The organism is Paenibacillus sp. P3E (genome assembly GCF_001909045.1).
Taxonomy (GTDB): domain Bacteria; phylum Bacillota; class Bacilli; order Paenibacillales; family Paenibacillaceae; genus Paenibacillus_AQ; species Paenibacillus_AQ helianthi.
In genome coordinates this window covers 1-57,001 of sequence record NZ_LVWH01000179.1, presented here as the reverse complement: position 1 = coordinate 57,001, position 57,001 = coordinate 1, and the positions used below count along the sequence as shown (strand labels likewise).

The window sequence follows — 57,001 nt, the reverse complement described above, 5'->3', positions numbered from 1 at the left end:
GTATATTCAATGACAAATTCTAGAATTGGTTGACAAATCAATCATAGAAACCGCTTTCGGGAACAGCAATAATTTGAAGATAATTAACCCGTTAATTTGATAGCTCTGAATTAATTGATGATCTAGTTCCTTTTCAGCTTCTCTTATACCATTTGCTTTTATGGATATCGACTGTAAATAGTCCTCAACACATCTATTTAAGTAATCTAAGAACATATGAAGTTACGACATAAAACAAGAACAAACTCATGAAACCAGTATCTTATTGCCGCAGGTAACGGCATTGCTCCCAAATCAAAGGTATTTCTACCTCTCGTTCTGCTTGCTAGCCCGCTTATGGCGAGATCAGAGGTATTTCTACCTTTCATTCTGTTCTCTAGCCCGTTCACGGTTAGTTCAGAGGTATTTCCTTTCCCCTGGTCTCTTTCTTCACGTTTATCCCTCTAACTTTCATCGGAGTTATCACAGTATAATTCCCTATACAGCAAAGAAACGGCATTTCTGCCGTTTCTTTAGGATGGACTCTCAGGGGCTCGAACCCTGGACAAATAGATTAAGAGTCTACTGCTCTACCAACTGAGCTAAGAGTCCATATGAAGTTTGGTGGAGCCAAGGGGGATCGAACCCCTGACCTCATCGCTGCCAGCGATGCGCTCTCCCAGCTGAGCTATGGCCCCATGAAGCCTTTTAGAAGTACAATATGTATTCTAAAAACTGACTTTATCTGTAACGTTCATGTCACTAAGAAGTTAATTTGTTTCGTAGGCGACTTCTATATAATATAAAATTCCGGACTCAGTGTCAACACTTTTGTTAAAAAAGTTTTTGGAGTGATCCTCTGCCCGTCCGCCTAAGGATTTAGGAGTAGCAATAAACCACCTTACAGTACGGCGGCTTATTGCTTCACAGGGACAGTTCCACTCAGCTTGCAGGGTAAAGAGAGAACGCTCTCACTCCACATAGTATAACCTTCAGCAGCTCCCTATAATCCCTCCAGCTCTCCGGTACTCTTGGACAACAGGCCTTTGAGCTCCTTCATGAACATGTTGATGTCCTTGAACTGGCGATAGACGGAGGCGAACCGGACGTAAGCGACTTCATCTACAGGGTAGAGCTGCTCCATAACGAGCTCGCCGATCTGACGGCTCTCCACTTCGGCCAAGGCGATCCCGCGCAGGGACTTCTCGACTTCGGAGACGATGACCTCCAGGCGCTCGACGGAGACGGGACGTTTCTCGCAGGCGCGGATCAGGCCGCGCAGGATTTTGTCGCGGCTGAATTCTTCGCGGCTGCCGCCTTTTTTGATCACAATCAGTGGCGTTTCTTCGATCATCTCAAACGTGGTGAACCGCCGGCTGCATGACTCGCATTCCCGCCTGCGGCGGATTGACTTATTTTCATTGGCCGGACGGGAGTCCAGCACTTTGGTATTCGTGTGATCACAGTATGGGCATTTCATAAGCTTAATCACTTCCTTTTGCAATATAGGTGTCGTCCCGGTCCGGCAAGGAATCCGGCTTTGAGGCGCTCATTCTAATTTCCATAAATCACCGTTTATTTATTGTTATGAAGATGGCAAGTCCAGCACATAATACAGTTACCAACCGATAGGAGGTGAACAGTAATGAGCCAAAATAACAGCTCCAATAACCTGGTAGCTCCAAATGCACGCGGTGCCTTGGATCAACTGAAATACGAAGTTGCCCAAGAACTCGGTATTACGCTCTCCCCAGATGGATACCAAGGCAATAAAACTTCTTATGAAAATGGTTCGATCGGTGGTTACATCACTAAACGTCTTGTAACCCTGGCTGAACAATCACTGGCAGGTCAGTTCAAATAAACATTTCACCATAAGTTTGCCAAGAAGTATTATTCGACTTTTGGGTCGTGTAATACTTCTTTTTTGCATAAACAGGGGACTAACTTAAGGAAATTACAGAAAATGTAAGATTATGCACTCTAGAACTCATTATAGATCTCTGTGTACTGTTCATAATAATAAATGACACGCTGCACATAATGACGGGTCTCGCCAATCGGAATATCTTTCACTGCCGCCTCGCTCCCGTCCCAGTCCCCTTCATCCAACCAGCGCTGCACCTTGCCTGGGCCAGCGTTATATGCAGCAATAACCGCTATGCGGTTGCCGTCAAACTTGCGGGACAGCGAAGACAGATACCAGGTACCCAGCTCAATGTTAGCGGATGGCTCTTCCTTAAGCCTGTCCAGCGATACATCCGGGAGCTTGGCCTTTTCGAGTGCCCACTTGGCGGTATCCGGCATCAGCTGCATAAGACCTATGGCGCCTTTTTTGGACTCACGTCCAGTTTTATAATTCGTCTCAACCCGGATGATTGCCGCCACAAGGAACGGATCCATCTCATAGGTAAGACTGTGCTTTCGGATCTCATTCTTATAATAAATGGGATAAAACCAGGACATCCAATTCGTACTCAAGAACAGAATGGCTGTAAAGCCAACGAACAGCAGGAGCAGCACTCTTTTTTTACGCAGCCATTTCATGATAGACCCAGCCTGTCCCATAAAGCTGCAACCTGCTGCCTTGTATTATCCAGATTACCACTGTTGTCGATGACATAGGTGGCTTTACTACGCTTCTGCTCAATGTCCATTTGGGCACTCAATCTGCCTTCAGCCTGCTCCATTGTAAGCGTATTGCGTTCCATCAGACGGTCCAGCTGAAGCTCACGGGGAACGTAGACCACGATGATCTCCTGAAACAGATTGTCCAGACGGGATTCATACAAGAGCGGAATATCCACTATAACCAATTGCTGGGGTACTTCCTGTTCCAAAGCATACATACGGTTCTTAATCTCCCGGCGGATCGCCGGATGTGTCAGCTCATTCAGCTTCTGCCGGGCATCAGGATCGTGAAAAACGATCTCTCCAAGTCTGGCCCGGTTCAGCGTTCCATCCGGCTGCAGGATTTCTTCTCCAAACTCTTGCACGGCTGCGGCCAGCACCGGAGACTCCGGAAGCATTACCTCTCTGGCAATGACATCGGCATCAACCAGTCGCGCCCCCTTATCCACAAAGATTGCGGATACGGTGCTTTTTCCGGAGGCAATGCCTCCGGTTAAGCCCATAATCATGTACTCACCTCATAATAGCTTCATTATTCCCATTGCAATTAATAATAACGCAGGAAGTAAGGCAGCATGCCTCATCCAGTAGCTTCCTGACAGCTTCAGCCCTGTCTTCATCCCAAGTAGCAGGAAAGTTCCGCTAAAGAGAGCAATCATCAGCGACGTAGAGACCGGACTGAATCCCAGTAATGCCGCTCCAAGGCCCGCGCCAAATGCATCCAGCGACAGTGCAATTCCAAGCACCATCGCTTCCATAGAGGATATGCTGCCGGAAGCATCCATATCGGCGGAAGAAGGTGTGCGAAGAATCTGGATCACTACTCCAAGATGCCTCAGCTCCAGTGAGAAAACTTCCGATTTAGACGGCTCTCCGTCCTCTGCTTCCAAGGAATTCTCAACACCATTGCTCCCGGCAAGAGCAGCAGCCGTCTCCCGTCTAGCCGCGCCGTCGGACTTCCCGCCTTCGTCTTCCGTACGATGCTCTTTTTCCTTCTGCATCAGCATCTGGAACAAAGACCAGCAGCCCATCAAGACGAGAATAACCGCTCCAATACTGGATGCGGCATGAGGAGAAACCACCTTGGCCAGCAGCACACCGACCTGCATAGAGACACCGATAACGATCCCCGAGCACAGCGAGATAATCAGGATTGAGAGCAGCGGTATTTTCATTTTACGAAGCCCATATGTAACACCTACACCAAAACCATCCAAACTCAGGGCAAACGCCAGCAGCAGCAGTGAAAAAAATGGGCTGAACACCCGCAATCCCTCCCGTGAAGAACCGGCAGCCCGCCCGGATGGCTCCGGGCAAGGCTCCGTTCGCTCTAATCAGCATTCTTCACACAGTATATGGGCGGGACAGGTATTGAGTGCCTGGCTTTTATTACTGCATGGACAATATTAGCGTAAAACCGGAAGTACAGCAGTGCCAAATCTTACGATGTAACGCTTACTTTAAATTCCCTTTTGCGGCTGACAGTTTGGACAATAATGCGTGCCTCTGCCGCCCACCACACTTTTCTCGATCAGCGTGCCGCAGCTCGCACAAGGCTGATCCTTGCGTCCGTAGATAAGCAGCTGATGCTGGTAGCTTCCGCTCTCTCCCTGGCCGTTGACATACGATTTCACCGAAGATCCTCCTGCATTCACAGCCTCAGTCAACGTTGCGACAATGGCATGATGCAGCTGATCCAGCTGACTTCCGGTAAGCGACTTGGCGCCCGTTTCCGGGTGAATACGGGCACGGTGCAGTGCTTCATCCACATAAATATTTCCGATGCCGACTACATATTCCTGATTGAGCAGCAGCGGCTTAATTTTGGTGCTTTTGCCTGATACGATTTCCTTGAAACGTTCCGGTGTAAAAGATGGATCAAGCGGCTCCTCTCCCAGCTTCTTCAACGGCGGCAGCAGCAAATCTTCCCCCGGCTGGAACAGATGCATCGTCCCGAACTGGCGCACATCTGTGTACCGCAGCTCCGTACCATCCGTAAAATGAAAAATCACATGGGTATGCTTGTCCAGCGGCTCCTCTCCCTGATAAAGGCCGTAGCGGCCCTCCATCCGCAGATGGGATACCATGACAAGTCCATCCAGCACAAAACGTAAAAATTTCCCTCTGCGCTCCACTTGTACTACAGTATGGCCTGCCAGCATGCCCGCAAAAGCCTGAATATCGTCCGGACGTTGGATGATCCGCGGCAGCCGGACGGTGACGTTCTGTATCTGCTTGCCTGTAATCAAGGCATTAAGTGTTCTTTTGACAGTTTCTACTTCCGGTAATTCCGGCATAATGGCTCACCTCCCCTTCATTATACCGGATATACGATCCTTGCGGGGGCCTATTTCGCCTCATACCAGTTGCTTCCATAACTTACCTCTGCCTTGAGTGGTACAGATAGCTTGAGCGCTCCTGCCATTACCTCCGGCAGCAATTGTTTCATTAGCTCAAGCTCATCTTCGGGTACTTCGAACACTAGTTCATCGTGTACCTGCAGCAGCATGCGGCTTTTAAGACCGCGCTGGTGCAGCGCCTTGTCCATGTGAACCATAGCCAGCTTGATGATATCCGCCGCTGTCCCCTGAATTGGAGTATTCATCGCTGTACGTTCGGCAAAAGAGCGCAGATTGAAGTTCTTCGCATTAATCTCCGGCAGATAGCGGCGGCGTTCCAGCAGTGTGGTTACATAGCCCTGCTTGCGGGCTTCCACTACAATATCGTCCATGTAACGGCGCACACCTTTGAACACTTCGAAATACTGCTCAATGAAATGTGCAGCCTCTTTGCGCGGAATATTCAGGTTCTGGGACAGGCCGTAATCACTTATCCCGTAGACAATCCCGAAATTGACCGCTTTGGCGGAACGTCGCATGTTGCTGTCCACTTGGTCGGCGGCAACACCGAACACATCCATCGCTGTTTTGGTGTGAATGTCCATATCCTCCAGAAAAGCTTCCTTCATCCGCTCATCACCGGAAATATGCGCCAGTACACGCAATTCGATCTGCGAGTAGTCTGCCGCCAGTATCGACCAACCCGGCTCGGAGGGCACAAAGACCTTGCGGATTTTGCGGCCTTCCTCCAGACGGATCGGAATATTCTGCAAATTTGGAAACTGGCTGCTAAGTCGTCCGGTTGCTGCGATCGTCTGGCGGTAAAAGGTATGCACCTTGCCGGTCTCCGCAGAGATTTCCTTAAGCAGACCTTCTACGTAGGTGGACTGAAGCTTGGCAATGGTACGGTATTGGAGAATCAGCCTTACAGCATCATGGTAGGGAGCCAGCTTCTCCAGCACCTCGGCATCCGTGGAATAACCAGTCTTCGTCTTTTTGACAACAGGCAGGCCCAGCTTCACGAACAGAATTTCCCCCAGCTGCTTCGGGGAGTTGAGGTTGAACTCAGTACCGCAAATCGAATAAATATCCGATACCAGCCTGGAAATCTGGGCCTCAAACTCCTTGCCGAGATCGATCAGATCCTGTTTGTTGACAGCAATCCCCTGCTTCTCCATGTCAGCCAGAATGCGTGACAGCGGCATTTCCAGATCGACAAACAGGCCGGTCATATCCGTGTCCGTCAGCTCCTGCTGCTGTTTCTGCACGATACCAAGCACAGTGGCGCTTTTGCGGGCGACATGATTGCCCAGGATTTCAAGCTCCGGTATTTTATATTTAGCGCCTTTGCCGAATACCTCTTCATCCGGAGACAATCGGGGCAGACCATATTTGGCTGTAAGGTCATTCAGATTCTGGTTGGCTTCCGTAGGGTCCAGCAGATAGGCAGCTAGCTGAACGTCATTAGCGGCTCCGGCAAAAGCAATTCCCTGCCAATGCAGCGCCAGATCTGCTCGGTGCAGATCATATCCGCTTTTGGGTGCTTTCTCATCTCCGAGCCAATCCCGCAGCTTCGCCGCAGCAGGGCTCTTCAGCAGTGCAAAGGGCACGAAAAAGTGCTGCTCTGGCGAGGAAAAGCCGATGCCGATCACTTCCGAACGATGCGGATTCTCACCGTTTGTCTCCACATGCAGCGCAGAAATGCCAGGCAAAGCAGCCAGCAGCTCCGGCAGCTCCGTTTCCCCTACGACGGTGATATCCAGCTCCGCAACCGGAGCCGCTTCAGTTCCGTCTTCAGGGTCTTCACCTGCAGGAGCGTAGGCGCTCAGTGACAGACGCTCGAGCAGGGACTTGAATTCCAGCTTGGCCAGCGCCGGGCCGGCAGTATCCTTTTTGATTCCGGTGAAGACCATATCCTCCCAGGCATGCTCCAGTGGAACCTCACGGTAGATGGTCGCCAGTTTCTTACTCATTACAGCGCTGTCTGCATGTTCCTCCAGCTTCTCCTTCATTTTACCCTTCAGCTCATCCGTTCCGGCCAGCACGCCTTCTACCGAACCGAACTGCTGCAGCAGTTTCAGTGCCGTCTTCTCGCCGACCCCTGGAACGCCGGGGATATTATCACTGGCATCTCCCATCAGACCCTTGAGATCGATGATCTGCTGTGGAGTGAGGTCGTATTTGTCGCGGATTTGCTGAGGCCCGTACATTTCAACCTCGGTAACCCCTTTACGCACCAAAGCCACTGTCGTATGATCCGAAGCCAGCTGAAGCATATCCTTATCCCCGGACACAATCATAACCTGGCGTCCAGCCTCATCGGCTTCCCGGGATATACTTCCGATAATATCGTCAGCTTCGTAGCCGTTAATTTCAAATTGCGGCACACCGAGATTGCGCAGCAGGTCTTTTAGCATCGGGAACTGTTCGGAGAGCTCAGGTGGTGTCTTTTGACGGCCGCCTTTGTAGTCTTCATAACCTTCATGCCGAAATGTGATCTTCCCTGCATCAAAGGCTACAATCATATGGGTGGGCTTATGCTCTTCAATCAAGCGCAGCAGCATGGTTGTAAATCCGTACACTGCGTTGGTCTGCTGCCCTGCGGTATTCGTCAGCGGCGGCATTGCGAAAAATGCGCGGTAAATAATGTTATTGCCATCTATTAGAATCAACTTGTCCATTTCTGCACCTCGCCTTTATCTTGCATACTTCTTTACATTTTACCATATGCCCTGCTCAAGCAGAAACAGCAAGAGGTCGTTCATCGCGGAAATGCTCTAGTCATACAAAAAAAAGCAAGCCTTCACTGAAGAAAGCTTGCTGTCTGAGTTTCAAAGGCAATAACGCCCCTTCTTATCAACGTGTCTAATGAAAACAGGTCATTCTGCTATTGATTCAAATCAGGACGTTTGCCGGTCACCAGGTAGACTACACTCTCGCCAATGTTGGTGGCATGATCCGCTATCCGCTCGATATACCGGCCAACCAGCGTCAGCAGCATCGCCTGATTCAAGAATTCCGGTTTTTCGACCATATAAGCATACAGCTCATTAATCATCCCGCTGTACAGTTGGTCCACCAGGTCGTCATCTTGAGCCATTTTGTAGGCCAAATCGGTATTTTCGTCCAGATAGGATTGAATCGCTTCCGTAATCATTCCCGCTACAATCTCTGCCATACGCGGAATATCCACAAGTGGCTTAATCAGCTGTTGACCTTGGATCCGCATAGTGACCTTGGCCACATCCAGTGCCAGATCCCCCATCCGCTCCAGATCGCTTGATATTTTGAACGCTACAATAATACGGCGAAGGTCCTTCGCTACCGGCTGCTGGGTGATGATGAGCCGCGAACCGATTTCCATGATTCTGTCTTCCATGGCATTGAGCCGCAAATCCGCCTTCACGATCTCCTGAGCTCGCTCAGTGTCCAGGTTCTGCAGAGCAAGTACCGCACCTTCCAGCGCGTCTGTTACATGCTCGCCCATCTGCTGCAGCAGGCTGCGCAGCTCTTCCAAATCTTTATCGAATTCTTTTCTGCGAATCATTATAAAAGCGATCCTCCTCAAAAACGTATGGTCAGCCTGTCACTCCGGGAATATGCCAATCAGTTGGATCAGCCGAAGCGTCCTGATATATAGTCTTCAGTGCGGGAGTCCTTCGGATTCGAGAACAGCATCTCGGTATCCGCAGCCTCCACGATTACACCGTTCAGGAAAAACACTGTGCGGCCCGATACCCGTGCGGCCTGATGCATATTATGTGTGACCATGACAATCGTATACTTGTCCCGCAGCTCCTGTACCAGTTCCTCAATCTTAAGTGTGGATACCGGGTCCAGAGCGGAGGTCGCCTCATCCATCAGGAGAATGTCCGGCTGTACCGCAAGCGCTCTGGCAATGCAAAGACGCTGCTGCTGCCCGCCGGAGAGACTGAGAGCCGATTTCTTAAGGAAATCCTTAACTTCCTCCCACAGGGCGGATTGGCGCAGGCTCTGTTCCACCAGCACATCCAGCTCCGCTTTGCCGCGTACTCCGTGCAGACGGGGACCGTAAGCCACATTGTCATAGATCGATTTGGGGAATGGATTCGGCTGCTGGAACACCATGCCTACCTGCTTACGCAGGCTTTCCACTTCCACCTCGTCGCTGTAAATATTTTTGCCGCTAATGTTAACCTTACCTTCAATACGTGTACCGGGGATCATATCGTTCATACGGTTAAGAGTACGCAAAAGGGTGGACTTCCCGCAACCGGAGGGTCCGATAAAAGCGGTCACCTGTTTCTCAGGCACTTGAAGGTCCACGCTTTTCAGCGCGTGAAATGACTCATAGTAGAGATCTAGCTTCTCTATGTCAATGATGGATTTCATTAGTTTTTGTGTCTCCTTCTCATCATCTTCGTACCCCATGATAAGCTTTCAGTGTAAATAGAGTTGAAGAGAATTGTTAACAGAATGTTAAATCATATGTAAGGTTTGGATGACAAAACATCAAGAAACAAAAAGCCCTCACATTGTGAGGACTTGCCACGGTCAACCTACGAATCCAATTCATAGCTTTTGCCAAAATGCTAGATATTTATGCATTCACTTATAAAAGAACACCTTTATTTTACATGACCGGGCTTCTTTTTTTGTTCACCACAAGTTTGTAGCCCACTCCGCGGATCGAATCGATATGCACGGATTCCGGGTCCAGCTCAAGCTTCTTGCGCAGGGAACTGACATGCACGTCTACGGTGCGCTGTCCTCCAATGTAATCAAAGCCCCAGACGGCATTCATCAGATCATCACGTGTAAGCACCACCCCCGGCTTGCGGGCCAGATACAGCAGAACCTCGAATTCTTTGGGCCGGAGATTGATGCTCTGACCACCCAGTAATACCTCATACCGCTCAGGGTAAATCTCCAGTTGTCCCAGGATTATGGTAGATGCGGGTACTGAAGTATCCGGCTGAACTTCTTCGGCCAGCCCGGAAATCCGGCGCAGTACTGCACTGACACGGGCAAGCAGTTCAGATACGCCAAAAGGCTTGGTTATATAATCATCGGCGCCTGATTTCAGCCCCCGCACCACGTCCTCTTCGGCATTTTTGGCAGTCAGCACGATTACAGGCGTACGGATGCCTTGACCGCGCAGCTTATCCAGAATATCAATCCCATTCATTCCAGGCAGCATCAGATCCAGTACGATTAAGTCAAAAGGTTCTCTAGTCGCACGGTCATATCCTGCCGTTCCATGATCCTCAACGGTGACCTCATAGCCTTCCTGCGTCAAATTATACGACAGCAGCCGGGACAGTGTCGGTTCGTCTTCAATGACAAGCAATCGTTGTGCCATAGTTTCCCCCGTCTTCATATGTTTTCAATTTTACAAAACTGCAGGCAAGCCCATCATATCACCAGAATGTTAACCCGGTGTAAAATAGCAAAGGATTCATAATTTTTAAGCCTCTAGAATTAATACTAGCTCTTTGAATCCTTGCTGGAAATCCGGGCAGCGAACAAAACTCCCCCTGATATTGACACTGTCCGTTTAGTGAGAACCTTCCTGCAGCAGTGGAAGTTCCAAAATAAAGGAGCTGCCGATTCCAAGGTCGCTTTCTACAGAAATCGATCCGTGATGCAGCTCAACCAGATGCTTGACAATGGACAATCCAAGCCCGGTTCCGCCGGAGCTTCTGGATCTGGCTTTGTCCACCCGGTAAAAGCGTTCGAAAATCCGCGGCAGGTCCTTCCGTGGAATTCCCATGCCGGTATCTCTTACGGTAAAGGTAACCGTCTCTATCCCGTCATTCTTTTGGGTGTTAACCACAATTATATTTACGCTTCCGCCTTCATGAGTGTAATTAATCGCATTGGACAACAGGTTCATAAAGATCTGGCGCAGCTTATCTTCATCCCCCTCCATAAACAGCTCTGCAGGCACATCCGCGCGCAAGCTGATATTCTTCTTCTCGGCTACCTTGCTGAGCGTTTCAAGCACGGAATCGAAGAATTCAATCAAATGCACCGGTGAGCATTCAAGCTGGACGCGTTTGGATTCTATTTTGGAGAGTTCCAGAATGTCTCCGATCAGGCGGTTCAGCCTCTCATTCTCATCATAGATAATTTGCAGAAAAGAGCGCGCGGTTTTCTCGTCAGTGACTCCTCCGCCAAGCAGGGTCTCGGCAAAACCTTTTACTGCAGCGACCGGAGTCTTCAGCTCATGGGATACATTGGCTACGAACTCGCTGCGCATTTTCTCCAGCCGGCGGATTTCCGTTACCTCCTGAAGCAGGAACAGCATCCCCCGGCATGAACCGTCTTGAATCATCGGCACGCCGTCCAGCCGCACGATCCGTTCCGCGGGATTATAGATGCTCCGCTCTTCATGGATCGGCTCTTTGCGGGAGACACCCTCCTCGATCAGGCGTGTAAGCTCATAGTGATGCTTCAGCTCCTTGTACGAACGCCCTGCCATCTCACTGTTCTTCACATCCAGCAGCCGCTCAGATGCCCGGTTCAAGAGAGCAATTTCACCTTCTGCATTGATCATTACAATACCGCCGGTCATATTGTCCAGCACGCTCTGCAGCAGATCCTCGTTATTCCGGATCGTCTTGAGCTGGTCCTGAAGACTGTCTGCCATCGCATTGATTGCATTGGCAAGCTGACCGATCTCGTCTCTGCGGTTCATCGGAACCCTTGCATCATAATCCAGATCGGTAATCCGCCGGGCGACTCTGGTAATCTGCTCAAGCGGAGAGGTCATGCTGGAGGCAACCTTGTAACTAACAAAAGTAGCTGCAATGAACAGCAGCACCAGTCCGCCTGCCATGATCATCCAGGCCCGGTTCAATCCCTCTGTGACTGCATCGAGCCCCATGGAGAGACGGATATAGCCATCGAAGCCCTGATCAGATACAACGGCCCCGGCTACGTACAGCATCTCCCGGTTAAGGGTATCACTGTAACGGATCGCGCGCCCGATCCCTTCTTTCGCTGCCAGTACTTCCTCTTCACGAGTGGAATGGTTGTCCATCTCCATCGGATTTTTCTCTGAATCGCCAATGACTTTGCCGTCTTTCAGAATAAAAGTAATCCGGGAACTGGTTAACTTGGCGATATTCTCTGCCTGCTTAGTATAATAGCTGACTGCGTCCGGACTGGCCGTATCTCTAAATTGAAGGGTGCCGGACAGCAGATTTATTTCCCGGGACATGTTTTCTTCCAGCGCGGAAATATGTGAATCCTTAAAGAGCTTGGCCATGGTAATACCTGCACCGATCATGGATATGCCAATCAAGGCCATTAGTATCAGTGTAAGACGAATGCGAAACGGTCTCATGAATTGTATCCTCATCCTTATGATTGTGTCCTTGAGAACATCCTACCTTCATTTTAAGTAAAATACCAGTTCCCGCACCGATTATCAACGCTGTGTAAAATCGGGTAGCGGAATGACCCCGCACTGCAGAAAACAAGCTTGGAGTGCGTGAAATCATGAAACAGATGAACTACATTCCAAGGAGTATGGCTACAGGACTTGCGAGAAAGAGCAGCCATACAATCGGACTCCTGTTTAATATGTCCAAAAAAGTGAATTCCTGTATCGAGAGCGTATTCAGGCCTCAGGAGTACGAACTGACCCTCTGCAATATTCAGCATCAAGATGCAAAAGGCCATTTTCTAAGCAGACTTGTGCTGAATCAGCGTGTGGACGGCATTATAGCACATATTTCGGTGTTATCAGAGGATCTGTCCAGGGAGCTGGACCGGCTGGCCTTTCCTTACGTCTCCATTGGTGAAATAGATATTGCTGTAAGCTGGGTGGATTATGACAACGAAGCAGGCGGCAGAATGCTGACCATCCATTTGAAATCGGGCAAGGCTATTGCAAGCCGGCATTTATTGGCGGTGAAAGGAATGAGAGAATCTTCAGCCGCCAGCTAAGCGGCTACCTTCAGGCTCAGGCATTGCCCCTTCATCGCTTTCACAATCCTTCTGTCAGACAATAACAAGGAGCGGCTCTGGACTGAGCCGCTCCTTGTCTGAATGCCTGCATGGTTAAATGTGCTGTTGTCAGCAGCTTTGATCCTGCTATAGATCCTTCCAGCGCTGCACGGTAAGGCTGACGGTCTGCGCCCCACCCGCAGGTGTAAGCGTCCGGTTCGCAATATCCGCCCCGCTTGTGCTGGTCTCTACTGAAGCCCAGCTGCCGCGTGTAACCTTATATTGTACCGCCGTTCCCGCCGGCAGGCTTAGTGTGATGGAATATACGCCATCACTGCCTTTGGTCAGCTGGTACGCAGGGTCCGCTGCATTCCAGCTATTGAAGCTGCCAGTTAAATATACCGGCCCGCTTGCTGGAGTCGTATTTGGAACAGTAACCCTGAAGGTCACACTGTCCGCTTGCGGCACACCTGCTGCGATGCTGCCGTTTACTACACTCCACGTGCCTGCTCCGAAGTGATAATTGCTGCCGCCGTTGTTGTCCCAGGTCCCGCTGCCGTTATTAAAGGCTGCTGTCAGGCCAGCAGCACTTCCCAGCTGAATCGTAGCCGTTTTATAACCCGTGTAGGATGACGACTGCAGCTGCACTCCCGGAGATGTGGTCCAGACTGCCGATCCATCCAGACTATAGTGAATATAAGAATTCGTATAAGCGGTATTCTTGTAATAAATGGTTACTGAATTGCCAACAGGGGTTGCCGTAGGTGAAACTGTTGGCGTTGGGGTCGCTGTTGGTGTTGCCGTCGGGGTCGGCGTTGGGGTTGCTGTTGGTGTTGCAGTTGGCGTTGGTGTTGCAGTTGGTGTTGGTGTTGCAGTTGGTGTTGCAGTTGGTGTTGACGTTGGGGTCGCTGTCGGCGTCACAGGGCCGCCTGCCTTGATGTTTCCGGTTGGCGTGTAGGTCCAGGTGCCAGTGCCAAATAAATAGTTGCTGCCGCCGTTACTGTCCCATGTCCCGCTGCCGTTATTAAAGGCTGCCTCCAGCTGTGTGGCAGAGCCGATATTGATCGTGATTTTATTATAGCCGGTTACTTCAGCTGCTGGCATAGCCACGCCAGGTGATGTCGTCCAAGTTCCGCCTACAGGACGGTAATGAATATATGGCGTCGTGTAGCCTTGCTTGTAATAAATGGTTACACTATTTCCGGGCGGTGTGAAGACCAGAGCGGCTGCGCTAAGTGCCGACAGATTGCCTGCGGCATCAAAAGCTTTTACCGTATAGCTATAGTTAGTCTGCGATGCCAGTCCGTTGTCCGTATAAGAAGTGTTTGCTGTTGTTCCAACTTTGACTCCATTGCGGTAAATTTCATAACCGGTTACCCCGACATTATCCGTGGAGGCAGTCCAGCTTACGAGCACATTGGATGCATTTTGCACAGTAGCTGTTACATTGCTTGGAACAGAAGGAGCCACGGTATCGATTATCGGCTGGGTTTTGGAATAGATCTTAGCCGAATTCGCTCCCACAGTTACAGTAATTTGTTTGCCGGTTGCGCCTCCCGATTGCACGGTTACAGTGTCAGAAGTATTCAGTTGATTAATGAGTACTGTACCTGCAGTTAGTGTGCTTTCTGCGCGCAGCGGGATGGTAACGGTCTGTGAACCGTTGGAAGCATTGCTGAATACAGAGATGACTTCCTGGCCCACATTAGTTCCGCTGTCTACACGCCGAGAGAAGGCATACAGGTTCTGGGCGGACCACATTTCACGCTGGGTGCCTGTGCGGAGTGCAGGATTATTTTTGCGGATTTCATTCAGTTTGGCAATATGCTTATAAGTGCTGGTATTCTCATTAAAATAGTTCTCGAGGACATTGCCGCTCGCATCCCGTTTCACCATTGACCAGCGGTTCCAGGTATCAGCGATCCCGCCTGTCATAATCTGGCCGTTGCCGTTGCCTTTATTCTGCTCTGTACCCTGGAAGACCACGGGTGTTCCACGGACAGTATAGATGAAGGACAAAGCATTCTGCAGTTTATCCACGTTGCCGCCAGCTTCCGTCAAAAAACGGTTGCGGTCATGATTGTCGAGAAAGGTAACCATATGGTTCGCATTTCCGTTGTAATAAGTATCCTGAGCAAGCGTGCTTTTGATGTTGGAATCAAAGGACTGCCCGTAAGCAAAACTGTTCAGGACCGAGAAGAACATAGGGAAATCAAGCATGCCCCATTCCTTGTTGTTGCCTACCCAGCGGGAGACAAATTCGGCGTTGCCGTCAAAGTTCTCACCAAAGGTATTCACGCCTAAAAGATTCTGCAGTTCACCGATGTCTGTCGGCTTGACCAGCTTGGCAGCATCCACGCGGGCACCATCGGCACCCGTATAGTCAAACCAGCCTTTAATAGAATTGAATACAGCCTGTTTGGCGGCAGGAACATCAAAGTCGATATCATCCAGCCCGCCGAGATCGTGATTCTCTAAATAATCCTGAGCCCATTGATCGTATCTTCCGTCTGCCAGTGACCAGTTGATATCCCCATTATGGTGATACCAAGCCGGATTATTAAAAGGCGCCGCAGGCTGCAGACCTGCTATATCATAATTGGCCTGACTGCCTAGCATATAGTCCCCAATATGATTCGGCACTACGTCGATAATCACCTTAATCCCAAGCGCATGGGCGGAATCCACCAGTTCCTTAAGCTTCTCTTTGGTTCCAAAGTAAGGATTGGCCTTATTGGGATCCTTTACGTTGTATCCATGGTAGGCTGTATTTTTACCTGTACCATTGTTGTCGCGGTTAGTCATCTGCGGTTCTGCCACCGGAGAAATCCAAATCGCGGTATATCCCATGTTATGAATATAGGGCAGTTTGTTGATGATACCCTGCCAGTCTCCGCCTTTCATATAGCGAAAATCTTCATCGGAAGCTTCTCCGTAACGGATAGCGGCACCGGTGGCATTATTGGAGGTATCCCCGTCATTGAAGCGGTCAACCATAATCTGGTAGATTGTGTCATTCTCAGTAACAGTACCAATACTCGCTGCTTCAACCCGTGCGGTTGGCAGCACAAACAAGTTAGCCGTAATGGACAGAACAATTGACGTGATTAATGCCGGAATAAGCCATAGCTTGCGTTTCATTCCTCATCTCCCTCTCATAAGAGCGCATATCGAACCATACTGCCTGTGAATACCATTCCATCACTTGCAAGACGATGCTGCGGACAAGGAAACCGGTTTCCCTCATAAAAATTACCATGGCTATGTATGCGTTGTCAAGTATAATAATTAGCGTCCGCTGACAGTGATCCTCAGGCTTTTGTACAAAGGTGTCCCGCCCCTGCCCCCGAAAAAACAAAAACAAAATTACCACGGCGGGTGAACTCAAAGGTACTTCTACCTTTCATTTCCGCAATCAGCCTACCCGGCTCAAATCAAAAGCACTTCTACCTTTCATTTCCCTATTCAGCCCGCTCCCGGCGAATGCAAAAAGCCCTCCCCCATTAGCAATGGAAGAAGGCTTACGGAATATTTACACGCTAGCTTTATTTCACAGCTTATTTAAAAACCGGTTCCCGGAACTGCGCCAGCTTGGCTGCAGAATCCTTTTCCACATCTGCATGCAGACTGTTGCCGTGCGCGTCCATGGTTACAATGGCCGCGAATCCTTCTACTTGTAAATGCCACATGGCCTCCGGAATCCCGAACTCCATGAAGTCGACGCTGTTCACCTTCTTAATGCACTCTGCATAATACTGCGCCGCGCCTCCGATGGCATTGAGATAGACACCGCCAAGCTCCTGCAGCGCCTGTAGTGTCTTGGGTCCCATTCCGCCTTTACCGATTACGGCACGGATGCCGAATTTCCGCATAATATCACCTTGATACGGCTCTTCACGGATGCTGGTAGTCGGGCCTGCCGCTTTTACATGCCAGCCTTCATCGTCCTTCAGCATGACCGGGCCGCAGTGATAGATCACCGCCCCGTTCAGATCCACCGGTGCATCATGATCCATCAGATACTTGTGGAGCGCATCGCGCCCGGTGTGCATCTCTCCCGACAGAATGACTACATCCCCCACCCGAAGACTGCGGATATCTTCCTCACTGATCGGTGTCGTCAGCCGGACCTCGCGGGATTCTCCAGCAGCTGCTGCCGCTTGCTCCCCGGCAGGATTCGCTGCTGCTTCAGCAGCCGAGAGTACCGCAGGTGCTGCAGGAATCGCCGCATCTTCTGGAACAACACCTGAGCCTGCTCCGTCTGCGGCAGAGCCAACAGCCTCAAGCACAGCAGCAGGTACGAAGCTATCTTCCGTCTCTACGGAGATTCCCGTACCACTTTCATACAGCCATTCCTGAATCGTTCCAGCTGCCGGATCAACCAGGATGCCCTGGCGGCGGAACGCCCAGCAGTTATAGGCCACGGAGACGAAAAAACTGGCCGGCAGCCGGTTCATTACTCCAATCTTGCAGCCCAGCAGTGTGACTTCACCGCCAAAGCCCATCGTACCGATTCCCAGTTTGTTAGCATTCTCCATAATATAGTCTTCAAGCTTGGCCAGATCCTGTATGGGATTCACATCCTCCACCTTGCGGAACAGCTGTTTCTTGGCAAGCTCATACCCGGTGGTACGGTCCCCGCCGATGCCGACCCCGATGAAACCGGCACTACAGCCCTGGCCCTGTGCCTGAAATACCGAATGAAGGATGCACTTGCGGATGCCGTCGAGATCGCGGCCTGCTTTGCCAAGGCCCTCCAGTTCCGCAGGCAGGCTGTATTGAATATTCTTGTTCTCGCAGCCTCCGCCCTTCAGAATCAGCCGCACCTCCACTGCTGCTTCTTCCCACTGCTCAAAGTGAATCACCGGAGTCCCTGCACCCAGATTATCCCCGCTGTTCTCCCCTGTCAGCGAATCTACAGAATTGGGGCGCAGCTTGCCATTCTTCGTCGCACGGATAATAGCGTTATGGATATCCTTCTTCATCTCAATCTGATTCACACCCACAGGTGTATGAATGATAAAAGTCGGCATCCCTGTATCCTGACAGATCGGAGATACCTGCAGCTCAGCCATGCCAATATTCTGTGCAATGGTAGTGAGCGCGAGGCCGGAGCGGGTAGCCCGGTCCTCCAGAGCACGTCCCTTGGCTACTGCCCGGCGCACATCGCCCGGCAGATTTGTTGAGGTTTCCACGATCAGATCATACACACTGTCTTCAAAATGCTGCATCTTCAGTCCAGCTCCTCTCCATGCGTTCGCGGTTGTCCAAACTCTGTTACAATTAGTTTTATCATAACATATTAAACCACGCATGAAAGGGGTTACGTAAAAATTGAATTACCATTTTTCAGCCTATTTGTACCGGCTTCAATATATCCAGCGCTGGAGCCTTATGCGAAGCACAGCACCGGAGAACGTCGCGCAGCACTCGTTCCAGGTTGCCCTGCTGTCGCATATGCTCTGCTCCATCGGCAACGTCCACTTCGCCCGCTCGCTGAATGCCGACCGTGCGGCCGCAATGGCGCTGTTTCACGACGCTACTGAGGTCTTCACCGGCGATATTGCTACGCCGGTCAAGCACAACAATCCGCGTCTACTGTCCAGCTTCCGCGACATGGAGCGGGTCGCCGCCGAACGGCTGAAGGGGATGATTCCGCCGGAGCTTACTTCTGTTTACGCGCCGCTTCTGCAGCCTCAGGACAGTCCTTCCGGCTCCGAAGATGCCCTTTTGCTGCGTTATGTCAAAGCGGCAGATCATCTGGACGCTTACCTGAAATGCGTCTGGGAGGTTGCTGCAGGCAACCGTGAATTCGCAGCAGCCAGGGTGCAAACCGCAGCCAAACTGCGCGGGCTTGAAATGCCGGAGATGGAATACTTCCTGATTCATATGGCTCCCGGCTTCGAGATGTCCCTGGATGAGCTGTCCGCCGGTACGGACGGAGGATCTGTGGATGGCGGACAGCCGATGGATGGCACGGACAACATGTTATAAACAGTGGACTCCTTTGATCGGACCCGTAGGAGCTCAATCAAATTCTAATTTGTAGATACAGAACAGGCTGCTTCAAGCAGGAATAGCACCAGAGTCACAGATTCTCTTCATGCTTTTCTGAAAGTTAGCATAGTAGCCACCCCTTATTAGGACTGCAGCTTCAGCAGGTCCCAATCCTTAAAGACGGGCTGCAGGCCGGCTGCCTGAAGCATATCCGTGATCTCCTGCACATTCCGTTCATCCGAGATTTCGAATTGCGGAGTCCCGCCATCCTGGGTGTGTCCCCCTACTTCGGTGGAGACACCTGCCGACATTTTGGTGATTCCAAGATGGATCAGGTGATCCCGCAGGAAGGCGGGCTCCCGGGTGGACAGGGTAATGCCGGAGCGTGGCAGAAACAGGCGATACGCCAAAATAATCTGCACCAGCGCACGGTCGGTAACATCGCTCTCCGGGTTGAACTCGCCCAGATACGGACGAAAACGCGGGGCGGATAAGCCGATTTCACATTCCGGATATTTGTCCTGCAGATAGCGGGCATGCATCGCGGTCATGAAGGCTTCCTGGCGCCAATCATACATGCCCAGAAGCGCACCGATGTTGACCGAGCGGAAACCGGCCTGACACCCTCGTTCGGGGGCATCCAGACGGTTCCGGTAGACTCTTTTGGGACCTTTCACATGCAGCTTGCGGTAGGTTTCCTGATGGTACACCTCCTGATACAGGGTCAGCCCGTCCACTCCCGCTTCCCTAAGCTCCCGGTACTCCTCAGTAGACAGCGGGTTCACCTCTATACTGACAGAAGAGAAGTATTCATGCAGAATTTCTACACATTCCTTCACATAAGCGGCCGGACTATCCTTGCGCGATTCCCCGGTCAGAATCAGAAGATGGCGCAGGCCCGTGGAGGAGATCGCTATAGCCTCTTGTCTGACCTCCTCCGGAGTCAATCTTTTTCTCGGAAAATCATAAATCGAGCTGAAGCTGCAATACGTACAGTGATTCACACAGAAATCAGCCAGATACATCGGTGTGAACAGCTGCATCACATGCCCAAAATGCGAACGGGTCAACCGTTGCGCACGCTGAGCCATCTCCTCCAGACAAGATTCCGCAGCCGGAGACAGCAGGGTCTGCAGGTCTTTTTCATCCAGACGATCCTTGAGAAGTGCCCGCTTCACATCCTCCACCCGGTACTCCTGCCACAAGCTCCCGTAAGGCAGTTGCTCCAGACGAGTCAGTGGTTCAAAAAAACTCATGTTACTCCCCCATTTCCGTTAGCCTGTGAGTCACTTCAGAAATCCGGTCAATGGCGAAGACGCTACAGCCGTCTCTTCCACTGGACCGAGTCCTGCCAAATAGGCCTTGCGGCCTGCAGCTACCGCCTCACGGAAGGCCGCAGCCATCAGCAGCGGATCACGGGCGGTAGCGATTGCCGTATTGAGCAGCACAGCGGATGCGCCAAGCTCCATCGCTTCTGCCGCTTCGGACGGGCGGCCGATGCCGGCGTCGACAATCACCGGTAGATCCACCTCAGAGATGAGAATGCGCAGCAGCTCTGTGGTACGCAAGCCGCGGTTCGAGCCGATGGGGGAGCCGAGCGGCATGATGGCGGCGGCCCCCGCTGCTTGCATCCGCAGCGCGGCTGAAAGGTCCGGGCTCATATAGGGCAGCACTACGAAGCCTTCGGCGGCCAGTATTTCTGTGGCCCGGATAGTCTCCAGGTTGTCTGGAAGCAGATATTTCTGATCATTGATTACCTCAATCTTGACCCAATTGCCAAGGCCTGCGGCTCTGGCCAGTCTGGCGATCCGCACAGCCTCCTCAGCAGTGCGCGCACCCGAAGTATTTGGAAGCAGAGTCATATGGGAAGGAATATGGCTGATAATATTGTCCTGGCTCTCCGGATCTACACGGCGCAGAGCTACCGTGATTACCTGTGAGCCTGAAGCTGAAACCACCTCGGGAATCAGTGTATTGCGGCTGTATTTGCCGGTACCGATGAACAGCCGGCTCGATAACGTAATGCCGCCAATCACCAATGGATCTAACATGAACTCGCCTCCTGGGATGAAATTCGACAAGGGAAACGGCTTCACCGTCATTTTTAAGACGGTATCCGTTTCAGTAAAAAATAGAAGGACAATTTTTAGCGTAAAAAAAATTCAAATATTTAATGATAGCCTCATGGCTTCAGCCCCCGCCTACAAAATGTACCAGCTCCAGCCTGTCGCCTTCACATAATATCTCCGACCCGTAATGCTCCTTGCTGACAATCTCACCATTTCGTTCCACGATCACAAGCCGAAAGCTCCATTCGGGCCGGCTTAACAGATCGGCAACGGTCCGGCATTCTTCCGCAACCACTCCGGGCTTGCCATTAATGATCAGATTCATGCGCTCTCACCTCCTTGGCGTGGTACCATTCACGGATTTACTGGAGTCACAATACACCACAGGTCCTACGCCTTCTGGACCGCCAACCGGTAAGCACGGGCAGCAGATACGGGGTCATCCGCTCCGCAAATGCCGGACATGACCGCAATCCCGGCAGCACCGTGACGGATCACTTGACCTGCATTTCCAGGCTCCACCCCGCCGATAGCAATCAGTGGAATACGGGTGCTGCGCACCGCTTCCTCCAGGAGCGCCAAACCGCGCCCCCGCTGTCCGGGCTTGCAGCCAGTAGGGTAAATATGGCCGAACAGGCAGAAGTCCGCCCCCTGCCTGCCTGCTTCCGCTGCTTCTGCCGCGGAGTGCACCGACCTGCCCAGCCGGAGGCCGGGAGCGGCTGCACGGACTGCTGCAGGCGGCAAGCTGTGCCAGGCTAGCTGGACAGCGCCTGCACCAGCGGCCAGCGCAACATCCAGCCGGTCATTGATGACCAGTCTGGATGCGGGGATTCCTGCAAGCAGCAGTTGCTCTGCCATGCTCAGCAGCTCCAGGGCAGACCGGTGCTTTTCCCGCAGATGAATAAAGTCCACGAGCGGATGCACAGCAGCCGCCAGGCTGACGAAACGCCCAAGCTCAAGCTTCCCGTCCGATATTAAATGAATTTCCGCCACTTCTTCACCTCCTGCTTCACACTATTGCAGCAAAACGCGCAACACAAAAAAACCGCCCCCACGATAGGAGGCAGTCATAAATTTGTACAGGAATACGGGTATAAGAAATACAACCCCGCTGCAGTTCATTCATTCTCCGCTTTCCTACGCTGGTTTTAACCAGATCAGGTTCAAAGGGTCCGAACGTCACGTTCGTCTCAGCCTTGCGGCACCCCTAGGGACAATTGCAGTATTCAATTGCTGACGTGGTTCATATTAACATATTAATCCTCGGAAAAGCTATCCCTTTTACCCAAAGCTTCATCTTATATGGTACATAAAAAAGAGCAGACCGCATGGGCCTGCTCTTGAACTGTTATATTTTCCAGAAACCTACTTGACCGTACAGCAACTTCTAGCCGTTGACAATTTCCCCGCCGTTGACATGCATTACCTGGCCGCTAACATAGGATGAATCATCCGAGGCCAGATAGACGTAGGCTGGTGCCAGCTCTTCCGGTTGTCCCGGACGCTGCATGGGCTGTGTGCCGCCGAACTCGCTGACCTTTTTGGCATCAAATGTGGATGGAATCAGCGGTGTCCAGATCGGACCCGGAGCAACAGCATTCACACGGATGCCCTTTTCCGCCAGATTCATCGACAACGAGCGGGTGAAGCTGAGAATCGCGCCTTTGGTGGACGAATAGTCCAGCAGCTGCGGACTGCCGCGGTAGGCGGTGATCGACGTCGTGTTGATGATCGTGGAGCCTTTTTTCAGATGCGGCATAGCTGCCTTGGTCAAATAGAACATGGAGAAAATATTCGTACGGAACGTCCGCTCCAGCTGCTCAGAGGTAATATCCTCGATCTTGTCCTGCGGATGCTGCTCGGCCGCATTGTTAATCAGGATGTCCAGCTTACCGAGCCCCTCTACCGCCCGGTTGATCAGATTCTGGCAGAACGCTTCTACGCCGATGTCACCGGCAATCAGAATACACTTCCGTCCCTCCTGCTCTACTTGGCGTTTGGTCTCTTCGGCATCAGAATGCTCATTCAGATAGGAAATGACCACATCCGCACCTTCTTTGGCAAAATGAACGGCAACCGCCCGTCCAATGCCGCTGTCGCCTCCCGTAATGAGCGCCGCCTTACCCAGCAGTTTGCCTGCCGCTTTGTAGCTGGACGTTTCAAATTCAGGGCGCGGATTCATCTCGCTCTCGATACCGGGCTGACGGTCCTGCACCTGGGGAGGCAAGGTTTTGGTAGTCTGCATATTTTCTGGCATGATCCATTCTCCTTTCGCTGTGTACCTTTTGTTGAAGTAACCACATCGTATTAGGATGGCTTCTGCATCATCAATTATACAATCGCTTTACGTTAAGTTACTTACCACACTTCCCGGCTGTCCAAACAAGAAATTAAGTCGTTTTTGACGTAAAGGGCCGATATAATTTAGTGAAGTATAGATCCGAGATGGGATTCGGACCGATTAACCCATAGGATTAGGAGGCGCATAAGTTATATGACCAGAAATACACGGAGCATCATCGTTGCGGTCAAAGGAGTCATTCTGCATCAAGGCAGAATCCTGCTCGTACAGCGGGCAGCTGCAGATGCGATAGGAGCAGGCAGCTGGGAATGTCCCGGCGGAAAAATGGAATTCGGAGAAGGCCTGGAGGCTGCACTCGAGCGGGAGATTAAGGAGGAAACCGGACTCACGGTCACGGTGGAAAGGCTATTGTATGCAGTGTCCTTTCTGACCGATCCGGGCAGGCAACTCGTCATCATCACCTACTGGTGCCGGACCGATGAGCATACAGTGGTGCTCTCCGAAGAGCATGCAGACTATAAATGGTGTACCCGTCATGAGCTTCAGGCCCTGCTCCCACCCGGAATACAAGCGGAATTTGAGAAAAGCAATGTGTTTTTGTCAGAGGACCTGCTATAAGGTAATCAGGCTGGAAGGCAGTAAAAGCCCGCCCCCTCGAATCAGGGGCAGGCTTGACGGTTTGGTGAATAATCATCCTTACCTAGATAATGTGTCTATACACCATGAAGAATACCATTACGATCAGCACAACCATCAGCAGCAGGCTCATGGTACGAAGCTTCGCGGTTTGGTCTGACACATCACGGTTCTCACGCATGCCGGCTGTGGCCAGACGCAGCGGCTTGCCCATAATACCGCCCAGGGCAAACATTGCCAGCAGGAGTACAACCACGACAACCATCCAGGCTACGGTGTAATCCCCCTTAGAGATCATGTATCCGCCAGTCAGCAGCTGAATGACCAGACCATACTGGGCAAACCGGTTCAATCCGCCAATGGCGCTAAGCGTCCCTTCTTTGGCTGCAGCTGACAGCTTACCTGTGCCGCTCAGAATAAACGGAAGCACCAGATAAAAGCCGACCGCCAATGTCCCGATCATATGTAAGAAAAAGAAAATCCGATCCATTGTTTAACCTCCTCACTTTTCGCTGTGATATAAGTTACATTCTTATTATACCCAACCCCGCCGTCCATGAAAAGAAAACCCTCATTTCCATTCAAGAAATGAGGGCTTGTGACCGCTGGGAATCATACCTTAACCACTGAAGTAACCGCACGTACAGAATCTGCTGATTTATCCAGAGCCGCTTTTTCTTCCGCGGTCAGCTCCAGCTCGTAGATCTTCTCAATACCTTCCGCACCAAGCAGCGCCGGGATACCCATGAACAGTCCGTCATAACCATATTCCCCTTCCAGCAGGGCAATGACGGGAATAATCCGCTTCTTATCCTTCAGGATCGCTTCAGTCATTTGCACCAGAGATGCTGCAGGAGCGTAGTAGGCACTTCCATTACCCAGCAGGCTGACAATTTCGCCGCCACCGGCACGGGTACGCTCTACAATATCGGCAATCCGCTGGGCAGGAATCAGCTTATCAATCGGAATGCCGCCGGCACTGGAGTAACGGATCAGCGGAACCATATCATCCCCATGGCCACCCATCACAAAGCCGCGTACATCCTCTACCGAAACATTAAGCTCTTGAGCAATAAAGGTGCAGTACCGCGCGGTGTCCAGCACACCGGATTGACCGATTACACGATGCTTAGGAAAGCCTAGGGTATTATAAGCAACGTAAGTCATGGCATCCACCGGATTACTCAGGATAATTACTATGGATTCCGGAGCTACTCGCTTCACATTCTCACAGACTGATTTTACGATGCCCGCGTTCGTATTCACAAGGTCATCGCGGCTCATCCCCGGTTTGCGGGCAACTCCCGCCGTAATGATGACGATATCTGAATCGGCAGCATCGCCGTAGCTGGAAGTTCCTGTGATCTGGGCGTCATACTTCTGCACCGGACCGGCTTCCTGCATGTCCAGCGCCTTCCCCTTGGTCTGGTTCTCAAGCTGGGGAATATCCAGAAGCACCACATTACCAAGCTCCCTCTGGGCAAGCATCAGCGCCGTGGTGGCACCGGTAAAACCGGCGCCCACAACTGTAATTTTATGACGTTTGATAGCCACGAGTGATCCTCCTAAGCGTTTGTTAGGAATACCGTATTGAATTCCTTCGTACAAACTCACTTCGTAAGCATATGCAATTGATTTCAGGGACTACAGGTGATTAATGATCTCGTCAGCAAATGCCGAGCATTTCAGCTCTGTTGCGCCTTCCATCTGACGGGCGAAATCATAGGTTACGGTCTTATTGTTAATGGCCGTGCTCATGCCATTGTAGATCAGATCAGCCGCTTCCTGCCAGCCCAGGTGCTCCAGCAGCATGACGCCGGACAGAATCACTGAACCCGGATTGACCACGTCCTTATCCGCATACTTAGGTGCAGTACCATGGGTAGCTTCAAAAATAGCGTGACCCGTAATATAGTTGATATTCGCTCCGGGAGCGATGCCGATGCCGCCGATTTGCGCAGCCAGTGCGTCGGATAGGTAATCGCCGTTCAGGTTGAGCGTTGCAATCACATCGAAATCGGTTGGACGGGTCAATACCTGCTGCAGGGCAATATCCGCAATGGCATCCTTGATGATGATTTTGCCCGCTGCTTCTGCTTCCTTCTGAGCAGCATTAGCTGCAGCCTCACCGCTCTGCTCCTTGATGGCATCATATTGATTCCAGGTGAAGACATGATCGCCGAATTCCTGCTCGGCTACCTCATACCCCCAGTTCTTAAATGCGCCTTCGGTAAACTTCATAATATTGCCTTTGTGTACTAGTGTCACACTCTTGCGGCCATGCTTGATTGCATATTCAACAGCGGAGCGCACCAGACGCTTCGAGCCTTCCATGGATACCGGTTTAATGCCGATTCCGGATGTTTCCGGGAAGCGGATTTTGTTCACACCCATCTCGTTTTGCAGGAATTCTATAACCTTCTTCACTTCAGCGGAACCTTCCTGATACTCGATTCCGGCATAAATATCCTCTGTGTTCTCACGGAAAATCACCATGTCCACTAGCTCAGGATGCTTCACAGGTGAAGGCACTCCATCGAAATAACGCACTGGACGCAGGCAGACATACAGATCTAATTCCTGTCTCAGTGCTACATTCAGGGAACGGATGCCTCCACCGATTGGAGTAGTCAGAGGTCCTTTGATTGCTACAATGTACTCGCGAATTGCTTCAAGCGTATCATTCGGCAGCCATTCACCATATGTATTGAAGGCCTTCTCGCCGGCAAATACTTCGTACCAGGCAATCTGTTTCTTACCGCCGTATGCTTTGGCTACTGCGGCATCCAGTACCCGTTTGGAGGCTTTCCAAATGTCGCGGCCTGTACCGTCACCCTCAATGAACGGGATGATCGGATGATCCGGAACGAGCAGCTTGCCATCTTCGATTGTAATTTGTTCGCCTTCTGTCGGCAGATCGTATTTTTCCAGTTTCAACATTAGTGGGTATTCCTCCTAAAAATTTTGTTTTGTGAGCCTAGACTTCCTTGAATGATTTTTGTTCAAAAGTCTTTCCGGAAGCATAGGCTTTGAGTTTGGTTTATAGTTCATTCTACTAAAGGGGTGCAGCGGCCCGCAAGGGCTGCTTTATCTCTCGTCCACCGGAACGTATTTTTGTTCGGACATTCCTGTGTATTCCGCACGCGGGCGAATGATGCGGTTGTCCTCATACTGCTCCAGAATATGCGCAGTCCAACCCGAAACACGGCTGATCGCAAAAATCGGTGTGAACAGCTCCCGCTCAATGCCCAGCTGTGTATAGACCGAAGCCGAATAAAAATCAACGTTAGGCTTCAAGCCCTTGCGCGAAGTAATCAGCTCCTCGACTTTGACAGACATATCATAGAGTGTAGTATCATTCTTCATCATCCCCAGCTCACGGGACATCTTCATCAGGTGTTTGGCGCGTGGATCGCCATTTTTGTAGACCCGGTGCCCGAAGCCCATGATCTTCTCCCGGCGCTCCAGCTTGCCGCTGACGTACGATTCCACCGCATCCAGACTGCCGATTTCCTCAAGCATCTTCATAACTGCTTCATTCGCGCCCCCGTGCAGGGGTCCTTTGAGCGCACCGATAGCCGATGTGACCCCTGAATAAATGTCTGACAGTGTAGCAACCGTAACCCGGCCGGCAAAGGTGGACGCATTCAGCTCATGGTCGGCATGAAGTACAAGCGCGGTGTCTAGTGCCTTGACCGATACAACATCCGGCTGCTTGCCCCAGAGCATATACAGGAAATTCTCTGCAATGGACAGACCTTCTCTGGGGGCTATAGGCTCAAGTCCCTTACGAATACGGGCCAGCGCAGCAACCACTGTCGGGATCTGCGCCTGCAGCTTAACGGCCTTGATCTCATTAGCTTCACGGCTCATATCGTCGGCGGCCGGGTCATACAGGGCAAGGCTGGATACGGCTGTGCGGAGTGCGGCCATCGTGCTCACTTCTTTGGGGAACAGCTTCATTTGTGCAATCACCTGATCAGGGATTGGCGCAAAGGCACCGAGATCCCGCCGCAGGGCCTGCAGCTCAGGAGTCGTCGGCAGATTGCCGAACCACAGCAAATATGCGGTCTCTTCGAAAGTAGCGTTCTCCGCAAGATCATCGATATCGTATCCGCGGTAAGTGAGTACGCCATCCACAATCGAACTGATCGAGGAGGTTGTGGCAACAATGCCTTCCAATCCTTTAGTAGCTGTCATAGTATCTCTCTCCTTTGCCAACTAGGTATAAATACTGTTATTACAGGGATGAAAACATTTACATTTTGATATATCCAAACAATTAATAATCATGCAGAATGACATGCTGCAGAGAATGCAACGAACTTTCGGTGTGTAACCTTTAATAATCATACCGGATTTTGACGGTTATGTGAACAACGTGGAAGCTTTGGGACGCATCAAATGATTTTATCGGACAGATAGAAAAAAACTTCTGAAATCCCTGTTTCATGTTCGCGCTTTCAGTTTATACAGGCTGCTGTGAAAAAGCGGATTCCTGTATCTGGATAGTCTTTATATCCAATTTCTGAATATATATTAGACGAGCTGGTACAGTAGCAGCAGCCTTTATTTGGAGGGATCTGACATGGATTCGCTGGTTTTAAAAAGAGTGCTGCGCGGCCTGTGGGTCCTGCTTGCGGCCTCATCACTGCTGGTGGCAGTCTATGTCCTGCTCCCGCTTATGTACCCTCTGCTGCTTGCCTACCTGCTTGCCTACCTGATGCATCCTCTGGTGCTTATTCTAATAGGCTTCAAGCTTCCGCGCTGGCTGGCTGTGTCGTTGTCACTGCTCTTTTATGTAGGGGGTACCGCGCTTGTACTAACTGCACTGATCACCCGCCTTGTTAAGGAACTGATTGTCTTGCTGCAGACCTTCGATCTGCACACCGACCAGTGGCGGGAGCTGCTGCTGTCCATTAGCCGGAATGCCAGCATTCAAAATATTATTAACCAGATCAATCAGTTTTACCATGATAACCCAAATTATCATGCCACGATCGACAGTAATATCAGCAGGACAACGGAAACGGTAGGCCAAGCCATGACTCAATTCATTACCGGATTTTTCAATATGATCCTGAAGCTGATCTCCGCATTGCCAAGTCTGGGTACCATCCTTATCGTCATCATGTTATCCGCCTTCTTCCTCAGCACCGGCTGGGACCGGCATAATGCGAAGCTGAGAGCGCTTGTGCCTTCACCGATGCTCAGACCGGTATCCGAGATCTGGCAGGATCTGCGCAAGGCGCTGTTTGGCTACCTTAGGGCGCAGCTGGTGCTGATTTCAATCACGGCTATTATCGTCATTACCGGGCTCCTGGTGCTTGGCGTAGATTCTGCATTTGCCATTGGGCTGACGATTGGACTGGTCGATCTGGTGCCTTATCTTGGGGTGGGCATTGTGTTGCTGCCATGGGCTCTATACTCCTATATGACCGGCAATCTGGCGCTTGGCATCGGGTTATCGGTGCTCTATGCCGTAATTCTCATCACCCGCCAGATTTTGGAGCCTAAGGTACTTGCAAGCAGCATTGGCCTGGACCCGCTTGCGATGCTAATCGGCATGTTCGCCGGCCTGCAGCTGTTCGGCATGCTTGGTCTGATCCTTGGACCCGTCCTATTGGTCGTGCTTGATGCCTTTCACCGGGCCGGCGTGTTCCGCGCACTGCATAGCTATATCGTGAGCGGCAGGCTGCATTAAAGCTGAAGCGTGCTTGTAGTGGAATTGAGTAAATAAAAAAAGCGTTCTACTGCATGAATCTGCAATAGAAACGCTCCAGCTGAACCGGGAATTCCGGCACCTTCCTCTTACCGGCTTATCTGCGGTAAAAGGTGAAGGTGCCGTTTTTCATTTTTTTCTCAATCCATTTCAGCAGAAAAACCCGGTACAACGGCCGGGTCAGCGGAAACACCAGCGAAAATCCGACGATATCCGTCACAAAGCCCGGCAGAATCAGCAACAGGCCGCCAAAAAAAATGCACAAGCCGTCCAGCATGGTCCGCCCCGGTACCCGGCCCTCCTGCATCTGTGTTCTGCTGTCGAGCAGCACCTTCTTGCCTTCGAAACGCATCATCAAGAAACCGATCACAGAGCTGGCCAGCATGAGCAGCATTGTCTTGGGTGCTCCGAGAAAACCTGCCACATAAATAAACCCGAATAATTCCACGGCCGGGATAATGAATAATGCAGCCCACAGCCATTTGTTCCTGATCATACTGCTCCTCCTTCTTCCCTAAGCGCCAAGGTTATGGCGTAAAACAATTCCGGAAGTATCCGGTCCAGTCTAACTGGCTTCCAGTCCATATTCAGCCACACGTGGCTGGTTGAACCGGCAACGAGCAATTCACCAGGCAGCTTATCAAGATATACAGGCCCGGCTGTAAGCGCGGAAGAATCAGGTTCACCCGTTTCCGGCTCCGCCAATCGGCGGATTTCATATTCGTATACAACCCGCAGTGCTGAAAAAGTGGTCAGGCGCGCATACACAGCGACAAGATCATCATATCGCGCCGGACTTTTAAATTGCAAATCTGCAGCCGTGACTGGCAGAAGCACACCCATATTTTCCAGTGTACGGTAGGCAAAGCCAAGCCCCCGGAACATTTCTGTGCGTCCGCTCTCAAACCAGCTCAAATAATTAGCGTGATAGACCACACCCATCTGGTCTGTCTCCTGATAGCGGACACGGAATGAAGTAGCATGCCAGCGGCTGGCCAATCCCGGATTACGTGATCCCATAAATACTTGCCCCTTTCTAAGCAGAAACGGCTGCTGCATTTTCATCATCTCTATAGGAATGTTATTTGTTACAGTGCCTCCTAGAGGCTTGCTCCTTCAGATGCAACCGGCCGCGGAACATTTCTTCGCGAGCTTCGAACGACGTAGAAAATCAAAAGTGCACCCGCCGCAGAACTGATCATACAAGACAAATTCATTAGCCACACACCACCTTGGTCCAGTAAAATCCCGTTCAGCAGATTGCCCAGAATCCCCGCAAAACCGGAGAAAACGATGTTGAACACACTTTGGCCGGTAGCCTGCATCTCAGGCAGAGTGATGTGTGATACATACTCCACCGCAGCGATGTAAAAGAGTCCGAAGGACACACCATGCAGTACCTGAACACCAATCATTACCGCAGGGGCTGGAAAAGCGAACTGGATTCCCCACCGAAGCACATAGATCAGAGCACCCAGCAGCAGCGTGCGCTCCCTCCCCAGCTTCCGGATGATCTTGGAAGCAAACAGCATGGAGGGGAAGTTCGTGAACGAAGCGATGAACAGCGCGATCCCCGCATGGCTGGTCGAGCCTCCTACCGATTGAAAGGCAATCACAAAGTAGGTACCGAAAGCTGTCATGGTCTGGTTGACCAGAAAGCTCCCGCCCAGAAAAGCCAGAAAGATCTTATTGCCCAGCAGATTTTTGATTCCTTTGGAGAACGACTGGCTCATCATCCGGTTCTCTTCTGCCTGCTTGGGCAGGGTGAACGCAATAATAACCGCGACACTGTTCAGAATCAGAAATGGCAGCCAGATCGTGGATACAGAAAAATGTGACACATACTGTGACCCGGCATAGGCCCCTACGGCCGCTCCTATGCTCAGCATCATCCGGATGCTCCCGTAAGTGGAACCTGCCTGATTCGCCGCTACAATGGCGTAGGAATCGGCAATAGGAGCCTGTGTAGAGGAGAAGATGGTAGATACGGTATAGACCATCAGCAAAACAATGAAATATTCCGACTGGTAAAAAACCGCCAGTACTGCAGGTACGGCCACACTGAGAATCAGCACCAGCCGTGCCTGATTGTAGCGGTCTGAGATTACGCCCCACAGGGGCTGAATACAGATAGCAATCAAGGTTCCCGTCGCCATCAGCATTCCGATCCGGCCGCTGCCGAGTCCATTGTCTTTTAGCAGTAGTGTAAGATACGAGCCAAATGAGCCGCCGGCAAGTCCCAAAAAAAGATAAAACCCGCGCAGCTTCAATAATTTATCCATTTGTACGATAAGTCCTCTCTATTCCTTTTTAACGGAATACCCATACTTTATAAGTCTACATCGCATTAAATAGAGCAGCAGACCTAACTTCTCATATTGGTAAAAGGCGGTGAAACTGTGAGCAAAGCTAATCTTTCAAAAGGTACACGGCCTTGTATTACGGATAAATCCCATGCAGGCAGAGCCCAAAGCACCGGTTTTGGCTGGACCTCCGGCAACTGGAGCGGGTATGCCATCTCAGGCAAAAGGGCTTCCTTCCGGCGGATTTCCGGTGAATGGACAGTTCCTTTTGTCAAACCCACTTCCAGTCCCACCTATTCCTCTGCCTGGATTGGAATCGACGGCTTCAGGAATAGCAGTCTGATTCAGACAGGAACCGGTCACGAATCCATAAACGGAGTTCTACACTACTATGCCTGGTGGGAAATTCTACCTGCAGCAGAGACTGTAATCCCGCTTCCTGTTTCTCCGGGGGACCACATGCGGGCTTCCATCGTCAAGCTTAGCAGCGGCAAATGGCGAATTACACTCTGCAACCTCAGCAAAACCTGGACTTTCCGTACTGTTCAGCGGTACTCCGGTCCGCAAACCTCTGCCGAGTGGATTTTGGAAGCGCCCCAGGTAGGAGGCAGCATCGGGGGACTGGCCAAAATGTCGCCCACCCGGTTCTTTTGCTGCCGGGTGAATGGAAAAAGTCCAAGACTTACGCCTGCCGACGGCGGAATCATGGTTCAGAATAAGGCTACAGTAGCTATTCCTGCCTGCGCTAATGCAAGCGGGGATGCCTTTATCGTCAAACGTGTCTATCGTAAAGGGAAACCTCTGATTCATTCCAGAAGCCCTATTTTTGTCCGATCTTAATGTACTTTCCCCAAAACTCTCCATTCAATATATAACATCCATATTAATAAAAAAAGCAATGGCGTCTTGCACCATTGCTTTTTGGGGATTCAATCATACATGGCTGAGACAGATTCCCGAAGACTAGTCAGCAGGGATCGTGTCTACTTTTACCAGGTTAGTGGAACCGGAACGTCCAAGTGGAATACCAGCTGTAATGACAACCAGATCTCCAGCTTTCACCAGACCGGATGCTTTACCGCCTTTAAGAGCAGTTTCGAGCAACTCGTCTGTCGAAGTAGCTTCCAATCCGTGAACCGGAGTTACACCCCATACGAGAGCCAGTTGACGCATAGTTCTTTCTTGTGTTGTCACAGCGATAATCTGTGATTTCGGACGGTATTTGGAAACCACGCGTGCAGTGTGGCCCGTTACAGTCGAAGAAATAATAGCCTTAGCATTCAGATCCAGAGCGGAGATCGCAACGGATTGGCTGATTGCTTCAGTTACAGTAGTTTCTTGAGCGATTTGCTGCTTCATGAAAATTTCACGGTGGTTCAATGCAGATTCAGCCTTCTCAGCAATGCGGGACATGGTGAGTACGGATTCTACCGGATATTTCCCGGCAGCTGTTTCACCGGACAGCATGATTGCATCGGTTCCGTCGAAGATTGCGTTCGCTACGTCACTCGCTTCGGCGCGGGTAGGACGCGGGTTACGCTGCATGGAATCCAGCATTTGTGTAGCAGTGATTACCGGTTTGCCGGCAATGTTACATTTTTGAATCATCAATTTTTGAGCCAAAGGCACATCTTCAGCTGGAATTTCTACACCAAGGTCACCACGGGCAACCATTAGGCCGTCTGAAGCTGCCAGGATTTCATCAAGGTTGTCAACACCTTGCTGGTTCTCGATTTTGGAAATGATTTGGATGTGGGAAGCGTTGTGCTTCTCAAGCAATGCACGAATTTCCAGAACGTCGCTGGCTTTGCGAACGAAGGAAGCGGCGATAAAATCGATGTCCTGTTCAATCCCAAAAATGATATCATTGGTGTCTTTTTCCGTAATGCCCGGCAGGGAGATTGCAACTCCTGGTACGTTAACGCCTTTTTTGCTCTTGATCGTACCGCCGTTAACAATACGGGTCTTGATTTCTGTGCCTTGAACGTCAACAACGGTAAGTCCGATTAGGCCGTCGTCGATCAGGATAGTGGATCCCACTTGAACATCGTTAGGCAGGTCGCTGTATGTGATGGAAATACGGTTTTGGTCGCCAAGGATTTCTTCCGTAGTCAATGTCAGATACTCGTCCTGAACCAGTTCAATCGGTTCTACTTCCAGCTTGCCTGTGCGAATTTCTGGTCCTTTGGTGTCGAGCAGGATAGCAACGGTTTTGCCAAGTTCTTTGGAAGCTTGACGGATCGTTTTGATCCGGTTGCCGTGCTCTTCAAAATCGCCGTGGGAGAAGTTCAGACGGGCTACATTCATACCGGCCAAAATCAATTTTTTGATATTCTCCAACGATTCACTAGCAGGACCAATCGTACATACAATTTTACTTTTCCGCATTAGGTTTTCCTCCGTTTTTTCGTTCTCTCTGTCTCACTTTTTCCAACTACAAAATCTACTATAAGGCATGCAATCTGCATAGGAACTTTGTCACATGTACCTTTTACTGCACCCTTATGAATATTACTGCAACTTGGACACAAAATCAATGTTGCAGCGACTTTTTACAGTAAATTTACTCCGGATTTTCAAAGATGGGCAACAAAATAAAAACAACCCCGGAGCGATCACAGGGTTGTTCTGATGGTAATAAATGTATACGGCTGCCCGTCCAGATCGAAGGCTGCCAAATCCCGATTTATGTCTAAAAGTGCAAATGGAAACTCATAATTAGTCGACGATTTGCACTTCGGCCTCAGCACTGATCAGCTCAGCCTCGGCTTCGGCAAACACACCAATTTTGCGGAATTTAAGGTAACGGTCCTCCTTGAGCTCAGCGCAGTCCATTCCCGACAACTCCTGCAAATGTCGCCATAAGGCATCCTTGATCGCCACAGCGGTCTCTTCGTAGTCACGGTGAGCTCCGCCTCTAGGCTCAGGAACGATCTCCTCAATCACTTCCATCTCCAGCAGATCGGCCGCTGTAATTCTCATGGCTTCCGCAGCCTGCTCCGCCTTGGAGGCGTCCTTCCACAGAATCGAAGCCGCGCCATTCGGAGAAATCGCTGAATAGATGGCATGCTCTAGCATCAGGACGCGGTTGCCCACCGCCATAGCCAAAGCTCCGCCGCTGCCGCCTTCGCCAATGATTACACAAATGACGGGTACCGCTAACTGCGACATTTCATACAGATTTCTCGCAATAGCTTCCGACTGCCCTCTTTCCTCTGCCGTATTGCCGGGGTAGGCCCCCTTGGTATCGACAAAGGTAATGACCGGACGGCCGAACTTCTCGGCCTGCTTCATCAGCCGCAGTGACTTGCGGAACCCTTCCGGGTGGGCACTGCCAAAGAAACGCAGAATATTCTCCTTCGTATCCTTGCCCCGCTGCTGGCCGATCACCGTAACGGGAGTCCCGTTCAGCTTGGCAATTCCGCCAACTACGGCGAGATCATCTCCGAACAGGCGGTCTCCATGCAGCTCAATAAAGTCGGTAAAGATCAGGCTCATCAGATCCATTGAAGTCGGACGGCCGTGATGCCGCGCCAGATGCATCTTCTGGGACGGCGAAATGTTAGAGTATATTTCATCTTCAAGCACACGGTAGCGTTCTTCAAGACGGGCGATTTCATCGCTGAAATCAATCCCTTTTTCTTCGCCGAACTGATTCAGTTCGGCAATTTTCTTGCGCATTTCTAACAGAGGCATTTCAAAAGGCAACTCTCCCGCCAACCTAAAAGCCCCCTTTCACATCGTGTAAATCCAGCAGCTTGGCAAGGGTTGCACGCATTTCCTTACGGTGCACCACCAGATCAAGCTGTCCATGCTGCAGGTTGAATTCAGCAGTCTGGAAATCGTCCGGCAGCTTCTGGCGGATCGTCTGCTCAATGACAATCCGTCCGGCAAAGCCGAAAACCGCTCCTGGTTCGGCGATGATAATATCGCCCAGACTGGCAAAGCTTGCCGATACACCGCCCGTTGTCGGATCGGTAATCACGGAGATATACAGCCCGCCAACCTCGCCAAACCTGGCAAGCGCGGCACTGGTTTTGGCCATTTGCATCAGACTGAGGATGCTCTCCTGCATCCGGGCACCGCCCGACGTGGAGAAAATCAGCAGCGGCAGTCTCTTCTCGGTGGCTTCTTCCACCGCACGGGTAATCTTCTCGCCGACTACCGAGCCCATGCTGCCGGTAAAGAACTCAAAGTTCATCACAGCCACAATTACAGGATGGCCGTTAATGGTTCCCTGGCCTGTGATGACAGCTTCAACCTGTCCCGTTTTGGATTGCTGCTGTTCCAGCTTAGACGCATAGCCGGGAAACTGCAGCGGGTCCACAGAGGCCATTTCACTATCAAACTCAATAAACCCTTCAGGGTCCAGCGTCATTGCGATCCGTTCGGAAGCGTTCAGGCGCATATGGTAGCCGCAGGAAGGGCATACCTTCAGGTTCTTCTCCAGCTCCTTGCTGTACTGGATCGTTCCACATTTACTGCACTTGCTCATTAGCCCCTCGGGAATCTCCCGTTTGGGCCGTTCGCCTTCCGCCGATCCGCCGGTCCGCTCCACACGTTCTGAAGGAATGGTCGCGTACTTCCGTTTTTTCTGAAATAAATCTTTGAACAAGGGTCGCACCTCTTCAGCCGTTTATTTGCGTATACAGCAGCATGCCGCTGTTATGACTGTAATCTAAATGTTATCTCAGGGATGCAGAATCAGATTAAGGACTTCCTGCACTTCCTCAAGCTCACCTGAAGGAACCAGAATCTCAAACTGCTGCTTGGACATATTAATCGGACGGCATTTTATCAGAAATCCTTCTTCCGCAAGCTTGCTCTGAATCATATCCGCCACTCTGGCGGTCGGCGCTATATAGATTACCGTCCACATGCCCTGCAAAGCCTCCCTAATCTTAATTCCCAGCCGTATCCCGTATAATGGAATCATGATAACACAGTTTTCTTTTTTCCCGCAACAGGAGCAGAGCGATAGAATTCAGACCAGGGGGCATCATCCGGCGTTTCCCGTGCAGGTAATTATTCCGTCCCGTTGATATGGGGATATACCTTTGCTCCTTCGTGCCGGTGAGCAATTCTTGCTGAAGCTGCCGCTGCAATTCCGGCGACAAGATCATCCAGAAAAACGTGGATGCTCCCTTTATCATCGTTCAATTTCCCGATAATTCCCAGCTTTATTTTGTCAAGATATCCGAAACCTGTCAGCCCGATCATCCCATATACGCCCGTAATGCCGAGTGCCAGCGTCTCATCTGCACCGTAAAGCGATTCATCGGCTTCCAGTACCGCCTGGAGCGGCTGGGGAAGCAGACGTTTTTCCGCCAGTTCATCCAGCGCAACACCGGTCATCAGCGTGTACTGGACCTCTCTTTTGCCGAGCACTGCCTTGACACTGGACAGACACTCTTCCTCCGTTAAATCCGCATAATAAGCCGATTGCAAAATATATACGATCTCAGCAATGGACGACAGGGATACTCCCCTGCGCTCCAGCAGCTCTGCTGCCATTTGATAGGACATGATGACCTTCCCCTTTCCGCACGGGCCTTGCCCTGTGGTTTCCTAATGTATGCGGAAAAGGGCGGAAATGTTCTTATTTTATTCGGACGGTCCCGGTTCCCATCATCGCCTCGATAGCTGCAACCAGCTCGTCCGAGGGCTTAATCCGGTAGCCGTCGCTGAGCGCCAGCAGCTTCTGGTTCCGCTCATAGAACAGCAGGGTGTCAGCCGGGCCAGGGTGGGTCTGCAGCAGCGCCTGGAGACGTGACAGGAGCGCTGGATTCTCAGCAGCTGGCGTGATCTTGATAAAGACACGCTGGCCGCTGCCCGCTGCCCCGGAGTCCCGGGCAGCGGCCTCTCCGGCGGCCGGGCCGGGCTGGCCGCCGGGTCCCTGCGCCGGACGCGGGGCGGCGGCTGCAGCCGCGCCCGGCGCTGACGCAGCCGCGGGCGCAGCAGCGGCTCGCGGCGCTGCAGTAGCCGGCGGGGCCCCGCCGCCGGCATTGCTGCGGAGGGCGCCGGTGCCGCCGGCGCCCGCTAGCTGCGCCGGAGCCCCGCCGGGCGCTCCGGCTGTGGCCGCCCGGCCGGGGCCTCCGGCCCGGGCGGCGGCTGCGCTGCGGCGCTGCAGCAGGCCGCGGAGCGTGTCCGCGCCAAGCGGCGCGACCTCTTCGGCCAGCAGCTTGAAGCCCTCGTCTTCCTGCTGCACCTTGGCGCGCAGGGCCAGCAGAGCGCCCTTCACGATCAGGGCGCGGCTGCGTTTCCAGACCTCAGGGAAGAGTACGACCTCGCAGCGCTCGATCTGGTCTTCCCATTCCACGAAGGCCATTGCCTTGCCCGCCTTCGTGGTGATTTCCTTGACGGACACGACCATGCCTGCGGTCACGGTCTGGCTCTCATCCGCGGCTTCGCCCAGATCCATGAGCCGCTGCATGCCCGGCTCCTCAAGCAGCTCTGAGGCATCGTCCAGCGGATGCCCGGACAGGTAGAGCCCGAGCAGCTCGCGCTCCAGCTCCAGCTGCTGGGTAACCGTGAAATTTGGAATATCCGGGTAGCGGATTTCCCAGTTCGGCGTTTCTATCAGATCGTCGAAGAGCTGAATCTGCAGTTCGTCGCGTTCCTTGCGCCACTTCAGCGCGGCATCCACGGTCTCGTCCAGCATGGCAAGCAATTGGGCGCGATGGCCTGGAAGCCGGTCGAATGCTCCAGCCTGCAGCAGAGACTCCACCACCCGTTTGTTGCAGACACGAAGATCCACACGGCGGCAGAAGTCGAGCAAGCTGTCAAACGGCCGCTCCTTGCGGACCTCCATAATATTCTCCACGGCCAGGGTGCCGACATTCTTGACGGCTGCCAGTCCAAAGCGGATATGCCCTGCACCTTCGCCCGGGACGGGAGTGAACAGCACTCCGCTCTCGTTGACATCCGGAGGCAGCACACCGATACCGCTGCGGCGGCATTCCAGTACATATTCCGCCACCTTGCGGTGGGTGCCCATCACAGCCGTCAGCATGGCTGCCATGAACTGGACGGGATAATGAGCCTTGAGATAGGCCGTCTGGAAAGCCAGCACGCCATAGGCCGCTGCATGGGCGCGCGGGAAGCCGTAGTTGGCAAACCGCACAATCATGTCATAGACAGCATTGGCATCCGCCTCTGTATAGCCCTGCTGGAGGCTGCCCTGCACGAAATGGCCGCGCTCCTTGTCAAGCGTCTCCCGCTTCTTCTTGGAGACCGCCCGGCGCAGCAGGTCCGCTTCTCCGAGCGAAAATCCTGCCATCAGCGAGGCGATCTGCATGATCTGCTCCTGATAGACGATGATGCCGTAGGTATCATCCAGGATCTGCTTCAGATCGGCATGCGGATACTCCACTTCGATCTGGCCATGCTTGCCTGCGATATATTTAGGGATGAACTCCATCGGACCGGGACGGTACAAAGCCACCACCGATACGATATCCTCGAAGCCTGTAGGCTTCATATCTTTAAGAACACGCCGTACGCCTGCAGACTCCATCTGGAAGACCCCGGTGGTTTCTCCTGCGCTCAGCATCTCATAGGTTAGAGGATCATCATCCGGAATGATGCGGAAATCCGGAGCACTGCCGGTCATTTCCGTAATCCAGTTCATGCTGCGCTCAATAATGGATAGCGTGCGCAACCCCAGAAAATCCATCTTCAGCAGACCCACGCTCTCCAGATGCTCCATGGAGTACTGGGTTAGCGCTGTGCTCTCATTGCCAGCCTGAAGCGGTACGGCATCGGTCAGGGGCCCCTTGGAGATCACGACACCTGCCGCATGGGTCGATGCATGGCGGGGCATGCCCTCAACCTTCATCGCCATGTCAAGCAGGCCTTTGATCTTCAGATTGCTGTCATAGAGCGCCTTCAGCTCCGGTGCCCCCTCCAGCGCCCGGGTGATGCTGATTCCCAGTTGCCCCGGGATCAGCTTCGCCGCTTTGTCCACCTCGTTATAGGGCAGATTGAGCGCCCTTCCCACGTCACGCACTGCCGCTCTGGCAGCCATCGTTCCGAAGGTAATAATCTGCGCCACATGCTCTTTGCCGTATTTATCCACCACATAAGCGATAACCTCATCCCGGCGCTCGTCGCTGAAGTCGATATCAATATCCGGCATCGTAATACGCTCGGGATTAAGAAACCGCTCGAAGAGCAGGTTGTATTTCAGCGGGTCCACATCAGTAATCCGCAGGCAGTAGGCGGTCAGGCTGCCTGCGGAGGAACCTCTTCCCGGACCTGTAACAATCCCGTTGCGATGGCAAAAGGCAATGAAGTCCCATACGATCAGAAAATAATCGCTGAACCCCATGTTCTCAATCACGCCCAGCTCATAAGCCAAGCGCTTCCCGGCTGCTTCCTTCTCTTCTGGCGAAGACCAGCGCGGCGTATCCGCATAGCGGGCTTCCAGCCCGCTCCAGCAGAGCTCACGGAGATAGGCGGCAGCATCCATGCCTTCAGGCAGCGGAGAATAGGCCGGCAGGATATGCTCGCCAAAGGTCAGCTCCAAATTGCACTTCTCGGCGATTTGGAGTGTGTTCGCCAGCGCCTGCGGCACATGCGGGAACAGCGCGGCCATTTGCTCACCGCTCTTGAGGAATAGCTGGTCGGTTCCAATCTTCAGACGCTCCTCGTCATCAACGGTCTTCCCGGTGCCGATGCAGATCAGCACATCCTGGACCTCGGCGTCCTCTTTGGCCAGATAATGGACATCATTCGTGGCTACCAGCGGGATGCCGCATTCGGAAGCGAGGGCAATCAGTTGCGGGTTCACCCGCTTTTGCTCGGGAATCCCGTGATCCTGCAGCTCCAGATAGAAATCCTCGCCAAAAATCTCCTTGTACCGCAGCGCCGCTTTGCGTGCCTCTTCTTCGCGTCCATGCAGCAGATGCTGCGGGACCTCACCGCCAAGACAGGCGCTTAAGCAGATGATACCCTCGGCATGGGCGGCAAGGGATTCCATATCAATGCGCGGCTTATAGTGCTGGCCCTCCAGATGTCCGATGGACACCAGCCGCATCAAATTTTTGTATCCGGTCTCATTCTTCGCGAGCAGGATCAGATGGTAGATCGGCTGATCCTTGCGGCTGCCCCGCTCACGGCGCGAGCCTGCGGTCAAATAGGCTTCACAGCCGATGATCGGCTGGATGCCGCTGGCCTTGCACGCTTTATAAAAGGGGATGGCCCCATACATTACTCCATGATCCGTAAGCGCCAGCGATTTCATGCCGTATTCGCCGGCCCGGCGCACCAGATCTGTAATGCGTGCCGCCCCGTCCAGTAAACTGTACTCGCTGTGCACATGCAAATGCACGAAAGGGCTCATATCCCCACTTCCCTTCAGGTTCCAAAATCAAAACATAAGATGAAACTATTTTATCATATTCAAGGGGGAGCCGCCCATAGAATGAAGAAAGAGCACAAGGACAGGCTGAGTCAAGTACGGCCTGGTTCGGAAAGGGGCCTTTTTGTATGAATATTTTTTTGAGCAAAGCCGTCCTCGATTTCTTTATTGCTTTCGGGATTGTGCTGGGAGGAGCCATGCTGGGCGGCATGGGGGCAGTAGTCTCGCTGCAGCCGCCGACACAAACTATGCTGGACGTGGCCGACCGGATTAAGATCTGGGCACTTGCCGCCGCCGTCGGCGGAACTATCGACCCGATGCGGGTCATTGAGAGCAACATGCTGGGCGGCAATCTCTCACCAGCCATCAAGCAAGTTCTTTATTTAGTCTTCGCCTTTCTAGGCGCTCATATGGGCAGCGAGCTGGTCAAATGGGTGTGCGGCAAGGGGTGAGCAGGATATGAGGGTTCCTCCCTTCCAGCGCTACCGCCGCTTTTCGCAGATTTCCGCCGTCTTTGTGCTGGGAATGGTTGTGGGAAGCGTCATGTATAACGCCATTTTTCATATGGGCTATAATGTGCTCTGGCTGAATAACCAGGCTCTCCGCGTGCAGATCGAGCAGTACCGCAAGGATATCCAGACACTCAAGAAATACAACAACACCTCTACTGTGATCCGGGAAATCAAATTGCGCACGGAGGAAAGCACAGGGAAAGAAGGCACTGCACCCCTCGATCCCGTCACCATGAAGGAAATTATCCGCAAAATGAGTACAGACCTTGAGCCGATGCGCGGGCGCAGCATGTTCGATATTGACACTGACGGCAAGCTGGCCCGGCTTCTTTTGGACGGCAAAATCTACATTGTGCGCGAGAAGGAATACGCTGTCCGCATCCGCACGATGCTCGTCATGGAAGGCGTACTGCAAATCTGGGTTGAAATCGGTCCCTATAGACGCAGCTGAGGACAATCATGGTACAATAGTTGGCAAAACACGGCTTTTACCATCCGGCTACAAAGGAGCTGCCTGTCCATGATTCTGTTCATCAAATATGTGCTGTTCATCCTGATGATGGTCTGTTTGATTGGTGCCGCCGTCTACAGCTTCTATTCCCGCAGAGCACAGGACCCGCTGGAAAAAGGAGTCAAACGCTCTATCATGAACATTCTGCTTGGCGCCATGCTGGTGTCGCTCTCCCTGATCTGTATGTTTGTGTTCCGCGGCTCCACGGTCAATGTGATTATCGAGGCAGTGTTTCTACTGATTGGGGCATTCAACATTTTTTCCGGGCTGCGAAGCTATGGATTCTACAAAGCTTGAAAAATGAAGAAGATACTCAGGAGGTAACACTGTGAAAATCGATGGATCCCACAGCAGGCTGGCAGCAATGCCGGATCTGGATCAGCCCTTAAGTGAAGTAACCGACTTGAATCTCTATGACAATATGTTCAGCAGCATTCCCGATGAGGTATTCCTGATGCACAATCTGGAAATCTTAAATCTATCAGTCAATAGGCTGCTGAGCATTCCACCTGAAATCCAAACCCTCTGCAAGGTCAAAATGATGGATTTCGGTCATAACCAAATCGAAACGGTCCCGGCAGAAATTGGAAAGCTGGCACAGCTGGAGGATTACCTCTATCTTCATAACAATCGTCTCCGCACCGTCCCTCCTGAAATAGGACAACTGGAAAAGCTGAAATATTTGAACCTTAGCGATAATTCACTTACGGAATTACCTGCTGAGCTTGGCGGTCTTACCAGAATGGTCGAACTGCGGGTTATGAACAATCATTTAACTGCCTTACCCGAAGCTTGCGGAAAACTCGTTAACCTTAGGGAACTGCATCTCAAAAAAAACCGTCTCTCCGGACTCCCGGAGATATTTGGCGGACTGACGCTTCTCCGGGTAATGGATGCTGAAGATAATCAGTTGCTTCATGTGCCGGAATCTTTAACCGAATGTACCAGGCTGCGGAGGCTGAATCTGCGGAATAACCGGCTTTCCGTGCTCCCTGAGAGAATCGGACGATTGACGAATCTATTGGAGCTGGATCTGAGAAGTAATCATCTGATGGAAATCCCCGAATCTTTACTGGAAATCAAGGGGCTGGAACGCTTGGACCTGCGCTGGAATCAGGAGTTGACCGTTCCGGGCTGGCTGCGAAGGCTGGAGGACAACGGTTGTATCGTATATTTGTAATGGGTGGTATCGCAAAAAGACTATCTCCGGCCTGCGCACGGGATAGTCTTTTTGACAAGTATAGCAGGACTGACGTTTAAAAAGAGTCCATAGTTGAATCTAGTCGCAGCCGGCAATTGATTAGCACTCGCTTGTCTGCTTAACGGAAAACCGCGGCCATTAGCCATGATCTATCGACTGCAGTAGCAGCACCGCTTTGGCGACAAGAGTTTCCAAGTGGCTGATTTCGATTTCCATTTTGCAGGACCGGCGGCTAATTTCCAGCAGCTTCGGCATCACCATAATCGAGTGCTCGATTTGAACCGGACGGATAAAGTAGGTAGACATGTTATCGAGCACATAATCATTGCCTGTGATATCCTTGGCCGCCTTGAAGGCGGAGAGCGTCATCAATGTTGACAATACGCCTTCGGAGATAGTCCCCAGGTCCGTTGCCATCTGCGGGGTAATAAAGCCATGGAAAAACAGCTTCCCCTCTTCGTCCCGCTCATCGGCAAAGCCGTTCCAGATCAGATGATCGAAGGTTTCTCCGAGCTGAGGCTGGTTGCTGACGTCCCGCAGGCTCTGCAGCACCTCTCTGCGGGTCAGTGAGCCGACCAGCTTGCGGTTGCGGTCAACAATCGGCAGGAAGTCAATACCCTCCCACATCATAATCTGAGCCGCCGATGCCAGCGAGGTCTGAAGCCCGGCAGTAATCGGGCTGCGGATCATGGCTTTCTCAATACTCAACCCCTCGGCATGCTCCTCTACATCGCGGCGGCCCACGATCCCAATGACCCGGTTCCACTCATCCGTTACCGGGAAGCGCTGTTCCCCGCTGTCTAAGGACAGCTGACGGAGCTCGCCGACCGTACTGGAAATTTTGAGTGTGTTCAGGCGGGGCTTGTTATCTACGATATCTTCAACCAGCATAATTTTCTTCTTGATCAGCCGGTCAAAAATCGCCCGGTTAATCATCGATGCCACTGTAAACGTATCATGCCGCGAGGAAATCACAGGCAGATCCAATTCATCGGCCTGTGCCTTGACTTCACGGCTTGTCCCGAAGCCCCCGGTCACCAGCACCCCTGCTCCCTGCTCTAGTGCAAGCGAGTGCACATCCTCACGGTTCCCGACGATCAGCAGGCTGTCCGCATCAATATAGCGGATCATCGCATCCACCTTCATGGCACCAATAACATATTTATGCAGATGTTTGTTCAGTCCATCCGCTCCGCCCAGCACATGGCCTTCTACGATATCAACCACATCCCCGAAGGTCAGCTGGTCGGAGATGTTGCGGGGTTTCTTTTCCACCCGGACGGTGCCGATCCGCTCCTTGGTAATGACGATGCCGAGGTTCTCGGCTTCCTTTACTGCACGGTATGCCGTACCTTCACTGACACCCATTTCCTTTGCCAGCTTGCGGACGGAAATTTTGGTCCCTACCTTCAGGCTTTCGATGTGTTGCAGCAGTTGTTCATGTTTGGTTATGTTATCGACTTGACCTTCCAACTGTTACACCCCCATGCTCCGATCTGTACTATTCTGTACCCATTATACACGTTTGGAACACAGGAGCACAACCGCTTGTCCGGGCATTTAGATGGCATGGATTGTCCAGTGGAAAACCTGATGTTCGCTGGGGGACCATATGAAAAATCCCCCGATCCCGCTGCTATAGCGGACTCAGAGGATGAACATATCTGCTATGCCGATACTCAAGATCTTTGCGACACTCTGGCCGGTTCATCCTTCCACTTGCTCTGCCACTGCTCCAGCTTATGCTTGCGGACAGCCTCCAGCCGTTTGTGCTTCTCTTCATCCACGCCGATAATGAAATGCAGATGTGAAGCAATGACCAGAAAGGCAAAAATACACCAGACGACACCGAAACCAAGCACCCAGCCGGGGCCGTTGTGAAAAGACAGCTGCGGCAGCGCGTAGAGCAGCATGGCCAGTGCCGCCAGCATGTAGATGACATGCTTGAATTTGTTTCTTTTTTTCATGAAGACCGCTCCTTTTCTCCCAAGAGTTGTTCAATTGAATCTATATCTCTACTCTATGAACCCGCTAACTGAATTATGAGACAAGTTATGAAAAAACATATGAAGTTGAAGTTTTGCTTATAGCAAGGACCGCTGTGTTATGAGATGATGGATGCATTCCAGGGAGGGATTTCCATTGAACAATGCATTTAACTATTCCGAGTACATAATCCGTAAAAAGGTATTCTCCATCATGGGAGCCAAACTGCATATCTACAACAGTTCAGAGGAGCTTGTGCTGTATTCGCAAATGAAGGCTTTCAAGCTGAAAGAAGATATTGCCATCTACAACGATGAGAGTATGACAACGGAACTGCTGCGCATCAAGGCGCGCAATGTCATTGATTTCAGCGCCACCTATGATGTGCATGACTCGGAGACTGGCGAACATCTCGGCGCACTGCGCCGCAAAGGGCTCAAATCGATTGTGAAGGATGAATGGATTCTGCTGGACAGCCACGATTCCGAAATGGGATTGATCAAGGAAGACAGCGCTCTCATGGCGCTGCTGCGGCGTTTCATTACACTGATTCCGCAAAAATATAACATTGAGCTCAGGGACGTTACCATCCCTGCTTTCCGGCAAAACTTCAATCCCTTTGTCACCAAAATTATCGCCGACTTCTCCGAGGACCGCAAAGGCCTGCTTGACCGCCGTCTCGCTCTGGCTGCCGGGATTCTGTTGTGCGCGGTGGAGGGGAAGCAGGATTAGCCTACAGCTGCTGAAATTAGGTTGAAACTACAAAACGGGGGTCGTCCTCCAGCCGCATAGGCTGAAGGACGACCCCCGTTTTTTCATGATGGTGCAGGCTGAGAGATTACTGTGCCCCGCCGTACATTTGCGACAGGCTGTCTGTAATGATTTTGTTCACATCCTCAATAACCACGCTGAGGCGTCGTTCCGCATCGAACAATCTGCGGATGCCCAGATTCAGGTTCAGCACCTCGAACAGCTTCTCCATCTTCTCCATTTCCTCCTGTGGAGGCATTTCTCCGCTCATCATCCGCTGCTGCAGCTCAATCTGGTTCTGGCGGAAGTTATCGAGCATACGCTTGCTCTCCTGATCCGCTTCAATCACCTTCATTGCGCTTGCGATATCTGCGACCTCGCTGCTGTCTTTAATGGCACGCGCCAATTCATGCGCCTTGTCGATTACGTTCATATTAGTTCCTCCTAAAGTTTTGTGAGTATAAAGAATAGGTCAATCACCAAGGGTCAGATGTCTCCATATGATGAATGATATGTAACCCTAAAGATTCAATAGCCGGCATCATGCTGCCTACCGGAAGGAGATCCACGATGTCTAAGTTCAAGATCCCGGTCCAAACGGTCCACTCGGGCATCCTGCAGGAAAACGCTGTAATGCTTGGCGACAAATCCATGAAGAGGCTCAAAATACCGGCGCATGGTTCCATCCAGCTCACCTTCGGGTCATTGCGGCAGGAGGTTACCGTCATTCCGGTTCCCAAAACCGACAGTCTGCGTGTCAGTGAAGCACTGGCCCGCCGGCTCGGGCTCAGACAGCGGCTTACGCTCAATGTCTCCTACAGCTCGGGAAGCCGCACCTTGCGCCTCGGGCCGATGATCGGTGTACTGGTGAGCCGTGACTACCCGGATCATCCTGACCGTTTGTTCGGCCCGATCACCATGTTCTGCCGGGAGCTTACCAATGCCTGCCATGCGCAAGGCGCCTATGTCTATTTCTTCACCCCTGAAGCACTGGAATCGCGCAGCTCTTCCATTCAGGGCTGGGTATATGATGAGGGCTGGCGGAAGCTGAGTCTTCCTGTTGCCGATGTGATCAACAATCGGCTTACGACGCGAAAGGTAGAGAACAAACCTAGCGTACAGCATTTTCTGGCCGATGTAAAATCCCGCTATGGTACACATTTTTTCAATGAAAAATTTCTTGACAAGACAGAGGTGTTTGAAGCGCTGGCGCAAGATGCCACGCTGCAGAGATATTTACCGGAATCCCATGCCCTGAAAGGTTTTGCGGTGTTAAAGAAAATGTGCGGTACCTATAACAGTGTGTTCCTCAAACCAGTTCGCGGCAGTCTCGGCAAAGGGATTCTGCGCATTTCCAAGGAAGAGGGCGGTGGTTACCAGCTGTTATCCACTACCCCGCTGGGTACCCGCAAACAAAGTTATCCCAGCCTGACCAAGCTGTTCCAGTCCTTCGCTCCCAAGATGAAGACCACGCGTTATCAGATTCAGCAGGGTCTGAACCTGATGGAGCTGGGGCGGCGGCCTGTCGATTTCCGCGCCCTTGTGCAAAAGAACGGTACCGGCAAATGGGGCGTTACCTCCATTGTCGCCCGTACGGCTGGCAGCAATCATTTCGTCTCCAATCTGGCCCGTGGCGGGACGCTTAGCACTGTACGGGAAGCGATCACCAAGAGCAATCTGCCTTCTGGCGTAAAAGAGAGCTCGCAGGTCCAGCTGCCCCGGGCGGCTCTGGCTATCGCCAGAGGTGTAGAAACATACATTCCCGCGCATTTCGGAGAGCTGGGTATCGACCTCGCTCTGGACCAATCCGGGAGAATTTGGCTTTTGGAGGTCAATTCCAAGCCTTCCAAGAACGACAATACCCCGCTGAACGATCAGAAGATCCGGCCTTCTGTGAAGCAAATGATTCTATATTGCCGCTATCTGGCCGGGTTATAAGGAGGACATCATGTCGGAGACAGCATTGGGGTTCCTGGGCATTATGACAGGGCGAAGCCATGGGAATCCCCCTATCGCAGAACCGGAGTTCTGCACAAGGCTTTGCCGGGCGGCCCCGCTGTATGATCTCCAGGTCATTGTGTTCCACCCGTATGGCGTAGCCAGCGACGGCCGAACCGTCAGCGGATATACCTGGGAGGATGGGCAATGGAAGTCTGCATGTACCTCTGCCCCGGATGTCCTGTACAATCGTTGCCTGATCACAAGTCCGCAGGAAAAAAGAGCAGCTTCCTCCGCCTTGGCCGCCCTTTCACGCTCCCTCCCCTGGTCGCGCGGAATTCCGGATAAATGGGGTGTCTACGAAATACTCCGGCGCAGCCGAAGGGCTGCCGGGCTTCTGCCCGAAACCCGGCTCTACAAGGATACCGGGGAGCTCGGAACCATGCTTGCGGAAAGAGAACAAGGCGTGTTCCTGAAGCCACGGGCCGGCTCGCACGGCAAACGCACGCTTCATGCTGTAAGGTTGCCCCGAAGCAAAGGCGGAGGCATTAGCCTTCGCGGACGGGATGGGGTGAACCTTCCTTTTCAACATGTGTTCGGCTCGCTGGATGAAGGTCTGGGCTGGGTCCAGGATTTCACCGGCTCGCGCCGCTATATTATACAGCCTTATCTGCAGCTGACAGACAGTTGCGGCCAGCCGTTCGATGTGCGTGTGCTTATGCAAAAGAACGGCCATGGCGCCTGGATGCTGACCGGCATGGCTGTTCGGCTGGGCAGACCAGATTCACTTACTTCGAATCTGCATGGCGGTGGGACAGCTGTCGCTCCGCTGCCGTTCCTGCTTGCAGAATACGGTAAATCCGGAGAAGAACTGCTGCAGGAGCTGGCCGCGGCAGCAGCTCTTCTGCCTCCCTTGCTGGAGGAGGCCTGCGGCAGACTCGGTGAGCTGGGTCTCGACTTCGGCCTGGATCCCGCCGGCAGAATCTATCTGCTTGAAGTCAATTCCAAACCAGGGCGCACGGTGTTCCGGCTGACGGGCGACCGCCGGGCTGCTAGGCTCGCCGCCGAGAACCCGCTGCGCTATACCAGGCATCTGCTGCTTACTTCAGCGGCGAACACCCGGGTGTTCGCCGCTGGACCGCTCCGTTATTAACGGGAGAATGAAATCAATGGTTCCTAAGGAGGATTCATAAATGGGTCTCACTTTTTGCAATGTTCATTTTACCAAGCAGCCCCAAAGAGTAGTCTACGTCTCGGGTGAACTGATGAGAAGCCTAAAACTGACCGGTAAGAAAAATATCCGCCTGCGGCTGGGCAAAGATGCGATCCCGGCGATGATTAAGCCGATCAAACGTGCCGGTAAACATCTTTTTCTCGCCTCGGGTGTGAAGAGTGCTATCAAAATTCCAAATTCCGGCGGCGTCTATCTGCGAAATTTGCAGAATGATGAAGTTCAGCTCGGTCCGCTTGTCGGCGTGTTGTCCGACGGTCAGTCTTCTTCGACACAGCCTTTTGGCTCCCGTACCGGCTTCATTAAACAGCTGCTGCGGGAAGGAAGCAACAAATGCTATATCTTCGCGTTTATGCCGCGGGACATTGACTGGCAGCAGGAGCAGGTCAATGGCTATTTCCTGAACGCCAGCGGTAAATTCGAACGCAAGCTGGTCCCGCTTCCGGATGTCGTCTACAACCGGCTCCCCAGCCGGAGAGCTGAGACTTCTCCCTACATCAACCAGCTACGTGAACGTTTTGGACGGAAGAAGATTCCTTATTTCAATTGGAGTTTTTTCAATAAATCGGATGTTTACCGGCTGCTTGAGAATGACAGCGCGGCGAGTCGCTTCGTGCCTGAAACACACAGCAACCCAAGCCCCGAGCAAATGCGGGATATGCTCGACCGCCATCATTTCGTATATTACAAACCTTCGGCGGGCAGCCTGGGGCACGGGATCTACCGGCTGACCTACCTGCCGAAGAAGGGCTACTTCGCCCGCTACCGGAAGAATGGCAAAAATGTGCTTCTGCGCTTCGCCAGCTTCGACAGCCTGATGCGGATGCTGCGGGGCCGGCACGGCCAAAGTCTGCAAAGCTATGTAGTGCAGCAGGGCATCCGGCTGATTGAAATTGACAGCTGCCCGATCGACTTCCGTTTTCACATGCACAAGAACGGCAGCAATCAGTGGGTTGTCGTCGGGATCGGTGCCAAAAAAGCCGGTCGGGGCAGTGTCACCACCCATCTTAAGAACGGCGGCGCACTGCTCACTCCGCAGCAGGCTCTGGGGCGAGTCTTCGGGGATAGAGCCGACGAAGTACTGCAGCGGGCCAAAACAACGGCTGTCAAGCTTGCCGAATCTCTGGAGATACAGCATAGGCATCTGCTCGGTGAAATCGGTTTTGACCTTGGCATTGACCAGGATGAGGACATCTGGATGTTTGAGGCAAACGCCAAGCCGGGACGCTCAATCTTCCGCCATCCTTCCCTGCGCGCTGAGGGCAAAGCTTCCGTCGAGCATATTCTGGAGCATTGTCTGTACCTCAGCAAATTCCGCAGGAGGGATGAATTGTGAACAGCCGAATTCCCGACCCCGGCAAACCTGTGATTGCCATTCTGACAACCAGCGACCGGCTGCGGCAGTTCCGCGGCAACCGCGAGAACTTCCGTGATATTATCCGTACCGGCAAGGAAATGGGATATTGGGTGTATGTCGTCACCGTCCGCGATCTGAAACTGGATGAGCGGATGGTGAACGGCTACGTCCCCTCCCCCAGCGGCAAGATCTGGTACAGTACTCCCATGCCGCTGCCGCAGGTCATATATAACCGGATACCCAACCGTGAAGACGAGGAAAAAGCACCTGTCGCCCGCAAAATAGCAGAATGTCTGGAGCATCCTGAAATCCACCTTTACAATCCTAGTTTTTTTAATAAGTGGAATTTGTTTGAATGGTTGAAGGAATCACGTGCCACCTCTAAGCATGTGCCCAAAACAAGACGACTGCGCAGTGCAAATACGCTGGTTGCGATGCTGAAGAACCATGACAGCCTCTATCTCAAACCAGAGAACGGAAAAGCGGGCAAAGGGATCATGCGTCTGAAGTACCGCCTGGACACCAGCCTCCCTTTCCGCCTGCAAATTCAGAGCGGCAAAAAAAATGTGACCTATAAAGCAGCCTCCATTGAACGTCTCTGGGCACGGATCGGACGGGAACGGGGAGGCTCACGCTACATTGTACAGCAGGCGATTGCGCTTGCTGCACACCGCGGCCGCCCTTTTGATCTGCGTGTGCTTCTTCAAAAGAACGGCAAAGGGGCCTGGGCGGTAACCGGAATCGGTGCACGGCTGGCGGGGGCCCGGAGCATTACGACCCATGTTCCGCGCGGGGGCAGCATTGAGGAGCCTGCCACCATGCTGGAAGGCACCTTCGGTACCGAGCGGACGGCAGCTATTCTGAAGAATGTCCCTACGACCGCACTGCTGATCGCCCGGCAAATTGAACGGGCATCGGAAACCCGGCTTGGAGAGATGTCCATGGATTTGGGTGTGGATGAGGAAGGCGGACTGTGGTTCTTCGAGGCCAACTCCCGTCCGATGAAATTCGATGAGCCCGCGATCCGGAAGCTGTCGCTCGAACGGATCTTTCACTACGGACAGCATCTGTCCCGTCAGAGCAAGTAGCCTAAGAAATCCAGTAAAGGAAGTGACACACCATGCAGATATCCTCCATTTATGACACTGATCCGGTGCGGTGGAAAATCAGGCTGGCGGGTTTGCTGGAGTTCTTGAGGGAGCACGGTGAGCGGCGAATCACACTTCGCGGTTGCAGAGTGCTGGCCCGGCTCACACCGGAGCAGCTGTCACAGCCTGGTGTGTCTCTGCTGGTTGCCACGGTACGCGGCCAGAACGGACGACAGCTTGCCGGCGTCAGCTTCGTGTCCGGCTTCGGCAAGGATGCCAGCCTTGTTGCCGTCCATCCCTTGTACCGGAACCGTCATACCGGAACGGCGTTGCTGTCCGCACAGCTCGAACGCCTGGGCAGTCTGGAATGCACAGTAGCCTGCGACAATACAGCAAGCTTGAAGATGTGCTTCAATACTGGGCTTGTAGCGGTGGCTCTAAACGATGGCCCTACCGGCAAACCCACACTACTGCTCCGTTCGCCGTTTCTCCCAGGCAGCCCGTCCATAACTCTTCCACAAGAAGGTGAACTCCTGTGCCAGAACCCGTCTTAGGCATCCTTACGCTCTATTTGAACGAAGCGAGGCAGCTTGAAGAGAAAAGCGTATACCGGAGGATGATTATTGAAGGCAGCCGGATTGGCCTGGATGTCTTTGTTTTCACCCCCGCCGATGTTCATGCCAGCAAAGATCAGATTAATGCTCTCGTCTACGATGTGAAAAGCGGAACATGGTCGCGCAAATGGCGCTCCCTTCCGCATATGATCTATGACCGCTGCCGGATTCAGCGCAGTGAGCGGTTCCAGCAGCTGCTGCGCTTCCGCGCGCGGTACAATCACCTGACCTTCCTGAACCGGCCGCTGCGCAATAAATGGACCGTCCACCAGACGTTCTCCCAGCGGAGCCGCTTCCGGCAGCACATGCCGGAAACGTTGCTGTATCAGTCCTCCGCTGACCTTCACCGGATGCTGAAATCCAGTCCGGTGGTCTATGTCAAGCCCATTAACGGCACGGGTGGACGCGGCATCCTGCGGATTGAACGGCAGGGCCAAGGTAAATCCCTCTACGATATCCAGGGACGCCGCCAGAGCCGGGAGATCATCGCGCCCCGGAAGGTGTCGCTGAGCCGCCTGGATTCCATTGTGCGCCAGTGGTGTCTCGGCGGACGCTTCCTGGTGCAGCAGGGTATCCCGCTGCGCCTACCGAGCGGACGCTACCACGATTACCGCATGCTTGTGCAAAAGAATGGCCAGGGCGTATGGGAGCTGACCGGCATGGCCGGCCGCGTGGGCGCCGCCCGCAGCGTCACCTCGAACCTGCACGGCGGCGGCCATGCCATCCGCGCTGAGATCCTGCTGAAGCAATGGCTCGGCAGCGAAGAAAAGGCCGGCAAAACCATGAAGACCGCAGAGAAGCTGGGCCTCGATGCCGCAGCCTTTCTGGAGGAGAGCTTCGGTGCCTTGTGCGAGCTGGCGCTGGACCTCGCCATTGACCGCGAGGGACACATCTACGTGCTGGAGGTTAACCCCAAGCCCGCCCGCGAGGTCTTCGCCCGCTCCGGCGACAGCGGCACCTACCGCAAAGCGCTGATGCGCCCGCTGGAATATGCAATGTGGGTGTATAAGAACAAGAACACGCCGAGTTCGGTAAAGAAGGTTGAGGAATAGAAGATGTTCTTCGACACAACAACAGCCCCTCCACAGGTATGCGGAAGGGGCTGTTGTGTGTGGATTGTGCTTTAATCAGCTTCAATCCATAACGGATTTAATGAAAATCAAATTAACCATCTAATAAATAAATATTACCGACGCAGCTATTGATCGTGGATCAGTTTTGCAAATAGAGCATTTTGCATAATTCAATTTTCGATACAAAGTCATAGTCAGGCCAACATCCAAAGCTCCATTTTTGAGTTTTGGGTTGCAAATGGGCAGACGGACAGAATTTCAATGAATCTGAAATTTTTAAGCGGCGTTCTGTACTTGTTGCCTCGCGATGGCCAGAGCAGAGGCAAGTAACACAATCGCATTTAAATATTGGTGGGTAGTGACTTTTTGAATCCCCCAAACATGGAGTTGGTCTGCGGTTAAATAGGTCTTCATTCGAGAATTACATCGTTCCACTCTGGTTCGTTTATTGTAAAGTTCCTTCCAGCCTCGGCTTTCCCGATGCGGCAGAGCATAACGCCGGAGATCCGTTTGACTGTTGACTTTAACCACCATGCCATAATTGGAGGACGAACAAGCAGCCATGCCCAAAGGACAATCCACTTGACCTGTCGCATGTGGACAACGGAATTTTAAATGTACCTTTTCCTGTCCCCAATACGTCATGGGAAATCCCATTGAACAACAGGGCGTGCCTTTGCGGGTCATTCCTGCTGGCGGTTCCTTCTCATTCCGCGGATTCAGCGGAATGATGGCTTGGGCCTTGACGTTCCGGGCCGCCTCGTAGTTTTTCATTTGGTCATAGCCCGCATCCAGCATGAAGAATTTCGCTTTAGATCTCGCAGCGGCAAGCGTCATGAGCGCAGGCCCTTCATCTCCATCGTTCACATGGGCTCCTCGGGGTGAAGGATTTCTCAATTCTTTGGCGTAAGGTCGTAAGTCCAATGCACTGAAAAAGATGGGCAGTCGTTCTTTGGATTCGATTTTTTGAAGCTCTTCAAAGGAAAATAGACTTTCTTGGAGAATATACAAAAGGGGCTTCCTCCTCTTGAGTGTTTTGGTTTGGTCACCAAAAAACTTCTCCAAGTTGGGGTGAAGTCCTTTTTTATATCCAAAATTCCTTTGTGTAACAAGGGCTTGGATTATTGCAAAATGCTCAATAGAATAAAAAGTGGACACCCGTTAAGCGGATCTTCCCGGTAAAGATGTCATCTATCGTTTTTAGAATCAAGCTTCTTTTGCTTGGCGGCGCTTTTTGCAGACCTTAAGTCTTCAAATTGTGCAGGGCTCTTTGAATTGTTGGGTGACATGTTAGGCTACTACAATTCCAGTCGTCGATTACAGATGATACATATCAATAACACTGCCTCTCAGCAGGATCAACGTTTCACTTGTGCTCATGAATTAGGGCATGTCATTTTACATCCGAACGTGAACACTCCTTTTCTCCGAAGACTCACTCTTATTCTGTGGATCGGATTGAACGGGAAGCCAATCAATTTGCAGTGGAGTTGTTAATGCCGCATTTAAAGAAAATTCCTGATTTTGAATTATAAATATATCTAATTGTTATCACCGGGAAAGAAATACTTTTTTAATAGAACAGGCTATGGTATGCGACTTCCGTCGCATACCATAGCCTGTTTTTTAGAAAATCATACCTAAAATCCAGAGAATTCAAAGAACCTGGAAAACTTCTACATCCATAGAATTGACCCTTAGAGCTACCACACTTTGCAACCCCCATGGTTTGCACACGCCAAATTAAAATTCATATTATCTATAATAATATCTTAGGGCACTATCACTTACATAATAAGGACATGTGGTATAGTAATGTTGAACAAGTCCCAATTGCCCCCATTTAGAAGTCACATAATATCCAGTTTTTCTTCCTAAACTGGTTACTACACCTGAATGTTCATTTCCAGCTGTACTATAATAGACTTTGCCTCCCACGGATGGAGAAGAACTTTGATCATAGCTCCCATCAGTCATATAAGAATTTGGATAATTCATCCAATATGGATTACTTGTCGATTGGCTATACCATGCGTAGGAGTGGCAGTTATAAATTGATGTAGCAGAGCTTAATAGGGTAGCGCTTGAATAATTAGTTGCTACATAATTATTAGCCGCTTTTTTTTCAGCAGAAGACAATTGCTCAGCACTCTTATCAACCTGTACTGCCGTACCTTTTGGTGTATACACAGTATAACTTGACATTGTACCTTCGCTTATTCCTTGTTTTTCTGCCATTACCGAATAGGAACTTGCTGCAGTCAATCCATAAATATTCTTTTGGGATTGTTTTTGGAAATATTTATTCTCCACTTCTTTTTCTAACTTTTCAGTCTCAGATGTGTTGAGTTTTTTTTGTATTTCATCTTGTCTTAAAATTATTTCCATATTAGATAAATCAAATATTTGTTTTGAAGTAACTGTTTTCGCATCATTTGCTACAGGCATTTGTTGATACTTTTCAATAAGTTTATTAGGTGCATCCTCTCTTTGGTATAACTCTTGAATTCCGTTAAACGTTTTCGATACCGCATCAATACCTTGTTGAAGAGTATCATACGCATAAATATCCATTAAAAGCGGATAGTTCAACACTGTTTCTATTAACTCGTTTGTTGTTAATTTCTTCAGAGTATCATCGGGAATTTGAGATACCTCTATCATTTTTGTGTGATCAGTTAATTCATTCCATGAACTTGTTCCAGGTTTTATAGGATAATCATAACCTATTGCTGCTGTATGTAATTCATTGGTCTCGTTGGCATAGGCAGGAATTGAAAACAAACTAACACAAACTAAAACAGATAGAATTACAGAAAGGAAAGAAATAGATTTTTCTTTAATTTTCATTTGAATCCCCTCTCAAATTGTTAGTTTTTCGTGATTTGTTATTACAGCATGACAAGAATGTTAATTATCTCTATAGCTAAACTCTAATTTCTTATGTTTCCCACCTCCCTCAGTTAATAGCTGATTATTCTTCGCTATACCGTATGATAGATATGGTTTGATAGGGTATTGGCACAATTGACATTGAGAGCTCAGATTGCAGTGGTATTCTCAAAATCCAAGAAAAACAAGGATTTTGCATCACCGGATTACTTCTCCCCCTTGCCCTTCCTAAATTTCACGTAATAAAACAGCCTTCTTAGAGCGCGTTTGATTCGATAACAAATGCGTATTTATATTCACCATTCCCCCAGAATGCATCTATTATAAAACCTCTAAATACAGTTTTATCTTTCTTATAGTAGGAACTCAATCGAGATGCAATGTGTGTTTCTAATTTAAAGCTATAAATTCCTTTCTTTTTGACGTATGGAACCTCGACTATTTCTTTAGGAGTATATAAATAATCTCCATTCGAATTAATTAATCCATCACTTATGGAAAGTTTGTCAGGTGGTTTCTATCCAAAATCCAGCGAAATTTCATCACCACTTTTTAAAAATTTAATTTTTTTTGA

52 protein-coding genes, 2 tRNA genes, 1 pseudogene and 1 riboswitch are annotated in these 57,001 nt (G+C 51.5%); of the genes and pseudogenes, 18 read left to right on the top strand and 37 right to left on the bottom strand.

What is annotated here, in order from left to right; all coding sequences use genetic code 11:
* Positions 1-518 precede the first annotated feature (518 nt).
* From A3842_RS19980 to nrdR, 3 genes are all read right to left on the bottom strand, one after another.
* Positions 519-591, bottom strand: a tRNA-Lys gene (locus tag A3842_RS19980).
* A gap of 10 nt (positions 592-601) precedes the next feature.
* Positions 602-677: transfer RNA gene (locus A3842_RS19975), tRNA-Ala, on the bottom strand.
* 305 nt (positions 678-982) lie between these two features.
* A complete protein-coding gene (nrdR, locus tag A3842_RS19970) occupies positions 983-1,459 on the bottom strand; it encodes a transcriptional regulator NrdR (protein WP_074084047.1) in 477 nt (158 codons plus the stop codon).
* A 165-nt stretch (positions 1,460-1,624) separates the two neighbouring features.
* Here nrdR and A3842_RS19965 point away from each other — a divergent pair, with 165 nt between their 5' ends.
* Complete coding sequence (locus A3842_RS19965; RefSeq protein WP_074084046.1) at positions 1,625-1,843, top strand: alpha/beta-type small acid-soluble spore protein; 219 nt, start codon at positions 1,625-1,627, stop codon at positions 1,841-1,843.
* A 119-nt stretch (positions 1,844-1,962) separates the two neighbouring features.
* Here A3842_RS19965 and A3842_RS19960 read toward each other — a convergent pair whose 3' ends face one another.
* The 9 genes from A3842_RS19960 to pnpS all read right to left on the bottom strand — a co-directional run bounded on the left by A3842_RS19960 (position 1,963) and on the right by pnpS (position 12,279).
* Positions 1,963-2,526 carry a lytic transglycosylase domain-containing protein gene (locus A3842_RS19960; protein WP_074084060.1) on the bottom strand — a complete coding sequence of 188 codons (564 nt, stop codon included), beginning with the start codon at positions 2,524-2,526 and terminating at the stop codon, positions 1,963-1,965.
* Positions 2,523-3,119 carry a dephospho-CoA kinase gene (gene coaE / locus A3842_RS19955; RefSeq protein WP_074084045.1) on the bottom strand — a complete coding sequence of 199 codons (597 nt, stop codon included), beginning with the start codon at positions 3,117-3,119 and terminating at the stop codon, positions 2,523-2,525. The genes A3842_RS19960 and coaE overlap by 4 nt, the downstream gene beginning before the upstream one ends.
* 9 nt (positions 3,120-3,128) lie before the next feature.
* Entirely contained in the window at positions 3,129-3,875 is a 747-nt protein-coding gene (locus A3842_RS19950; protein WP_074102496.1) for a manganese efflux pump, read from the bottom strand.
* A 195-nt stretch (positions 3,876-4,070) separates the two neighbouring features.
* On the bottom strand, positions 4,071-4,907 hold the full coding sequence (gene mutM / locus A3842_RS19945) for a DNA-formamidopyrimidine glycosylase (protein WP_074102495.1): 837 nt from the start codon (positions 4,905-4,907) through the stop codon (positions 4,071-4,073).
* A 50-nt stretch (positions 4,908-4,957) separates the two neighbouring features.
* On the bottom strand, positions 4,958-7,630 hold the full coding sequence (polA, locus tag A3842_RS19940; protein WP_074102494.1) for a DNA polymerase I: 2,673 nt from the start codon (positions 7,628-7,630) through the stop codon (positions 4,958-4,960).
* A gap of 206 nt (positions 7,631-7,836) precedes the next feature.
* On the bottom strand, positions 7,837-8,496 hold the full coding sequence (gene phoU / locus A3842_RS19935) for a phosphate signaling complex protein PhoU (RefSeq protein WP_074102493.1): 660 nt from the start codon (positions 8,494-8,496) through the stop codon (positions 7,837-7,839).
* Positions 8,497-8,564: 68 nt separating this feature from the next.
* Positions 8,565-9,320: a phosphate ABC transporter ATP-binding protein PstB gene (gene pstB / locus A3842_RS19930; protein ID WP_074084040.1), complete on the bottom strand. Its 756-nt coding sequence runs from the start codon at positions 9,318-9,320 to the stop codon at positions 8,565-8,567.
* Between the two features lie 241 nt (positions 9,321-9,561).
* Positions 9,562-10,290, bottom strand: a complete 729-nt coding sequence (locus tag A3842_RS19925; protein ID WP_074084039.1) for a response regulator transcription factor — start codon at positions 10,288-10,290, stop codon at positions 9,562-9,564.
* A gap of 195 nt (positions 10,291-10,485) precedes the next feature.
* Entirely contained in the window at positions 10,486-12,279 is a 1,794-nt protein-coding gene (pnpS, locus tag A3842_RS19920; protein ID WP_074084038.1) for a two-component system histidine kinase PnpS, read from the bottom strand.
* A gap of 155 nt (positions 12,280-12,434) precedes the next feature.
* On the opposite strand from pnpS, the gene A3842_RS19915 reads away from it, so the two are divergent.
* The gene (locus A3842_RS19915) at positions 12,435-12,884 is read left to right on the top strand and encodes a LacI family DNA-binding transcriptional regulator (protein ID WP_074102492.1); all 450 of its coding nucleotides are present in this window, start codon (positions 12,435-12,437) and stop codon (positions 12,882-12,884) included.
* A 147-nt stretch (positions 12,885-13,031) separates the two neighbouring features.
* Here the strand turns inward: A3842_RS19915 and A3842_RS19910 are convergent, their stop codons facing one another.
* Together A3842_RS19910 and A3842_RS19905 are read right to left on the bottom strand one after the other, a co-directional pair.
* On the bottom strand, positions 13,032-16,025 hold the full coding sequence (locus A3842_RS19910) for an alpha-amylase family glycosyl hydrolase (protein WP_074102491.1): 2,994 nt from the start codon (positions 16,023-16,025) through the stop codon (positions 13,032-13,034).
* Positions 16,026-16,441: 416 nt separating this feature from the next.
* Positions 16,442-18,115 (bottom strand): fumarate hydratase, encoded by a 1,674-nt coding sequence (locus A3842_RS19905; RefSeq protein WP_074102490.1) that lies wholly within the window; start codon positions 18,113-18,115, stop codon positions 16,442-16,444.
* 103 nt (positions 18,116-18,218) lie between these two features.
* Here A3842_RS19905 and yfbR point away from each other — a divergent pair, with 103 nt between their 5' ends.
* Complete coding sequence (yfbR, locus tag A3842_RS19900; RefSeq protein WP_074102489.1) at positions 18,219-18,878, top strand: 5'-deoxynucleotidase; 660 nt, start codon at positions 18,219-18,221, stop codon at positions 18,876-18,878.
* Positions 18,879-19,024: 146 nt separating this feature from the next.
* Here the strand turns inward: yfbR and thiH are convergent, their stop codons facing one another.
* The 5 genes from thiH to A3842_RS19875 form a co-directional block, all read right to left on the bottom strand.
* Complete coding sequence (gene thiH, locus A3842_RS19895) at positions 19,025-20,137, bottom strand: 2-iminoacetate synthase ThiH (protein WP_074102488.1); 1,113 nt, start codon at positions 20,135-20,137, stop codon at positions 19,025-19,027.
* Positions 20,138-20,167: 30 nt separating this feature from the next.
* Positions 20,168-20,932 carry a thiazole synthase gene (locus tag A3842_RS19890; RefSeq protein ID WP_074084032.1) on the bottom strand — a complete coding sequence of 255 codons (765 nt, stop codon included), beginning with the start codon at positions 20,930-20,932 and terminating at the stop codon, positions 20,168-20,170.
* Positions 20,933-21,071: 139 nt separating this feature from the next.
* Positions 21,072-21,275 (bottom strand): sulfur carrier protein ThiS, encoded by a 204-nt coding sequence (gene thiS, locus A3842_RS19885; RefSeq protein WP_074084031.1) that lies wholly within the window; start codon positions 21,273-21,275, stop codon positions 21,072-21,074.
* A gap of 65 nt (positions 21,276-21,340) precedes the next feature.
* Positions 21,341-21,943, bottom strand: a complete 603-nt coding sequence (locus A3842_RS19880; protein ID WP_074102487.1) for a thiamine phosphate synthase — start codon at positions 21,941-21,943, stop codon at positions 21,341-21,343.
* Between the two features lie 124 nt (positions 21,944-22,067).
* A riboswitch (TPP riboswitch) is annotated at positions 22,068-22,169 on the bottom strand.
* 168 nt (positions 22,170-22,337) lie between these two features.
* Complete coding sequence (locus A3842_RS19875) at positions 22,338-23,207, bottom strand: SDR family oxidoreductase (RefSeq protein WP_074102486.1); 870 nt, start codon at positions 23,205-23,207, stop codon at positions 22,338-22,340.
* Between the two features lie 237 nt (positions 23,208-23,444).
* Here A3842_RS19875 and A3842_RS19870 point away from each other — a divergent pair, with 237 nt between their 5' ends.
* Positions 23,445-23,870: an NUDIX hydrolase gene (locus tag A3842_RS19870; RefSeq protein WP_074102485.1), complete on the top strand. Its 426-nt coding sequence runs from the start codon at positions 23,445-23,447 to the stop codon at positions 23,868-23,870.
* A gap of 82 nt (positions 23,871-23,952) precedes the next feature.
* On the opposite strand, the gene A3842_RS19865 is transcribed toward A3842_RS19870, so the two are convergent.
* The 4 genes from A3842_RS19865 to citZ form a co-directional block, all read right to left on the bottom strand.
* Entirely contained in the window at positions 23,953-24,378 is a 426-nt protein-coding gene (locus A3842_RS19865) for a hypothetical protein (protein WP_074084027.1), read from the bottom strand.
* Positions 24,379-24,500: 122 nt separating this feature from the next.
* A complete protein-coding gene (gene mdh, locus A3842_RS19860; RefSeq protein ID WP_074102484.1) occupies positions 24,501-25,442 on the bottom strand; it encodes a malate dehydrogenase in 942 nt (313 codons plus the stop codon).
* 90 nt (positions 25,443-25,532) lie between these two features.
* Positions 25,533-26,828 (bottom strand): NADP-dependent isocitrate dehydrogenase, encoded by a 1,296-nt coding sequence (gene icd / locus A3842_RS19855; RefSeq protein ID WP_074084025.1) that lies wholly within the window; start codon positions 26,826-26,828, stop codon positions 25,533-25,535.
* Between the two features lie 147 nt (positions 26,829-26,975).
* Positions 26,976-28,088, bottom strand: a complete 1,113-nt coding sequence (citZ, locus tag A3842_RS19850) for a citrate synthase (RefSeq protein ID WP_074102483.1) — start codon at positions 28,086-28,088, stop codon at positions 26,976-26,978.
* A 388-nt stretch (positions 28,089-28,476) separates the two neighbouring features.
* Here citZ and ytvI point away from each other — a divergent pair, with 388 nt between their 5' ends.
* Positions 28,477-29,592 carry a sporulation integral membrane protein YtvI gene (ytvI, locus tag A3842_RS19845; protein WP_074084023.1) on the top strand — a complete coding sequence of 372 codons (1,116 nt, stop codon included), beginning with the start codon at positions 28,477-28,479 and terminating at the stop codon, positions 29,590-29,592.
* Between the two features lie 115 nt (positions 29,593-29,707).
* Here the strand turns inward: ytvI and A3842_RS19840 are convergent, their stop codons facing one another.
* From A3842_RS19840 to A3842_RS19830, 3 genes are all read right to left on the bottom strand, one after another.
* A complete protein-coding gene (locus A3842_RS19840) occupies positions 29,708-30,106 on the bottom strand; it encodes an FxsA family protein (protein WP_074084022.1) in 399 nt (132 codons plus the stop codon).
* Positions 30,103-30,630 carry an acyl-CoA thioesterase gene (locus A3842_RS19835; protein ID WP_074084059.1) on the bottom strand — a complete coding sequence of 176 codons (528 nt, stop codon included), beginning with the start codon at positions 30,628-30,630 and terminating at the stop codon, positions 30,103-30,105. The genes A3842_RS19840 and A3842_RS19835 overlap by 4 nt, the downstream gene beginning before the upstream one ends.
* 80 nt (positions 30,631-30,710) lie before the next feature.
* Positions 30,711-31,892: an MFS transporter gene (locus tag A3842_RS19830; protein ID WP_074084021.1), complete on the bottom strand. Its 1,182-nt coding sequence runs from the start codon at positions 31,890-31,892 to the stop codon at positions 30,711-30,713.
* A 117-nt stretch (positions 31,893-32,009) separates the two neighbouring features.
* Between A3842_RS19830 and A3842_RS19825 the strand changes: the two genes are divergently transcribed.
* Entirely contained in the window at positions 32,010-32,753 is a 744-nt protein-coding gene (locus A3842_RS19825) for a G1 family glutamic endopeptidase (RefSeq protein WP_074102482.1), read from the top strand.
* 123 nt (positions 32,754-32,876) lie between these two features.
* On the opposite strand, the gene pyk is transcribed toward A3842_RS19825, so the two are convergent.
* The 6 genes from pyk to A3842_RS19795 all read right to left on the bottom strand — a co-directional run bounded on the left by pyk (position 32,877) and on the right by A3842_RS19795 (position 41,256).
* Positions 32,877-34,301 (bottom strand): pyruvate kinase, encoded by a 1,425-nt coding sequence (pyk, locus tag A3842_RS19820; protein ID WP_074084019.1) that lies wholly within the window; start codon positions 34,299-34,301, stop codon positions 32,877-32,879.
* Positions 34,302-34,631: 330 nt separating this feature from the next.
* Positions 34,632-35,633 (bottom strand): acetyl-CoA carboxylase carboxyltransferase subunit alpha, encoded by a 1,002-nt coding sequence (locus tag A3842_RS19815; RefSeq protein WP_074102481.1) that lies wholly within the window; start codon positions 35,631-35,633, stop codon positions 34,632-34,634.
* 1 nt (position 35,634) lies between these two features.
* A complete protein-coding gene (accD, locus tag A3842_RS19810; RefSeq protein WP_074084017.1) occupies positions 35,635-36,528 on the bottom strand; it encodes an acetyl-CoA carboxylase, carboxyltransferase subunit beta in 894 nt (297 codons plus the stop codon).
* Between the two features lie 75 nt (positions 36,529-36,603).
* Positions 36,604-36,792, bottom strand: a complete 189-nt coding sequence (locus A3842_RS19805; protein ID WP_074084016.1) for a glutamate decarboxylase — start codon at positions 36,790-36,792, stop codon at positions 36,604-36,606.
* Between the two features lie 146 nt (positions 36,793-36,938).
* Positions 36,939-37,439: a phosphatidylglycerophosphatase A family protein gene (locus A3842_RS19800; RefSeq protein WP_074084015.1), complete on the bottom strand. Its 501-nt coding sequence runs from the start codon at positions 37,437-37,439 to the stop codon at positions 36,939-36,941.
* A 73-nt stretch (positions 37,440-37,512) separates the two neighbouring features.
* Positions 37,513-41,256 (bottom strand): DNA polymerase III subunit alpha, encoded by a 3,744-nt coding sequence (locus A3842_RS19795; protein WP_074102480.1) that lies wholly within the window; start codon positions 41,254-41,256, stop codon positions 37,513-37,515.
* Positions 41,257-41,402: 146 nt separating this feature from the next.
* Here A3842_RS19795 and A3842_RS19790 point away from each other — a divergent pair, with 146 nt between their 5' ends.
* From A3842_RS19790 to A3842_RS19775, 4 genes are all read left to right on the top strand, one after another.
* Positions 41,403-41,726 carry a YtrH family sporulation protein gene (locus A3842_RS19790; protein WP_074084013.1) on the top strand — a complete coding sequence of 108 codons (324 nt, stop codon included), beginning with the start codon at positions 41,403-41,405 and terminating at the stop codon, positions 41,724-41,726.
* Positions 41,727-41,733: 7 nt separating this feature from the next.
* Complete coding sequence (locus A3842_RS19785; protein WP_074084012.1) at positions 41,734-42,237, top strand: sporulation membrane protein YtrI; 504 nt, start codon at positions 41,734-41,736, stop codon at positions 42,235-42,237.
* Between the two features lie 69 nt (positions 42,238-42,306).
* A complete protein-coding gene (locus tag A3842_RS19780; RefSeq protein WP_074084011.1) occupies positions 42,307-42,594 on the top strand; it encodes a YtpI family protein in 288 nt (95 codons plus the stop codon).
* 31 nt (positions 42,595-42,625) lie between these two features.
* A complete protein-coding gene (locus A3842_RS19775) occupies positions 42,626-43,477 on the top strand; it encodes a leucine-rich repeat domain-containing protein (RefSeq protein WP_074102479.1) in 852 nt (283 codons plus the stop codon).
* 159 nt (positions 43,478-43,636) lie between these two features.
* On the opposite strand, the gene A3842_RS19770 is transcribed toward A3842_RS19775, so the two are convergent.
* Positions 43,637-44,971 (bottom strand): DRTGG domain-containing protein, encoded by a 1,335-nt coding sequence (locus A3842_RS19770; protein ID WP_074084009.1) that lies wholly within the window; start codon positions 44,969-44,971, stop codon positions 43,637-43,639.
* A gap of 206 nt (positions 44,972-45,177) precedes the next feature.
* Positions 45,178-45,465 carry a hypothetical protein gene (locus tag A3842_RS19765; protein ID WP_074102478.1) on the bottom strand — a complete coding sequence of 96 codons (288 nt, stop codon included), beginning with the start codon at positions 45,463-45,465 and terminating at the stop codon, positions 45,178-45,180.
* Between the two features lie 175 nt (positions 45,466-45,640).
* Between A3842_RS19765 and A3842_RS19760 the strand changes: the two genes are divergently transcribed.
* Positions 45,641-46,216 (top strand): LURP-one-related family protein, encoded by a 576-nt coding sequence (locus tag A3842_RS19760; protein ID WP_218618690.1) that lies wholly within the window; start codon positions 45,641-45,643, stop codon positions 46,214-46,216.
* Between the two features lie 106 nt (positions 46,217-46,322).
* Here A3842_RS19760 and A3842_RS19755 read toward each other — a convergent pair whose 3' ends face one another.
* Positions 46,323-46,667, bottom strand: coding sequence for a YlbF family regulator (locus A3842_RS19755; protein WP_074084006.1), 345 nt, complete (start codon positions 46,665-46,667; stop codon positions 46,323-46,325).
* Between the two features lie 137 nt (positions 46,668-46,804).
* On the opposite strand from A3842_RS19755, the gene A3842_RS19750 reads away from it, so the two are divergent.
* From A3842_RS19750 to A3842_RS19725, 6 genes are read left to right on the top strand one after another with little or no spacing between them, the layout of a single operon-like run.
* Complete coding sequence (locus tag A3842_RS19750) at positions 46,805-48,172, top strand: YheC/YheD family endospore coat-associated protein (protein ID WP_074102477.1); 1,368 nt, start codon at positions 46,805-46,807, stop codon at positions 48,170-48,172.
* 10 nt (positions 48,173-48,182) lie between these two features.
* Positions 48,183-49,325 (top strand): YheC/YheD family endospore coat-associated protein, encoded by a 1,143-nt coding sequence (locus tag A3842_RS19745; protein ID WP_074084004.1) that lies wholly within the window; start codon positions 48,183-48,185, stop codon positions 49,323-49,325.
* A gap of 40 nt (positions 49,326-49,365) precedes the next feature.
* Complete coding sequence (locus A3842_RS19740; protein WP_074084003.1) at positions 49,366-50,739, top strand: YheC/YheD family endospore coat-associated protein; 1,374 nt, start codon at positions 49,366-49,368, stop codon at positions 50,737-50,739.
* Positions 50,736-51,848, top strand: a complete 1,113-nt coding sequence (locus A3842_RS19735; RefSeq protein WP_074084002.1) for a YheC/YheD family endospore coat-associated protein — start codon at positions 50,736-50,738, stop codon at positions 51,846-51,848. The genes A3842_RS19740 and A3842_RS19735 overlap by 4 nt, the downstream gene beginning before the upstream one ends.
* 32 nt (positions 51,849-51,880) lie before the next feature.
* On the top strand, positions 51,881-52,402 hold the full coding sequence (locus A3842_RS19730) for a GNAT family N-acetyltransferase (RefSeq protein WP_074084001.1): 522 nt from the start codon (positions 51,881-51,883) through the stop codon (positions 52,400-52,402).
* Complete coding sequence (locus A3842_RS19725) at positions 52,384-53,514, top strand: YheC/YheD family endospore coat-associated protein (protein WP_074102476.1); 1,131 nt, start codon at positions 52,384-52,386, stop codon at positions 53,512-53,514. The genes A3842_RS19730 and A3842_RS19725 overlap by 19 nt, the downstream gene beginning before the upstream one ends.
* A gap of 297 nt (positions 53,515-53,811) precedes the next feature.
* On the opposite strand, the pseudogene A3842_RS19720 reads toward A3842_RS19725, so the two are convergent.
* Positions 53,812-54,408 (bottom strand): annotated as a pseudogene (locus tag A3842_RS19720) (transposase); the annotation flags it as partial.
* Between the two features lie 414 nt (positions 54,409-54,822).
* On the opposite strand from A3842_RS19720, the gene A3842_RS19715 reads away from it, so the two are divergent.
* Positions 54,823-55,032: an ImmA/IrrE family metallo-endopeptidase gene (locus A3842_RS19715; protein ID WP_371916012.1), complete on the top strand. Its 210-nt coding sequence runs from the start codon at positions 54,823-54,825 to the stop codon at positions 55,030-55,032.
* Positions 55,033-55,290: 258 nt separating this feature from the next.
* Here A3842_RS19715 and A3842_RS19710 read toward each other — a convergent pair whose 3' ends face one another.
* Positions 55,291-56,385 (bottom strand): hypothetical protein, encoded by a 1,095-nt coding sequence (locus A3842_RS19710; protein WP_074102474.1) that lies wholly within the window; start codon positions 56,383-56,385, stop codon positions 55,291-55,293.
* Positions 56,386-57,001: the final 616 nt, after the last annotated feature.

Coding starts and splice junctions, on each gene's coding strand:
- nrdR (WP_074084047.1), bottom strand. CDS start 1,459: ATGAAATGCCCATACTGTGATCACACGAATACCAAAGTGCTGGACTCC.
- A3842_RS19965 (WP_074084046.1), top strand. CDS start 1,625: ATGAGCCAAAATAACAGCTCCAATAACCTGGTAGCTCCAAATGCACGC.
- A3842_RS19960 (WP_074084060.1), bottom strand. CDS start 2,526: ATGAAATGGCTGCGTAAAAAAAGAGTGCTGCTCCTGCTGTTCGTTGGC.
- coaE (WP_074084045.1), bottom strand. CDS start 3,119: ATGATTATGGGCTTAACCGGAGGCATTGCCTCCGGAAAAAGCACCGTA.
- mutM (WP_074102495.1), bottom strand. CDS start 4,907: ATGCCGGAATTACCGGAAGTAGAAACTGTCAAAAGAACACTTAATGCC.
- polA (WP_074102494.1), bottom strand. CDS start 7,630: ATGGACAAGTTGATTCTAATAGATGGCAATAACATTATTTACCGCGCA.
- phoU (WP_074102493.1), bottom strand. CDS start 8,496: ATGATTCGCAGAAAAGAATTCGATAAAGATTTGGAAGAGCTGCGCAGC.
- pstB (WP_074084040.1), bottom strand. CDS start 9,320: ATGAAATCCATCATTGACATAGAGAAGCTAGATCTCTACTATGAGTCA.
- A3842_RS19925 (WP_074084039.1), bottom strand. CDS start 10,290: ATGGCACAACGATTGCTTGTCATTGAAGACGAACCGACACTGTCCCGG.
- pnpS (WP_074084038.1), bottom strand. CDS start 12,279: ATGAGACCGTTTCGCATTCGTCTTACACTGATACTAATGGCCTTGATT.
- A3842_RS19915 (WP_074102492.1), top strand. CDS start 12,435: ATGAAACAGATGAACTACATTCCAAGGAGTATGGCTACAGGACTTGCG.
- A3842_RS19910 (WP_074102491.1), bottom strand. CDS start 16,025: ATGAAACGCAAGCTATGGCTTATTCCGGCATTAATCACGTCAATTGTT.
- A3842_RS19905 (WP_074102490.1), bottom strand. CDS start 18,115: ATGCAGCATTTTGAAGACAGTGTGTATGATCTGATCGTGGAAACCTCA.
- thiH (WP_074102488.1), bottom strand. CDS start 20,137: ATGAGTTTTTTTGAACCACTGACTCGTCTGGAGCAACTGCCTTACGGG.
- A3842_RS19890 (WP_074084032.1), bottom strand. CDS start 20,932: ATGTTAGATCCATTGGTGATTGGCGGCATTACGTTATCGAGCCGGCTG.
- thiS (WP_074084031.1), bottom strand. CDS start 21,275: ATGAATCTGATCATTAATGGCAAGCCCGGAGTGGTTGCGGAAGAATGC.
- A3842_RS19875 (WP_074102486.1), bottom strand. CDS start 23,207: ATGCCAGAAAATATGCAGACTACCAAAACCTTGCCTCCCCAGGTGCAG.
- A3842_RS19870 (WP_074102485.1), top strand. CDS start 23,445: ATGACCAGAAATACACGGAGCATCATCGTTGCGGTCAAAGGAGTCATT.
- A3842_RS19865 (WP_074084027.1), bottom strand. CDS start 24,378: ATGGATCGGATTTTCTTTTTCTTACATATGATCGGGACATTGGCGGTC.
- icd (WP_074084025.1), bottom strand. CDS start 26,828: ATGTTGAAACTGGAAAAATACGATCTGCCGACAGAAGGCGAACAAATT.
- citZ (WP_074102483.1), bottom strand. CDS start 28,088: ATGACAGCTACTAAAGGATTGGAAGGCATTGTTGCCACAACCTCCTCG.
- ytvI (WP_074084023.1), top strand. CDS start 28,477: ATGGATTCGCTGGTTTTAAAAAGAGTGCTGCGCGGCCTGTGGGTCCTG.
- A3842_RS19840 (WP_074084022.1), bottom strand. CDS start 30,106: ATGATCAGGAACAAATGGCTGTGGGCTGCATTATTCATTATCCCGGCC.
- A3842_RS19835 (WP_074084059.1), bottom strand. CDS start 30,630: ATGGGATCACGTAATCCGGGATTGGCCAGCCGCTGGCATGCTACTTCA.
- A3842_RS19830 (WP_074084021.1), bottom strand. CDS start 31,892: ATGGATAAATTATTGAAGCTGCGCGGGTTTTATCTTTTTTTGGGACTT.
- pyk (WP_074084019.1), bottom strand. CDS start 34,301: ATGCGGAAAAGTAAAATTGTATGTACGATTGGTCCTGCTAGTGAATCG.
- A3842_RS19805 (WP_074084016.1), bottom strand. CDS start 36,792: ATGTGGACGGTAATCTATATAGCGCCGACCGCCAGAGTGGCGGATATG.
- A3842_RS19800 (WP_074084015.1), bottom strand. CDS start 37,439: ATGTCCTATCAAATGGCAGCAGAGCTGCTGGAGCGCAGGGGAGTATCC.
- A3842_RS19795 (WP_074102480.1), bottom strand. CDS start 41,256: ATGAGCCCTTTCGTGCATTTGCATGTGCACAGCGAGTACAGTTTACTG.
- A3842_RS19790 (WP_074084013.1), top strand. CDS start 41,403: ATGAATATTTTTTTGAGCAAAGCCGTCCTCGATTTCTTTATTGCTTTC.
- A3842_RS19785 (WP_074084012.1), top strand. CDS start 41,734: ATGAGGGTTCCTCCCTTCCAGCGCTACCGCCGCTTTTCGCAGATTTCC.
- A3842_RS19780 (WP_074084011.1), top strand. CDS start 42,307: ATGATTCTGTTCATCAAATATGTGCTGTTCATCCTGATGATGGTCTGT.
- A3842_RS19765 (WP_074102478.1), bottom strand. CDS start 45,465: ATGAAAAAAAGAAACAAATTCAAGCATGTCATCTACATGCTGGCGGCA.
- A3842_RS19755 (WP_074084006.1), bottom strand. CDS start 46,667: ATGAACGTAATCGACAAGGCGCATGAATTGGCGCGTGCCATTAAAGAC.
- A3842_RS19750 (WP_074102477.1), top strand. CDS start 46,805: ATGTCTAAGTTCAAGATCCCGGTCCAAACGGTCCACTCGGGCATCCTG.
- A3842_RS19745 (WP_074084004.1), top strand. CDS start 48,183: ATGTCGGAGACAGCATTGGGGTTCCTGGGCATTATGACAGGGCGAAGC.
- A3842_RS19740 (WP_074084003.1), top strand. CDS start 49,366: ATGGGTCTCACTTTTTGCAATGTTCATTTTACCAAGCAGCCCCAAAGA.
- A3842_RS19730 (WP_074084001.1), top strand. CDS start 51,881: ATGCAGATATCCTCCATTTATGACACTGATCCGGTGCGGTGGAAAATC.
- A3842_RS19715 (WP_371916012.1), top strand. CDS start 54,823: ATGTTAGGCTACTACAATTCCAGTCGTCGATTACAGATGATACATATC.
- A3842_RS19710 (WP_074102474.1), bottom strand. CDS start 56,385: ATGAAAATTAAAGAAAAATCTATTTCTTTCCTTTCTGTAATTCTATCT.